Genomic DNA, 57,511 nt, shown 5'->3' with positions numbered 1-57,511 from the left:
TGCAAGCCGATCACGCCCGAGTTGAGCAGCATCATCTGATCGTCTGCCAGGCCTCTGTCCCTGAGCGTGGTCGACAGTGCACTGTAGAGCACATTCTCTTTATTGGTGCCGTATCGGGTGTAGTAGTCGTTGCACAGCAGGGTGCCAGGCTGCACGCGATCGAACAATTCGACCGGTGAGCGATGAAAGAAGGTGTCGGTGTCGATCAGCAAGGCGACCGGCGACTCCTCGAGCACCTTGCGCAAGGCGACATGCTTGGCTCGAAAATGATAACCGTGGGGTGCGTTCCAGCGTTGGCGGGTAGCCACATCGAGCATGCGCACGCGTACCGGCAGTCGCGCGTAGGGCTGAGGATTGTCGCTGAATACCTGGATGTCGAGTTCCGCGTGGGGTGTTTCACGCAGCCAGGCCAGGGCGCTGGCGATGCTGAACAGCGCTTCCTGATGGTAAGTCTCGGCACCGAATACCAGATAAACAAGCTGCGGGCGTGGTGGTGACGGCTCAGTCATGGGGAACAACATTCCATGGGCTGTTGAATGTAAAAGACCCTCAGAAGAGGGCCTTTGGGTACGACGTGGTCACTGTCAGCGCGGTAGCTTCAAGTTGTTCCACACGGCCAGGCTAGCCTCGGCCTGGTTAAGGGTATAGAAATGCAGCCCCGGTGCGCCGCCCTGCAATAAACGTTCACACATTTCAGTGATGACCTGCTCGCCGAAACGCTGAATGCTTGCGGTGTCGTCACCATAGGCTTCCAGCTGCTTGCGGATCCAGCGCGGGATTTCCGCACCGCAGGCATCGGAGAAGCGCGCAAGTTTGCTGTAGTTGGTGATCGGCATGATCCCCGGCACGATCGGGATGTTCACGCCCATCGCCCGTACACGCTCGACGAAGTAAAAGTAGCTGTCGGCGTTGAAGAAGTACTGGGTGATCGCACTGTTGGCGCCGGCATTGGCCTTGCGCACGAAGTTGTTCAGATCGTCCTCGAAGTTGCGCGCTTGCGGGTGCATTTCCGGATAGGCGGCGACTTCGATGTGGAAATGATCACCGGTCTCTTCACGAATGAATTCAACCAGGTCATTGGCGTGGCGCATTTCACCGCTGGCCATGCCCATGCCCGAAGGCAGGTCACCGCGCAGGGCAACGATACGGGTGATACCGGCGGCCTTGTATTGCTTCAGCAGGCCGCGCAGGTCGTCCTTGCTGTCGCCAACGCAGGACAGATGCGGTGCGGCAGGCACTTTGACTTCGCTTTCGAGTTGCAACACGGTGTTGAGCGTTCGATCACGGGTCGAACCGCCAGCGCCGTAGGTGCAGGAGAAGAAATCAGGGTTGTACTTGGCCAGCTGACGAGCAGTGGCGAGCAGTTTTTCATGCCCAGCATCGGTCTTCGTCGGGAAGAATTCGAAGCTGTAGCGACGGTCTTGGGACATGGTCATATCCTTGGAAACGCGTAGGGCGGAGGCTGGCCCCCTGTAGGAGCGAGCTTGCTCGCGAAAAACGTAAGGGCAACGCGTTCATCCAGGCAGCACGCGTTATCGTTGACGTCCATCGCGAGCAAGCTCGCTCCTACAGGAGAGCAGGCGACGCGGTGCGCAGGACACACCGCGATCGCCAGCAAACCTGCGACGGATCAGTAACGGTAAGCGTGCGGCTTGAACGGGCCTTCGACGGTCACACCGATGTAGTCGGCCTGGGTCTTGGTCAGTTGAGTCACGACGCCGCCGAAACCGCGGACCATTTCCAGGGCCACTTCTTCGTCGAGTTTCTTCGGCAGTACTTCAACGGTCAGGCGCTCGGCTTTCTGGGCTGGCGACAGGTTGGCGTACTTCTGGCCGAACAGGAAGATCTGTGCCAGAACCTGGTTGGCGAACGAACCGTCCATGATGCGGCTTGGGTGACCGGTGGCGTTACCCAGGTTAACCAGACGGCCTTCGGCCAGCAGGATCAGGTAGTCGTCGTTCTGGGCGTCGAACGCACCAGGGCCGGTACGGTGGATCTTGTGGACCTGAGGCTTCACTTCTTCCCATGCCCAGTTCTTGCGCATGAAAGCGGTGTCGATTTCGTTGTCGAAGTGGCCGATGTTGCAGACAACAGCCCGCTTCTTCAGGGCCTTGAGCATGTTTGCGTCGCAAACATTGACGTTACCGGTGGTGGTCACGATCAGGTCGATCTTGCCCAGCAGCGCTTTGTCGATGCTTGCTTCAGTACCGTTGTTGATACCGTCGATGAACGGCGAAACCAGCTCGTAGCCGTCCATGCAGGCTTGCATGGCGCAGATCGGGTCGACTTCGGAGACTTTAACGATCATGCCTTCCTGACGCAGGGACTGGGCCGAACCCTTGCCCACGTCACCGTAACCGATGACCAGCGCTTGCTTGCCGGACAGCAGGTGGTCGGTACCGCGCTTGATCGCGTCGTTCAGGCTGTGACGGCAGCCGTACTTGTTGTCGTTCTTGCTCTTGGTCACCGAGTCGTTGACGTTGATGGCCGGGATTTTCAGCTCGCCCTTGGCCAGCATGTCCAGCAGGCGGTGAACGCCGGTGGTGGTTTCTTCGGTGACGCCGTGGACGCGGTCCAGGATCGCCGGGTATTTCTTGTGCAGCAGCTCGGTCAGGTCGCCGCCGTCGTCGAGGATCATGTTGGCATCCCAAGGCGCGCCATCTTTGAGGATGGTTTGCTCCAGGCACCACTCGTACTCTTCTTCAGTTTCGCCTTTCCAGGCGAAAACCGGGATACCGGCAGCGGCGATGGCGGCAGCGGCCTGGTCTTGAGTCGAGAAAATGTTGCAGGACGACCAGCGTACTTCGGCACCCAGGGCAACCAGGGTTTCGATCAGCACGGCAGTCTGAATGGTCATGTGGATGCAGCCGAGGATCTTCGCGCCTTTGAGCGGCTGCTCACCGGCGTATTTGCGGCGCAGACCCATCAGGGCTGGCATTTCGGATTCGGCGATGATGGTTTCGCGACGGCCCCAGGCAGCCAGGGACATGTCGGCGACTTTGTAATCGTTAAAATCTGCAGGCGTGATAACAGCGCTCATGATGAGCCTCCATTCGTAATGTATGCGAATGGGCGCCGTTGTGCGTTTAGTGTCTGGCCGTGGCCAGGCAACGCCCCATCCGAGCCTGACAGGTCGAACCTGCTGCAGCGCCCCTCGGACAGGTGGCGGGAAAACGGTATCAAGTACAGGTTACCGTTTTGAAACGGGGGCGATTATAGCGGGCTATGCTGATCTTCCAAAGCCTTTCTGTTGGTCAATGTCTGAACGGTAATCGAGGCCATAGGCGATGCTCAATAGAGCTCTGGCCCGGGCTCTGCCATGATGGCTGGCATCAATCGGCAAGACGGTCAGGAGTGAATATGAATTTCCACACCCGCAAATGGGTAAAACCCGAAGACCTCAACCCCAACGGCACGCTGTTCGGCGGCAGCCTGTTGCGCTGGCTCGACGAAGAAGCGGCGATCTACGCCATCGTCCAGCTGGGCAATCAGCGCGTGGTCACCAAGTACATTTCCGAAATCAACTTCGTCAGCGCCTCGCGCCAGGGCGACATCATCGAGCTGGGCATCACCGCCACCGAGTTCGGTCGCACCTCGATCACCCTCACGTGCGAAGTGCGCAACAAGATCACCCGCAAAAGCATCCTGACGGTGGACAAGATCGTCTTCGTCAACCTGGGCGAAGACGGCCTGCCCGCGCCCCACGGCCAGACCGAGATCAAGTACGTTAAAGACCAGTTCAGGGACATGGACAAGGACAAGGACGAGTAATGCGAGTCCGTAGGAGCTGGCTTGCCAGCGAAGGCGCCATCAGCATCACTACAGAAACCCCAGAAACCCCAGAAACCCCAGAAACCCCAGAAACCCCAGAAACCTAAGCCCCCCCAAAAACCGAGTCACCCCCTTCGCCAGCAAGCCGGCTCCTACAGCCGGTTTGTTTATCCGAACAGTGAACAGCCCCGCCCCCCGCGTGTCCTACCTACATCCCCAGCCACCGGTTCCGGAGCTCTATGGACACGCAAAAAGACGGCAAGACCCCGAACCTCTCGGCGCAAGAGAAGAAGGAAGTCGACAAGAGCCAGCCTCCACGCGCCGCGGTGCTGCACGAAATCATCCGCGCGCAGGGCGACCTGGAGCTCGAGCGCAGTGTCGCCGCCTTGTGGTGGTCGGCCCTGGCTGCCGGCCTGACCATGGGCCTGTCACTGATGGCTATGGGCCTGCTCAACTCCCGCCTGCCGGACGGCGAAGGCTTCAAGGTGATTGCCAGTTTCGGTTACTGCGCGGGATTCCTGGCGGTGATTCTCGCTCGTCAGCAATTGTTCACCGAGAACACCCTGACGGCTGTGCTGCCGGTCATGACCAAACCCTCATTGAACAATTTCGGGCGATTGCTGCGTCTGTGGTCGGTGGTGCTGGTGGGCAACCTGTGCGGCACGATACTGGTGGCGTATGTGATGCTGCACCTGCCGATTTTCGACAGCAAGACCGACCTGGCCTTCCTCGATATCGGTCGCAAGATCATGGAGAACGACGCCAGCCAGATGTTCGCCAAGGGCATAGTGTCAGGCTGGATGATCGCGACCATGGTCTGGATGATTCCGTCCATGGAGAGCGCCAAGATGTGGATCATCATCCTCATCACCTACCTGATGGCGCTGGGCGACTTCACCCACATCGTGGTCGGTTCGGCCGAGGTCTCGTATCTGGTGTTTGCCGGCGAGTTGCCGTGGAAGGATTTCTGGCTGATATTCGCCGGGCCGACATTGGTGGGCAATATCATCGGCGGCAGCTTTATCTTCGCGCTGATCAGCCACGCGCAGATCCGCAGCGAGAGCGGGCCGCCGAAGGAATCTGCGGATCAAGACCAGGAGCCTGACCCGCAGAAGACCAGGAAGTAATCAGTGATGCCCGGCCTGTGCCACGGGTACAGGCTCATCACGGGTGACATGCTTGACCAGCTTGCCGATGCTCAAGCCCTGCAACAAGATCGACGACAGCACCACGATGTAGGTGATGCTCAGCAGCAAATCGCGCTCAGGACCCAGCGGCAGGGCCAGCGCCAGCGCCACCGAAACACCACCACGCAAACCACCCCAGGTCAGGATCCGGATCGTTCCGCGCGGCACGGTGCGCCAGCGTCGCAGCAAGACGATGGCCGGTGCCACGGTCAGCAGGCGCGACAGCAGAATCGCCAAGGCCAGCAGGCTCGCGGCCAGCACATGCAGCCAGTTGAACGGCAGCAGCAACAGCTCCATGCCGATCAGCGCGAACAACAGGGCGTTGAGCATGTCGTCGAGCAGCTCCCAGAAACCGTCCAGGTACTTGCGGGTCATGTCGTTCATCGCCAGGTTGCGGCCCAGGTTGCCGATGATCAGCCCGGCGACCACCATCGCGATCGGCGCCGAAACGTGCAGCTCCGAAGCCATGGCCGAACCACCGATCACCAGCGCCAGGGTCAGCATGACCTCGATCTGGTGCTGCTCGATGCTCTTGATCATCAGGTACACCAGATAACCGATCAGCCCGCCGAACAGCGCGCCGCCAATCGCCTCGTGGGCGAACAGCATCGCGGTGGCGCCGATGGTCGGAGTTTCGCCCAGTTGCGCGATGCCCAACAGCACGGTGAACACCACCACTGCCGTACCATCGTTGAACAGCGACTCGCCGACGATGGTGGTTTTCAGCGGCTTGGACGCATTGGCGGTCCGCAGCACGCCGAGCACTGCGATCGGGTCGGTGGGGGAGATCAGCGCTCCGAACAACAGGCAATAGAGAAAGCTGACGTGCCAGCCGAACAGGGCAAAAATGTAGTAAGCCAGGCTGCCGATCACGGCGGTGGCAATCAACACACCGAAAGTCGCCAGCAGGCCGATTGGCCAGCGATAGCTGCGCAGGTCATTCAAGTTAACGTGCAGGGCGCCGGCGAACAGCAGGAACGACAGCATCCAGTTCATCAGCAGATCGCCGAAGTCGATCTGGCCGATCAACTGTTGCACACGTTCTTCCAGGCCCGGATAGCCGATAAAGCTCAGGCCTTGCAGCAACAGGGAAAACATCAGCGCAGTGACCATGACGCCGATGGTCGGGGGCAGGCCGATGAAGCGGAAATTCACGTAGGTGAGGAGCGAGGTGAGGCAGATAAACGCAGCGACGAGTTCAAGCATCCGGGGTCCTTGAAGGGGAGATGGGTTGGTATTTTTGCAGCGTCAAGCTCAGGCATACGCATGCCGACGACCGTTCTCGATGAGAACGGGTGGTGGCAGGAATTATTGGAATTAGTCTGTGCGCAACTGAGTGCGGCGTGGTCGCTTGCAGTATAAACAGCTGCGGACATATGGCGAATCAATTCTCCGCCGGACCCTGTAGGAGCTGGCTTGCCAGCGAAGGTCGTCAACGATGACGCGTGTTTTCTGCTAAAACGCGGTGCCTTGACGTTTTTCGCTGGCAAGCCAGCTCCTACAGGGGGGCGGGGACAACAAAAGGAGTGTGCCGTGCTTGCAACGGCTTTGGTGTTAGTGGCGGCGCTGTTGCATGCGGCGTGGAATACCCTGATCAAATTCAGTGCCGAACGCCTGCTGGTGGTGGCCTGCATGGACAGTGTGGCGATGCTCTTCGTTGCGCTGATGCTGCCATTCGTGCAATGGCCTCCCTTGGAGCTCTGGCCTTGGATCATGGCATCGGCGGCGTTTGAACTGCTCTACCGCTACTTGTTGATCCAGGCTTATCGGGTGGGCGACCTCGGGCTTGTTTATCCGTTGATGCGCGGCTTGTCGCCCTTGGTGGTACTGGCGCTGACGCTGATATTTGCCGGCGAGGTGCTGACGAATCAGCAGATTTTCGGAATCCTTTTGATCCCGCTCGGGATGCTTTGCCTGCTATGGCAGGGCGGTGGCGGCGCACGGCTGCCGTGGTCGATGCTGCCGGTGGTGGCGTTGATCGGCCTGTGCATCGGCTGCTACACCTTCATCGATGGCCAGGCTTTGCGGCGCTGGTCCCATCCACTGGACTACCTGGTCTGGGTAACTCTACTCAGCGCCTGGCCATTCCCATTGCTGGCGTTGGTGCGCAAGCGGCCGGCGTTCATGGTGTTCTGGCGGGAACAGTGGCGACTGGGGTTGGCGGTCGGGTTCTGCGTGTTGTTCAGCTACGCTCTGGTGCTGTGGGCAATGCAACTGGGCTCGATTGCCGAAGCGGCGGCATTGCGCGAGATCAGTGTGATTCTGGTGGTGCTGTTCGGCATGCGTTACCTCAAAGAACCTTTCGGTCGGCCACGGCTCTTAGCCTGTGGATTGGTGTTGATCGGCATGTTGGTGATGAAGTTTTGATGGGCTCACCGCCGACGAAAACATCGACGCACGAAACTTGAAGAAGGGATGGCTTTATGACGGTTGCTCTGTGGTGCATTTTGATCGCGTTTTTGCTGCCATACCTGTGCACTTACGTGGCCAAGATCAGTGGCGGGTTCAGGTTGAAAGACAACCATGATCCCCGGGATTTTCTCGATTCGTTGAATGGATTCGGCCGGCGTGCCTATGCGGCGCAACTGAACGGTTTTGAAGTGACCCCGGCGTTTGCCGCGGCCGTGATCGTGGCGCACCTGGCGGGCAATGCCGAGCTGGTGACGATCGACGTGATGGCGGTGTTGTTCATCACCAGCCGGCTGCTGTACATGATCTGCTACCTGGCGGACTGGGCGATTTTGCGGTCGTTGGTGTGGTTGGTGGGGATGGGGTTGATTGTCGGGTTGTTTGTGGTGTCTGCCTGAAAATACGTTGGTGATTATGCTGGCCTCTTCGCCTGCAAGCCGGTCTCGCTCCCATATTTAATCTAAGTCACATACAAACTTTGTATTCACTGAAGATCAACTGTGGGAGCGAGACCGGCTTGCAGGCGAAAGCTATCTATCAGTCGCAGCAGAACTCAAGGATTGGCTTTTGCCGCATCGGCCACCTGCGGCACCTGTGGCAACGCCGCGCCTTTGGGCCACAACATCCAGATCTGCCCCTGCTGTTTCATGTCGCCGGCCAGTTGCCCGGCGGCCTCGCCGGTGCCCCAGAACAGATCCGCCCGGACTTCACCCGCGATCGCGCCGCCGGTGTCCTGTGCGGCCACTGGACGAACCAGTGCCGAACCGTCCGGTTTGGTGGTCGATAACCACAACAGACTGCCCAGCGGAATCACCTTGCGATCCACCGCCGCGCTGTAGCCTGCAGTCAGCGGTACGTTAAGCGAGCCGCGAGGTCCTTCATTGCTGTCCGGGTTTTGGGTGAAGAACACGTAGCTTGGATTACTGGCGAGCAGTTCGGGAATGCGCGTCGGGTTGGCCTTGGCCCAATCGCTGATGGCGCCCATGGTGACCTCTTCTTTTTTCAGCTCGCCTTGCTCCACCAGCCAGCGACCGATAGGCCGATAGGGATGGCCATTCTGGTCGGCATACGCAATGCGCAACTGCCGGCCACTGTCGAGCTGGATGCGTCCCGAACCCTGGATCTGCAGGAATTGCAGGTTCATCGGATCGGTCAGCCAGGCAACCACCGGTGCCTTGACCCCTTTGGTCTCGATCGTTGCCGCATCGTCGTAGGGCTTGAGCACGCGACCTTCGAGCCGGCCGCGCAGGCGTTTACCCTTCAGCTCCGGGTAGAGGCTGTCCAGGGAGACGATGATCATGTCTTCGGGTACGCCGTACACCGGGATACTCGCTGCGTCGGTCTGGGTCAGGCTGCCCGGATAGACCGGTTCGTAGTAGCCGGTGATCAAGCCATCAGGGTTGTCATTGGCGGCGCGCAGGCCATAGACGTCGAGGTTCTGCTTGAGGAACCCGCGAATCTCGCTGGCGGTTTGTGGCACGCTGGCGGCAGCGGTGCAGGTCGAACCCCAGACCGGGTCGGCCTTGAGTCGGGTGCATGCGCTGCGCCACGAACCGAAGCCGGCCACCAGATCGGCGTCGGACACCACGGGCAGTGCTTCCCAAGTGGCGCTGGAGTAGGTTGCCAAGGCGTGGGTTTTCGGTTTGTCGGGTTCACCACCGGTGCAGCCCGCAAGCACGGCTACCATTGGAAGGGTCCAGGCCAGGCGGTGACGCCATGCCTTGTTACGGCTGTTCATGGAGTAATTCCTTTGCCGGTTGTCTGAGTGCTCCCTGCGCTCATACAACCCGTATTGATAATAGGGCTATTGGTGTTTGCGGGTGACGCGAGGATACTGGCCGCCGTTTCCAGTGACCTGAAGCCACCATGACTTTTAAAAGACTTTCCATTGTATTGCTGGCCTGCCTGACCTTGTCCGCGTGCGGCGGTGTGGACCCCAACTCGCCGCTGGGCCAGCGCAAGGCGATCTTCAAGCAAATGCTCAAGACCAGTGAAGACCTTGGCGGCATGTTGCGTGGCCGTATTCCATTCGACGGCGGGCGATTCGCTGACGGTGCCGTGAAACTGGATGCGCTGTCCCGAGAGCCGTGGAAACATTTCCCGCAGGTGCGCGAAGAAGATCACACCAGCGCCAAGGATGATGTCTGGCAGCAGCAGGCACGCTTCCAGGAGTTGGCCCGCAGCCTTGAAGCCGCCACCGGTGACCTGGTGGTTGCCAGCAAGGTTCAGCCCTACAAGGCCAGTAACCTGGGGCCGGCCGTGCAGAAAGTCGAAGATGCCTGCAGTGCTTGCCATAAAGAATTTCGGGATCATTGATCTGATGGTGTTCATGACCTGCTCGATCATTTCCCACTGTAGGAGCGAGCGATGCGGCGACCCGACTTGCCCGCGAACGGAACGCCCCGGTCTGTCAGGCACACCGCGTTATCGTTCTTCGCGGGCAAGCCTCGCTCCTACAGGGGATCACTTATCCAGTTCGTCGAGCGCTTCCTGCAACTCCTTGCGGGACTCGGCGAGCTTGTCTTTGCGCTTGTTGATCTTCTCTGCATCACCCTTCTTCATTGCCTTGTCGAGGTCGGCCTGACGCTTGCTCACTTCGTGCTTGGCGTCGAGCACCTTGTTCTCCCGCTCTTTCTTCAGGGAGGCATCGGTGCAATTGGCGGTGATTTCGCTCAGAGCCGTTTCCAGGCCAGCCTGTTGATCGGCGTTGCCGCGGGACTTGGCCAGTTCGATCTGGTTGATGATGCCCTGCTTCTTGGCGGCGCATCCGGTCAGGCCCGGAGCTTCTTCGGCGGCCATCAGCGGAGCGGCCATCACACTGCATAGGGTCAACAGGGCGAGGGGTGAAAGAAATTTCATAAAAGCTCCATGTGAAGGCAATCGGGTCGATGTGGCGATGGGTCGTTTGAGCCCGCCGGCACCATTGGGTTCCCAGGTGGGCGGGCATCAACGGCCCTGGAAACCGTCAATCCCTGCCACACGTAATGTTTCACTCAAGGCCAGAACCTGCGGGTCGCGAAAAAATGCGCTCAATTGCGCCGCGCGTCCCGGACCGATACCGGTTTCGGCCTGCCATTGTTCGGTGTTGCGTTGCGCCAGTACCTGCCATGAAGCGCCGAGGCGTGCCTGGCCGGTCGGCGGCATGCCCAGGGCTTTGAGCCAGCGGACGAACGGGCGTTGCCGGGCGATGCTGAAACTGTTCAACAGGCGCGCACTGCTGCGCTCGCCGAAGCCGTCAATGTTAGCAAGCTCTTGGGCATCGAGGGTTAACCAATCCAGCAGTCCGTTCAGGTGGCCTGTTTCGAGAAGTTTCTCCCAGGTGCCAGTACCGACATGGGGCAAGGCCAGCCCCTGGTTACCACCAAGCCAGGTCAGGCGTGCAAGAAATTGACTTTCGCATCCCGGTGTCGGCTGCCAACAACTGAGCGGATGAAAGTCCGCTGCCAGCGGCACGTCCAATTCAATGCGTTCGGTACTGCGCAGGACGACACCATCGAGCCTGGGGATGGTCAGGCCGGCCAGGCTGATGGCGACCTGATCCCCCGGCCGTATGTCCATCGCCTCCCAACGTTGCAGAGAGCTCACACTGACTCGCTTGACCTGCCGGTCATCAAGCCTTAGCGGCGTCAGTTCCAGCACCGGCGTGATGCGCCCGGTCCGGCCGATCTTGAAGTCGACCCTGCGCACCTCGGCCAGTGCCTGGGCAACAGGGTATTTCCAGGCGACGATCCAATAAGGTGCCTTGGCCTGCCAGCGTTCGGCGGGTGGACGTTGCTCCTGGCGCAGGACGATGCCATCGCTGGCAAAGGGCAGGGGGGAGCGATACCAGTGATCGCGCCAGCGCTGCGCATCGGCGAATGCCTTGATCGGCTGAGTGTAGGGCGTGGTGCTCGAGAACCCCAATTCATCCAGTGCTGCCATGCGCGCGGGCAAACCAGCCGGCCCTTGGGGCCAATCCCAGACAAACAGGCCGACCCCGGCAGCGTGCCCGGCACTCAGTACCTTGCGGGCCATCAAACCGGCCACGGTGCCGCGGGCATTGAGGCTGCCGGCCCGGGCTTGTACATGGTCGGTCACACGCCAGTAGAGTTCGCCTTGCACCAGCAGGTCCAGTGGCTGTGTCAATTGCTGCGGGATGCCGGCAATCTGGCGCGCCGGGAGGGTCCAGTCCTGGCCGGTGAGCCCGTCGCCGCGACTGATCGCCTGAGCCAGCACGCCTTTACGGTAGATCAGCGTCACCGCCACACCGTCGACTTTGGGCTGAATCCAGACATCGCTTCGACCTTTCAGCCAAGTGTCGACAGCGTGACCTTCATGGAGCTTTCCCAAGCCGGTGTGGGCGATGGGGTGAGCAACCGGGCCACCTGCCGTGCGCAACGGTTCGGGGGAGGGGGCGGCGGCGAAGCATTCTCGCCATGCGCCCAGTCGCAAACGGGATTGATCATAGAGCTCGTCGGCGACCAACGAGCGTCCTGCGCGATGATAGCTGTCGTCCCACAGGTCGATTTGTTTTTGCAGTGCGCTGATTTCGGCCTGGGCGCGAGTCGGCGGCCAGTCGGGGCATTCAGTGGCTTGGGTGGACAGGCAGAGAAAACTCAGAACAAAACCGACTAATGCACGCAGGTTGGAGGGCATCGTGAGCGTCCTTGCTCGTTGGGGATGCTCGAAGGTTAGTCAGTATTGTCTGGCGAGCAGGGTGGGTGTTTTGCCTGGTGTTTCTGCGATGATTGGGCTGGCCGCTTTCGCCGGCAAGCCGGTCTCGCGAAAGCGGCGACACGGCCTTGAGCGAAAGACAATAAAAAGCCCCGCACGGCGAACCGGGCGGGGCTTTTTGTACTGCCAGGGAAGTCTTACAGACCGGCAGCCGAACGCAGGGCGTCGACGCGATCGGTTTTTTCCCAGGTGAAGGTGGTGAACGTATCGTCACCCACGGTCTTGGTATCCGGGGTGCGACCGAAGTGGCCGTACGCCGCGGTTTCCTGGTACATCGGGTGCAGCAGGTCGAGCATGGTGGTGATTGCGTAGGGACGCAGGTCGAACACTTCGCGGACCAGGTTGATGATTTTCTCATCGCTGATCTTGCCGGTACCGAAGGTGTTCAACGAGATCGACGTTGGCTGGGCCACACCGATGGCGTAGGACACCTGGATCTCGCAACGCTCGGCCAGGCCGGCGGCGACGATGTTCTTGGCCACGTAACGACCGGCGTAGGCGGCCGAGCGGTCAACCTTCGACGGGTCTTTGCCGGAGAACGCACCGCCACCGTGGCGAGCCATGCCGCCGTAGGTGTCGACGATGATCTTGCGACCGGTCAGGCCGCAGTCGCCTACCGGGCCGCCGATGATGAACTGGCCGGTCGGGTTGATATGGAACTGGGTGTCCTTGTGCAGCAGTTCGGCAGGCAGCACGTGCTTGACGATCAGCTCCATCACGCCTTCGCGCAGGTCTTTGTACGACACTTCAGGGTTGTGCTGGGTCGACAGCACGACCGCGTCGATGCCCACCACCTTGCCGTTTTCGTAACGGCAGGTGACCTGGGACTTGGCGTCCGGACGCAACCACGGCAGCAGGCCGGATTTACGGGCTTCGGCCTGGCGCTGTACCAACTGGTGAGAGAAGGTGATCGGGGCTGGCATCAGCACGTCGGTTTCATTGCTGGCGTAGCCGAACATCAGGCCCTGGTCACCGGCGCCCTGGTCTTCAGGCTTGGCACGGTCGACGCCCTGGTTGATGTCGGGAGACTGCTTGCCGATGATGTTCATCACGCCGCAGGTCGCACCGTCGAACCCGACGTCGGAGCTGGTGTAGCCGATGTCGGTGATGACGTCACGAACGATCTGCTCCAGGTCAACCCAGGCCGAGGTGGTGACTTCACCGGCAATGATTGCAACGCCGGTTTTCACCAGGGTTTCGCACGCCACGCGGGCGAACTTGTCTTCAGCAATGATGGCGTCCAGCACTGCATCGGAAATCTGGTCGGCGATTTTGTCCGGATGCCCTTCAGACACGGACTCGGAGGTGAAGAGGGAGTATTCGCTCATCTCGATTTTTTCCTGAATTTACCGATGGTGAGTGTCGCCAGTCGGTCGCTGAAAATGGCGGACCTGTATCTGGAAACCATTACGTAAGCCTACATAGAGGCTTTCCCCGGGAACGAGTCCCGCGGCGGTGGCCCAACGGGCGAGATCGTCCTGTTCAAACCCCAACCAGAGATCACCGCAGGCCTCCCTGGCCCAACTCTGGTTGTGGCTACATAACTCTGTCACTAACAGGCTGCCGCCCGGGTGCAGCAGGCCGGCCATGTGCTTGAGCGCATCGGCCGGCGCGGCAAAATGGTGCAGCACCATGTTCAGTACGACGCAATCGGCCTTGAGGCTCACACCATTCAATGCATCGGCCAGTTGCAGGCTGACGTTAAGCAGGGACTCGCGCTCACAGACCTGGCGCGCCAGTTCGAGCATGGCCGGGCTGTTGTCCAGCGCCGTGACCTGGGTGAAGCGGCGCGCCAGTTCCGGCAGAAAGGCGCCGTCGCCGGGGCCGACTTCAATGGCGGTGGCGCCGTGGTTGAAACTCAGCTTGTCGAGCAATGCCACCACGCTTTCGCGGTATTGCGACAGACCGGCGATCAAGTCTTGTTGGGCGCGAAACTTCTCCGCTACCCGTGAGAAAAAGTCCTGGCTGGCCGCGGCCCGTTGTCCATGGACCTGGGCGATGCGCGACTGCACGTCGGCGGGCAAGGTCAGGTTATCCACTTCTTCCAGCAGCGCGGCATGCAGTTTACCGCCCGGCAGATCGGTGTGGGGCAGGGCGCGGCGGTAGAAAATCGCATTGCCCTCCCGACGGGTCGCCACCAGGTCGGCCTGGGCCAATACCTTGAGGTGATGACTCATGCCCGACTGACCGATGCCGAAGATCTGCGCCAGTTCCAACACGCCGAACGAGTCGTTGGCCAGCGCGCGCAATACGGTCAGGCGCAGAGGATCGCCACCGGCCTTGCACAGGGCCGACAGCTCATCGCAAGGGTCATGTCGAATGGAGCGCGCGCGTAAATTCATAGGGCCAGCAGTCTAGAGACGCTTAGAAAGCATCGCAAGAGCAATATCAAAAAGTTTTGATATTGGTCGATAGGTGGCACTTCTCAGGAGTAGATTCAGTCAACAGACGAATTGCGGAAAGGTTTCATCAGTCGAATACAGGGTTATCCATTGGAAAAACCTCTTCAGATGATTATCTGTCATTGCCCCGAGGCAGGTGGGTGAGGGAAAATGCTCGCCTTTTTTCCGTTTCGTTTTATTCACTCTCGATTCAGAACCCGCAGGAGAACAGCGATGCCCAGCCGTCGTGAGCGTGCCAACGCCATTCGTGCCCTCAGCATGGATGCCGTGCAAAAAGCCAACAGCGGCCATCCCGGTGCCCCTATGGGTATGGCGGATATCGCCGAAGTACTTTGGCGTGACTACCTCAAGCACAACCCGAGCAATCCATCGTTCGCCGACCGTGACCGCTTCGTGATGTCCAACGGTCACGGCTCGATGTTGATCTACTCGCTGCTGCACCTGACCGGCTACGATCTGTCGATCGATGACCTGAAAAACTTCCGCCAGCTGCACAGCCGCACCCCGGGTCACCCGGAATTCGGCTACACCCCGGGCGTGGAAACCACCACCGGTCCACTGGGCCAGGGTCTGGCCAATGCCGTGGGTTTCGCCCTGGCAGAAAAAGTCCTGGCGGCGCAGTTCAACCGTCCTGGCCATAACGTTGTCGATCACCACACCTACGTGTTCCTCGGTGATGGCTGCATGATGGAAGGCATTTCCCACGAAGTCAGCTCCCTGGCCGGGACTTTGGGCCTGGGCAAGCTGATCGCCTTCTACGATGACAACGGTATCTCCATCGACGGCGAAGTCGAAGGCTGGTTCACCGACGACACGCCCAAGCGTTTCGAAGCCTACAACTGGCAGGTGATCCGCAACGTCGACGGTCACGACCCGGAAGAAATCAAGACCGCGATCGAGACTGCGCGCAAAAGCGAGCAACCGACCCTGATCTGCTGCAAGACCACCATCGGTTTCGGTTCGCCGAACAAGCAAGGCAAGGAAGATTGCCACGGCGCCCCATTGGGTGACGCGGAAATCGCCCTGACCCGCAAGGCACTGAACTGGAACCACGGTCCGTTCGAAATCCCGGCCGACATCTACGCCGAGTGGGACGCCAAGGAAACCGGTCGCGCGGCCGAAGCCGAATGGGATCAGCGTTTCGCGGACTACTCCGCCGCCTTCCCTGAGCTGGCCAACGAGCTGGTGCGTCGTCTGAGCGGCGAGCTGCCGGCTGATTTCTCCGAGAAGGCCGATGCCTATATCGCGGAAGTGGCGGCCAAGGGCGAAACCATCGCCAGCCGCAAAGCCAGCCAGAACGCATTGAATGCCTACGGCCCGCTGTTGCCGGAATTGCTGGGCGGTTCGGCTGACCTGGCCGGTTCCAACCTGACCCTGTGGAAAGGCTGCAAAGGTGTCACGGCTGAAGATGCCAGCGGCAACTACATGTACTACGGCGTTCGCGAGTTCGGCATGAGCGCGATCATGAACGGCGTGACCCTGCACGGCGGCCTGGTGCCTTACGGCGCGACCTTCCTGATGTTCATGGAATATGCGCGCAACGCGGTGCGCATGGCCTCGCTGATGAAGCAGCGCGTGGTGTTCGTCTACACCCACGACTCCATCGGCCTGGGCGAAGACGGCCCGACTCACCAGCCGATCGAGCAACTGACCAGCTTGCGCAGCACGCCGAACCTCGACACCTGGCGGCCAGCCGATGCCGTTGAATCGGCCGTGGCCTGGAAGCTCGCCCTGGAGCGTAACGACGGTCCGTCGGCATTGATCTTCTCCCGGCAGAACCTGCAGCACCAGACCCGCAATGCGATTCAGATCGAAGAGATCGCGCGTGGCGGCTATGTGTTGAAGGACTGCGCAGGCGAGCCTGAGCTGATCCTGATCTCTACCGGTTCGGAAGTCGGCCTGGCGGTTCAGGCTTACGACAAGCTGACCGAGCAAGGCCGTAAGGTGCGAGTTGTTTCGATGCCGTGCACCAGCGTGTTCGATGCCCAGGACGCCGGCTACAAGCAAGAGGTCCTGCCGCTGCAGGTCAGCGCGCGTATCGCCATCGAAGCCGCCCATGCGGACTACTGGTACAAGTACGTGGGCCTGGAAGGCCGCGTGATCGGCATGACCACCTACGGCGAGTCGGCGCCTGCGCCAGCCTTGTTCGAGGAATTCGGCTTTACCCTGGAAAACATCCTGGGTCAGGCTGAAGAGCTGCTGGAAGACTAAAACACGACGCGGTGGCCCAGGCTGCCGCGGTCCCTGTGTAGGAGCTGGCTTGCCAGCGAAGGCGTCGTCAATTCCAACATAAATGTTGATTGAACGGACGCTTTCGCTGGCAAGCCAGCTCCTACAGGGGGTGTGTTGCACATGAGAATTTCGTCTGGCTGCGCATTATCGAGAACCCCATGCCTCAACCGCGTCCCTACAAAGTTGCACTCAACGGCTACGGCCGGATTGGTCGTTGCGTCTTGCGCGCTTTGTTCGAGCGAGGGGCAAAGGCCGGGTTTGAAATTGTCGCGATCAACGACCTGGCCGACATGGCCAGCATCGAATACCTGACACGCTTCGACTCCACCCACGGGCGTTTTCCCGGCGAAGTGAGGGTTGAAGGCGATTGTCTGCATATTAATGGCGACTGCGTGAAGGTCCTGCGCAGTGCCACCCCCGAAGGCATCGATTGGGCGTCGCTGGGCGTCGATCTGGTGCTGGAGTGCTCCGGCGCTTACCACACCCGTGAAGATGGCCAGCGTTTTCTTGATGCCGGCGCGCCGCGGGTACTGTTTTCCCAGCCAATGGCCAGCGAGGCGGATGTCGACGCCACCATCGTCTATGGCGTGAACCAGGATTGCCTGACCGGCGACGAGTTGCTGGTATCCAACGCCTCCTGCACCACCAACTGCGGCGTGCCGCTGTTGCGCCTGCTGGATCAGGCCATTGGTCTGGAATACGTATCGATCACCACCATCCACTCGGCAATGAACGATCAACCGGTCATTGACGCCTATCACCACGAAGACCTGCGCCGCACCCGATCGGCGTTCCAGTCGGTGATTCCGGTGTCCACTGGTCTGGCGCGTGGCATCGAACGCCTGTTGCCGGAACTTGCCGGGCGAATTCAGGCCAAAGCCGTGCGGGTGCCGACGGTTAACGTGTCTTGCCTCGACATTACGATGCAGACCGTGAGCGATACGGACGCCACCGAGGTCAACCGGATTTTGCGCGAAGCCGCCACCCATGGCCCGCTCAAAGGGCTTCTGGCCTACACCGAGTTGCCTCACGCAAGCTGTGATTTCAATCATGACCCACATTCGGCCATCGTCGATGCCAGTCAGACCCGAGTTTCCGGCCCGCGGCTGGTGAACATCCTGGCCTGGTTCGACAACGAATGGGGTTTTGCCAATCGAATGCTGGATGTTGCAGAACACTATCTGCAAGCAGCTATTTCTAAAAAACCTGCTCTCTAAAACAGCTATTCAGGAATGCGACCCATGACCGTGTTGAAGATGACCGACCTCGATCTGCAAGGTAAGCGCGTACTGATTCGCGAAGACCTCAACGTCCCAGTCAAGGACGGTGTTGTCACCAGCGATGCGCGAATCCTGGCTTCGCTGCCGACCATCAAGCTGGCCCTGGAAAAAGGCGCGGCCGTGATGGTCTGCTCGCACCTTGGCCGTCCGACCGAAGGCGAGTTCTCGGCCGAGAACAGCCTCAAGCCAGTGGCTGACTACCTGAGCAAGGCGCTGGGCCGCGAAGTGCCGCTGGTGTCCGATTACCTGGGCGGCGTCGACGTGAAAGCCGGCGACATCGTGCTGTTTGAAAACGTGCGCTTCAACAAGGGCGAGAAAAAGAACGCCGACGAACTGGCCAAGCAATACGCGGCCCTGTGCGACGTGTTTGTGATGGACGCCTTCGGCACCGCTCACCGTGCCGAGGGTTCGACCCACGGCGTGGCCAAGTTCGCCAAAGTCGCCGCTGCCGGCCCGCTGCTAGCTGCCGAACTGGACGCACTGGGCAAGGCCCTGGGTGCCCCGGCGCAGCCAATGGCCGCTATCGTTGCCGGCTCCAAGGTTTCGACCAAACTCGACGTGCTCAACAGCCTGAGCCAGATCTGCAACCAGCTGATCGTCGGCGGCGGCATTGCCAACACCTTCCTTGCTGCGGCCGGTCACCCGGTCGGCAAGTCCCTGTACGAGCCGGACCTGCTCGACACCGCGCGCGAAATCGCCGCCAAAGTCAGCGTGCCACTGCCGGTGGACGTCGTCGTTGCCAAGGAATTCGCTGAAAGCGCCACCGCTACGGTCAAGCTGATTGCCGACGTGGCCGCAGACGACATGATCCTGGACATCGGCCCGCAGACCGCGGCGAATTTCGCCGAGCTGCTGAAGTCGTCCAAGACTATCCTGTGGAACGGCCCGGTAGGCGTATTCGAATTCGATCAGTTTGGTAACGGGACCAAGGTCCTGGCCCAGGCCATCGCAGAAAGCTCGGCATTCTCCATCGCGGGAGGCGGCGATACCCTGGCGGCCATCGATAAATATGGCGTAGCTGAGCAGATCTCCTACATTTCTACCGGCGGCGGCGCGTTCCTCGAGTTCGTCGAAGGCAAGGTACTGCCGGCCGTTGAAGTGCTTGAAAGCCGGGCCAAGGCCTGAGGCTGCCCATTTGACCAGGCAAGGGAGTGTTCACATGGTCAAGACGCTGGCGCTGTTGATCGCTGCGGGTGTGCTGGCGGCCTGCGGGAGTAACCCGAAAGCTCCGCCGGTGCCCGAGACCTCTGAACAGGACAAAGGCTGCTACCAGGCCGACTGGCAGGCCGAAACCAACCCGGTGATCAATAAGCGTTCCGGGCCTGATGGCCTGGAAAAATACGAGACCCAGACCCCGGCCAAGGAACATGGTTGCCCTTGACGGGTCTGACACTTTACTCAGGACTGGCGGCATGCGCCGTCAGTCGAGGAACATGGATGAAAGGTTTTATCGCCATTACGGCGCTGGCTCTGCTGGCAGGTTGCTCCAGTCTTAACCTGTTCAAGCCTGCCGAATCGACGGACAGCTGGACCACCTGGACTTGCGACAGCCAGGCCAAGGTGCTTTGGCGCTATACCGACGCCGCTCGCAAGGAAGTCGACGTTCGCCTGGGTGGTGCCGATCAGGTCTACCCTTTGAAGCTTGAACCGGGCGCCGAAGGTTCGCTGTACAGCAACGACATGCTGGCATTTCACATGAAAGGTGAGGAAGGCCTGGTCTACTGGGTCGCCACCAATGATTTGATCGGCCGCGGTTGCCACTTGTAGGAGCGAGCTTGCTCGCGATGGTCGTTAACGATGACTCTGGATACCAGAGTGTCCGCGTTGTCTGGACCACCATCGCGAGCAAGCTCGCTCCTACAGAAGGGCTGACGTTTTAGAGTTGATGCAACATCCGAATTCGCAGGCCGGGTTAACCCCCGATCTGCAATAACTTGAATAGCCGCCGTCGCTACGGCAGGCTGACACGATTAACGACCCTCAACCGGGAGAGACACACACAATGGCACTTATCAGCATGCGCCAGATGCTGGACCACGCAGCCGAATTCGGCTACGGCGTTCCAGCCTTTAACGTCAACAACCTTGAGCAGATGCGCGCCATCATGGAAGCCGCTGACAAGACTGACTCCCCGGTGATCGTCCAGGCTTCGGCCGGTGCTCGCAAATACGCCGGTGCACCGTTCCTGCGTCACCTGATCCTGGCGGCGATCGAAGAATTCCCGCACATCCCGGTGTGCATGCACCAGGACCACGGCACCAGCCCTGACGTCTGCCAGCGCTCTATCCAGCTGGGCTTCAGCTCGGTGATGATGGACGGTTCCCTGGGTGAAGACGGCAAGACCCCGACCGACTATGACTACAACATCCGTGTAACCCAGCAAACCGTGGCCATGGCTCACGCCTGTGGCGTCTCGGTAGAAGGCGAGCTGGGCTGCCTGGGTTCGCTGGAAACCGGCATGGCCGGTGAAGAAGACGGCATCGGCGCCGAAGGCGTTCTGGATCACAGCCAGATGCTGACCGACCCGGAAGAAGCCGCTGACTTCGTAAAACGCACGCAGGTCGACGCCCTGGCCATCGCCATCGGCACCAGCCACGGCGCTTACAAGTTCACCAAGCCACCTACCGGTGACGTGCTGGCCATCGACCGTATCAAGGAAATCCACAAGCGCATCCCGAACACTCACCTGGTGATGCACGGTTCGTCTTCGGTGCCGCAGGACTGGCTGGCGATCATCAACCAGTACGGTGGCGACATCAAGGAAACCTACGGCGTACCGGTTGAAGAAATCGTCGAAGGCATCAAGCACGGCGTGCGCAAGGTCAACATCGACACCGACCTGCGCCTGGCGTCCACCGGTGCGATGCGTCGCCTGATGGCTACCAATCCGAGCGAGTTCGACCCGCGCAAGTTCTTCGGCGCGACCGTGACTGCAATGCGCGACGTGTGCATCGCTCGTTATGAAGCCTTCGGTACGGCTGGCAACGCTTCGAAGATCAAGCCGATCTCGCTGGAAGGGATGTATCAGCGTTACCTGAAGGGTGAGTTGAACGCCAAGGTCAACTAAGCCTCCAGCGTTGGATTGACATTAAACCCGCCGAGAGGCGGGTTTTTTATGAGGGGGATGTTGCCCGGGCACTGACGCGACGCACTTGAAATGTCATCTAAAGTAGACATGATTAGTCTGTGGGTTAATAAAGTTCGTTATGAGTGACATTCATGCCGAGGGAAGTATCGCTGGTCATGCCCTATGACCCGACAGCCTCTGTCAGCGCCGTATTGCATCCAATATGTAAGCATTATTTGCGTGCTGCGATCCCGGGATATCTTATGTAAGTTTATGTTTGCAATAACTGCTAAATAAACTATCGGAATAGAGGGTGGACAGAGCGTTGACGGGTCCTCAGTATCTAACTTCAAATTGATTTTATGGATGTAATTAATTATGAAGTATTCCATCTTGCCAGCACCAGGCAATAAGAAACTGCTGCGAGTAAGCAAGGTTTTTTCAGCTGGGCTCTTAAGTCTGTTTGCCCTTGCAGGCACTGTTTATGCCGCTGACGAAATGTGCCCACAAGTCAGTAACATCATGGCTCAATCGATCAGCCCGGAACGCGGATTCACTTATACCGCCAACGCTATCCGTGGTGGATGGAAAGGCGAGAATCCCGGAGCGACCGAGTCATATCTGGACAAGGTTCAATTTACCTCGGCGGCCATCAGGCAAACCACCGATAACGGAAACCCGGTCTATTTTGTTGCCTGTGACTATGAAGGCGAGGGTAAGGCGGGTGTCAGGATGTCACAACGTTTTCCAACGCCAGCCAAGCCGGTTGGTGGAGCATGGAAGGATAATTTCTGTTCTGCCGGGCTGAGCGAGTGTGCCTTCAAGTTTGATTGAGTAACGAGTTGGAGGTTGAAGCGCAACTAAAAGCCTGGGCTACAGGTTTTTAGTTGGGTCGCTTCAGCCTGTTTCACTCGCTGTCGGCACTCGGTGGCCATTGATCATCATGGCGCTTTGGAGGCAGATAATTCAATGGATAAGGAATGCGTTAAATGGAATTTAACAAAATGCTGAAAAATGCAGGCCTGTTAGCCACTATTTGTGCTGCCTGTGTGGCTGTTTCTGCCAACGCCGATACCACTATTTTTACGGCGTCGATCAGTAGCGACGGGAAGGTACTGGCGCAAAACCCTCAGTGGATCACCGGGGTGGAACACAATGCTCAAAAGGATTACTTCGCAGATTACAAAATCAACTTTAAATCGGACGTGTATAAGAATGCGCCAGGGTTCTGTTCTGTCTCTTTGACGGACAGTCGCTCGAACGATGATATTTTTTATGGGCAGGCGAGGCTGGGCGCCATGCCGAAGCAGAGCCATGTCACTGTGATTACTCAGCTTGCCGGCAAGTCTGGGCCTGCTGGGGATGGTTCCCAGAATTTTATGTTGCTGTGTATCAAGTAAGTGCAAAGACTGTAAGCAGCACATCATGAGGCGTAAAAAACGCCCGTGTCGCGAGGCACGGGCACTTTCTTTACCGGTCAGCAGGGCCCGGATTTTCATACGGCCTGGAAAGCTGCGCTATTTTTGCGATTGATACGATCCAGTTATTTATCGTGATCAATATCCAGCTTGGTGAACGTCACTTTACCGCCTTCGCTGGTGTATCCGGTGTGGTCCTGCACATACACGCCGGCCTTGAAGTACAGCGGCTTGACGCTCCAGGTCTTGCTGATGTCGGTGTCCCACTTGTAGCCCGCCGCACTGATGCCCAGTGCGCCGCGGGGGCTCAGGTGAATCATGTAGGAAAATTGCTGATTCAGCTTCACGCCGGTGGCAATGGTGATCACCCGGCCGTCGCCGTCATCGGGGCGCATGCGCACCTTGGCGACAATGTTGCCCGTCTGCGTCTCGGTCTTGTACTGGTACTCGACCTTCACCATGGGCTTCTGGCTTTTATAGGCGTGAATCTGACCGATGACGATCTTGCCGGAGCTGGGCACCTGGTTGACGGCCAGCGTGGCACTCAAGGAGTTATCGGCGTCCGGGTAGAGCCAATTGCGCAGCTTTCCGTTGCTATAGGTTTCGCGCAATTCGGTGCGGGGATAGATTGCGTTTTCAGTGCGGGTACCCGTCACTGGCGACCAGAAAAAAAGTGTGCCGGAATCGGAATGGAAGTATTGATCCTTGAAGCCGTCCACCAGTTTGGGCGTGTCAACGGTGTACGGCGGATTGCCGACGGGAACACTCAGGTTCCAGGTTGCGAGATCGATCATAATCAGGAAGCTTCCACGATTTTTTTTGCTGCACGCACGTGCCAGGTGCTCTAGCACGCGCCTTGGAGGGCGGTCTTTATAAGCGCAGAAGGCTGATTTGTTAATGCCCGTCTGGCAGATGGTTGGCGTCAACATCCTGTCGAAATGCCATCTTCCCCGGTTTCAGGGGCTTGTAGGGGCGACCGTTAGTCGGCAAATGTACGCAATGGTTAAATGGTGGCGTACTGACACCTTCTGCTTTCACGGATCCCGGTCTAGAGTGAAGGCTTAGTATGGATCCGGCTTTCATGAGAAGCCGGCCTGCCGCCCCGAAAAAGAGAAGCAGCATGGAATGCGCGCAAGCGACGCCAGCCGAAGCCAGCTCAATTCTTTTAATCGTCGATGACTACCCGGAAAACCTGATCAGCATGCGCGCGCTGCTCCAGCGCCCAGGCTGGCAAGTCTTGACCGCCGCCTCGGGCTTTGAAGCCCTCGATCTGTTGCTCGAACACGATGTCGACCTGGTGCTGCTGGATGTGCAGATGCCGGGCATGGATGGCTTTGAAGTCGCGCACCTGATGCGCGGCAGTCAGCGCACCCGCCACACGCCCATCATTTTCCTCACCGCCAACGAACAGTCCCAGGCCGCCGTGATCAAGGGCTATGCCAGTGGTGCGGTGGATTACCTGTTCAAACCGTTCGACCCGCAAATCCTCAAGCCGAAAATCCAGGCGCTGCTTGAGCATCAACGCAATCGCCGCGCGCTGCAGCGCCTGAGTCACGATCTGGAGCTCGCTCGCGCGTTTAATGCCTCGGTCTTGGACAATGCCGCCGAAGGCATACTGGTGGTCGATGAGGAGGGGCTGATCCGCTTTGCCAATCCAGCGATGTCGCGGCTGCTCAATGCCACGGTGCAAGACCTGCAGGGCAAGGAGTTTCTGGATTATCTGCAAAAGCCACACATCCCTGTCTGGGCCGATTCCGAATTGCTCCGCGGTTACAGGTGCGGTGAAACCCTGCGCTTGCATGATGCGCTGCTGCGTACAGCTCCGGGTCAACAAGTGCCGGTTGCGTTGTCCTGCGCACCTTTGCCCGCCGAACAGCAGGCGATGGTGGTGACGGTGTTGGACATGTCGGTCGTGTGTCATTTGCACCAACAGCTGGAGTATCAGGCGGTCACCGACCCGCTGACCGGGCTACTCAATCGTCGGGGGTTTTATCAAACGGTGGAAAACCTTCTGCTGCGGGGCGAACGTACCGACAGTGTCTGGGTATTGCTGTATCTGGACCTCGACGGCTTCAAGCGGGTCAATGACTCCCTCGGTCACGACGCCGGTGACCGGGTACTGCGCTGGGTCTCCGAACAGTTGAAGGCCTGTTTGCGATCTTTCGACATTCTGGCGCGCATGGGCGGCGACGAGTTCACGGCGTTACTGGACCTGGAGTTCCCCGAGCAAGCGGCAAAGATTGCCGAGAAGCTGATTGAGCGAGTGTCGATGTGTCAGCAGATCGACGGTCTGGATATCGCCTTGGGCGCCAGTATCGGTATCGCCACTTTCCCGGATTGCGGGACCAATCTTGACGGTTTGCTGCGAGCGTCGGACATCGCCATGTATGAAGCCAAGCGTGCCGGGCGCCAGCAGTATCGCTTCTATGATCACGAAATGAATGGCCGGGCACGCTCGCGGTTGATGCTCGAAGAAAGTGTGCGCACGGCCATCGACAATCGTGATTTCAATCTGGTGTATCAACCTCAGGTATCCATTGCCAGCGGCCAGATTCGCGGCTTCGAAGCGCTGCTGCGCTGGCAGCACCCCAGTGTCGGCGATGTGCCGCCGGGGTTGTTTTTGCCGTTGCTGGAAGAGGCGCGGTTGATCAGTCGGCTGGGTAGCTGGATCTACCAGCGCGGGGCAGGCCAGCGCAAGGCCTGGGAAACCTTGTTTGCCGAGGACCTGGTGCTGGGTGTCAGTTTGAGCGGCACACAGTTCGGCATGCCCAATCTGGGCGCCGAGTTGCGCCAGGTGCTGGAGCGCAACGGTTTGCAGGCACGCCATCTGGAAGTCGAGGTCACCGAAGAGGCCTTGATGCACAATCCCGACGAAACCCGCAAACAGTTGCGCCTGCTGCGCAATCTGGGGGTGCGGGTGGCCCTGGATGACTTTGGTTCCGGGCCGTGTTCGCTATCTCATCTGCGCGACCTGGAGCTGGACACACTCAAGCTCGACCGGCACTTGATCTCTCGGCTGCCGGCGTCTTCACGGGATGCGGCGCTGGTGCGCAATGTGATCGACCTGTGCAGGCAATACGGAATACTGGTGGTTGCCGAAGGCGTGGAAACCGTTGCGCAATATGAGTGGCTGCACGCCAATGGCTGCGAGTACGTACAAGGGTTTCTGGTGGCGCGGCCGATGATGGCCGAGGACGTCGGCGACTTTGTGCAGCCGTTCGACTGGAGCACGCTGGTGCGCTGAATTCGCTACACTGGCGACCTGTTCGTTCTGATGTTGCCCGTCCCGATGACCGTGTTGAAATACCTCCAGGCCTACCCCGCTGCATTGCAGGACCAGGTGCGCCAGCTGATCGCCGAAGGTCGGCTGGATGACTACCTGAGCCAACGTTACCCGCAAAAGCACGACGTGCAGAGCGACAAGGCACTGTATACGTACGCGCTGGACTTGAAGCAGGCGTTCTTGCGTAACGCCCCGGCCATCGACAAGGTCTTGTTCGACAACCGTCTGGATCTGACCCATCGTGCCCTCGGCCTGCACACTACGATCTCCCGGGTGCAGGGCGGCAAGCTCAAGGCCAAGAAAGAAATTCGCGTCGCCTCGTTGTTCAAGGACGCACCTTCCGAGTTTCTGAAAATGATCGTGGTGCATGAGCTGGCGCATTTCAAGGAGTCGGATCACAACAAGGCGTTCTACAAGTTGTGCGAACACATGTTGCCGGGGTATCACCAGGTGGAGTTTGATTTGCGGGTGTATCTGACTTGGCGGGACATGCAGTAAAGATCTTCTCAATAATGCGGAGCACAGGGATGGACGTCAGCAAGACCAAGAGCAGCTTCTACCGCCGGTTGTACGTGGCGTACCTGATCGACAGCGGGCTGGCGAGCAGCGTCCCGGCGTTGACCGAAGTGACCGGCATGCCACGGCGCACCGCGCAGGACACCATCGCGGCGCTGGCGGATCTGGATATTGTTTGCGAGTTCGAACAGGAAGAAGGCGGGCGCAATCATGCCGGGCGTTATCGGATTCGGGCGTGGGGGGCGATTGACCGAGGGTGGATCGAGCGTCATTTGCGGCAGATCAAGGCGGTGTTGGATTACCCCTGATAGTCGGCGCCTGTGCTAACGCCATCGCTGGCAAGCCAGCTCCCACAGTGATCGCGGATGGAATACAAATTTGTAATCCAACCCGGACCCTGTGGGAGCTGGCTTGCCAGCGAAGAGGCCCTCAGGGACGACGCATCCCGATATGCGGAATGTCATCCTCAAGAAACTCCTCACCCGCCACCAAAAACCCGTACCGCCCGTAATACCCCTGCAAGTGCGACTGGGCCGACAGATAGATCGGTACTTCTGGCCAGCGCTTTTCAGCCTGCTTCAATGCCTGGTTGATCAACTCATGACCCAGTCCCTTGCCGCGCGCCTCCGGTGCGGTGATCACCCGCCCGATCACCACATCGCCACCCTGTAGCTCCGGATCGAGCAACCGCAGGTACGCTACCAGCCGATCCCCGTCCCACGCCATCAAATGGCAGGTATCGCCTTCCAGATCCTGGCCATCCACGTCCTGATAGGCGCATTTCTGCTCGACAACGAACACCTGCGCTCGCAACTGCAGAATGGCATACAGCTGCTCTTTGCCCAGATCAGTGTGGTGTTTGCAGACCCAATCGATTGTCATCTTCACATTCCTTGATCAACTCGCTCCGATACTAAGCGCCCAGGCCAAGGATGTCTGTATGACGAACAACTCTGTGACAAAGGCCAAAATGTCACGGGTCATTGTTCACCTCCTACGCCTCGCTCGTATCCTTGATCAAATGCGCCGCCAACGTCCGCAACGGCCCCAACTGCCGGCAAATCAATCCCAACTGCGTCTGCACCAACCGTTGCCCTTCATCGATCTCGTCCGGCATGAGTTCCAGCTCATTGGCCAGCGCCTCTTCCTCATCGCTCTGAATCGCAATCGGCCGTTTACTCGCCAGGCCCTGGGCGATTTCATCGATGCTGGCGGCCAGTCTCACCCCTGCACCCTCGATCAACTGTTCGCGCACGTCCGGGGGGAGCTGGGTCTCGCGATGCGCGCCCAGACCTGACAAATAGCTGAGCAAGGTGTGCGACAGCACCAGAAACCGAAAGCCGACATCCGCTTCCTTACGGAAATGGCCCGGCTCCATCAGCATATTCGCCAGCGTGGTCGACAGCGCGGCATCGGCGTTGTGGGCATTGCGTCGGGCCAGGCGATACGCCAGGTCGTCGCTTTTGCCGACGGCGTATTGCTGCATGATCTGGCGCAGATAAACGCTGTTGCAGGTCAGGGTATTGGCCAGCACTTTGTTCAGGCGTCGACCCTGCCAGTCCGGCAGGAACAGGAACACCGCCAGTCCGGCGATCAGGCTGCCGAGTAAAGTATCGAACAGTCGCGGCAGGAACAGCCCGTACCCGTCCCCGACCTGGTTGAAGCAGAACAACACCATCAGGGTGATTGCAGCTGTCGCCAGGGTGTAGCGGGTGGTGCGGCTGATAAAGAACACCACCCCGGCCGCGATCGCGAAGCACGACTGGACCAGGGGGTTGGGGAACAGGTCGAATAGCGCCCAGGCCACGGTCAGGCCGATGCCGGTGCCGATGATCCGCTGGCCAAGCTTGAGTCTTGTCGCGCCGTAGTTCGGTTGGCAGACAAAGAGCGTCGTAAGGATGATCCAGTAACCCTGGGACGGGTGGATCAAATGCACCATGCCGTAGCCGACGCTCAACGCCAGGGGCAATCGCAGGGCGTGGCGGAACAGCAGCGATGTCGGCGTCAGCTGCGTGCGCAAGCGCATCCACACATCCTTGAGGCTGCGTGGCGAACGGTCGAGCAGGCTGCTGTCGGTGGCATCGGCCAGCGCGTCGGGGTTGCTGGCATCGCTGAGCAAACGGTCAAGGGTGCCGAGGTTGGCCGCCAGTGCGCGTAATGACCGCAACAGGCCGCGCCAGGCCGGGTTGCTCTGGTTGCGCAGGTGTTCGAGGGAGGCGTGCAGGTCACTCAGGGCTTGGGCAAAACCCGCGTCATAAATGAATGGCTGGCGCATCTGGATCGACTCGGCCAGCGCGCGGCAGGCTTTGCCTTGCTGGCGCAGCAGGCGCTGACAGCGGAACAGCACGTCGCTGTGGAAGAAGGCATCGGCCAGGGCATTGTAAGGGTAGTGCGAGGAACTGGCGCGTTCGTGGATGTCTTGGGCGAGGAAGTACAATTTCAGGTAACGGCTGACTTTTGACCCTGGTCGGCCATTGCCGACCCGATGCAGGATGATTTCCTTGGCGGCGTTCAATGCGGCCACCACTCGGCCGTTCTGCTGGGCCAGTTCCAGGCGGCGTGCTTCCACGTCCATCTGCCGGATCGGCTCGAACAGCGACGATTTCAGCTTCAGGTAATAACCCAGTTCACGGAACAGTCGCGCCAGGCTCTGCTGCACCGGCTGGTTGGAGAACAGCGCCTGCCACAGCACCGAGAGCAAACCATACCAGGCCGCACCGGCCACCAGCAGCACCGGTTCGTGCCAGAAATCAGTGACTGCACCGCCCCGCTGTTCGACACCAATCATGGTGTAGACCGACAGGATCAGCGTTGCCGACGCGATTGCACCATAGCGTTCGCCCAAGGCGCCCAGCATGGTCAGGCCGAAACTGGCCAGCGCGAGGGCGATGACAAAGACGATGGGGTAGGGGAAGAGCAGTTCGACGGAGAGGGCGGCAACGCTGAAACACACCAGCGTCACGGCCAGGGCGTTGAGACGTCCCTGCCAACTGTCGTCGGTCTCGGCCAGGGCGCTGGCGATGATGCCCAGGAACAACGGGATCAGCAGCGCCATTTCATCCTGATACCAGCACAGGGCCATGCTGCCGGTCAGGGCGATGAATACCCGCACGCTGTAGCTGAATTTATCCAGCGCCCAGAGGCGACGCAGAGACTGACTGAACGGGGTAGATGACATGAAGTGCGAAGGCCTTCCGAGGCAATGAAGCTAAATTGAGCCAGTAATGACGCCGACGCAATGGCGCCGATTACATCTGACAGCAAAATCTGTTCCTTGCGTGTTCTATGTTGTCTGTTCGGACGCTTTCGCGGGCAAGCCTCGCTCCTACGGGGTTCTGTCGTACGCAATATCGCAAACGAAACAAAAACCGTAGGAGCGAGGCTTGCCCGCGAAGAACGATAACGCGGTCTATCAGACGTACTGCGCGGCAGCGTACCCGGAGGCCCAGGCCCACTGGAAATTGAAACCGCCCAGATGCCCGGTCACGTCGAGCACTTCGCCGATGAAGTAAAGGCCTGGGCTTTTCAGCGATTCCATGGTCTTGGACGAAACCTCACGGGTGTCGACGCCGCCCAGGGTCACTTCGGCCGTGCGATACCCTTCGGTACCGGCAGGTATCACTTTCCAGCTCGCCAGTTTCTCGGCGATGTCAGCAATTTCCGCGTGGGTGTACTGTTTCATCGGCTTGGAGACGAACCAGTTGTCCGCCAGCAGATTGGCCATCTTCTTGGTGAAAATTTCACCCAGCAGGGTTTTCAGTTCACTGTTCGGGCGTTCGGTTTGTTGCTGTTGCAGCCAGCCCGGCACATCGTGATCCGGCAGCAGGTTGATCTCCACCGTGTCGCCGGACTCCCAGAACGAGGAGATCTGCAAAATCGCCGGGCCGCTGAGGCCGCGGTGGGTGAACAGGATGTTCTCGCGAAAGCTCTGGTCGTTGCAGCTCACCAGGCAATCCACCGACGTACCGGACAGCTCGGTGCAAAGCTCCTTGAGCTGATCGGTGATGGTGAACGGCACCAAGCCTGCGCGGGTCGGCAGCAAGTCGTGGCCGAATTGCCTGGCCACTTGATAGCCGAAACCGGTTGCGCCCAGGGTTGGAATCGACAGGCCGCCCGTGGCGATCACCAACGATTCGCAGGTGATCTGGCCCAGCGTGGTGTCCAGCAGGTAGCCCCGTTCGAGTTTCTCGATGGTCTGGATCGACGTGTCCAGATGCAGGCTCACGCCGACCTGATCACACTCGCTGAGCAGCATCTCGAGGATGTCACTGGATTTGTTATCGCAGAACAATTGGCCGAGTTTTTTCTCGTGGTAGGGCACGCCGTGTTTGGCGACCATGCCGATGAAATCCCACTGGGTATAGCGTGCAAGGGCGGATTTGCAGAAGTGTTCGTTCTGCGAGAGGAAATTGCTCGGTTCGGTGTACATGTTGGTGAAATTGCAGCGGCCACCGCCCGACATCAGGATTTTCTTGCCGGCCTTATTCGCATGGTCGAGCAACATCACCTTGCGCCCGCGCCCGGCGGCGGTCAGCGCACACATCAAACCTGCGGCGCCAGCGCCAATGATCACGACTTCGGTAGAGCGCAAAACGGTGTCCTCACACAAATTCTCAGGGCTAACCCAGATCCTGTAGGAGCGAGGCTTGCCCGCGAAGAACGATTACACGGTGCATCAGGTAGACCGAGTTATCGTTCTTCGCGGGCAAGCCTCGCTCCTACAGGGGGGCGGTGCGGTTTTACAAGATACGCACGCGCAGCGAACGGCCTTTGATCTTGCCGTCATTCAGACGCTGCAAGGCTTGCTTGGCGATCCCGCGTTCCACAGCCACATAAGCCTGGAAGTCGAAAATTGCGATCTTGCCAACCTGAGCACCCGGAATGCCCGCATCGCCCGTCAGTGCGCCCAGAATGTCGCCCGGACGAACTTTGTCTTTACGGCCAGCGCCAATGACCAGCGTGCTCATCACCGGCAGCAGCGGTGCGCCGCCCTGGGATTTGAGGTTGTCCAGCTGATCCCAGCTCAACGGCGACTTCTGCAGTAGCTCGATGGCTTGGGCGCGGTGCGCTTCGGACGGTGCGACCAGGCTGATCGCAATACCTTTCTCGCCAGCACGACCGGTACGGCCAACACGGTGGATGTGGATTTCCGAATCACGGGCCAGTTCGACGTTGATCACCATGTCCAGCGCATCGATGTCCAGGCCGCGAGCGGCGACGTCGGTAGCAACCAGCACCGAGGTGCTGCGGTTGGCGAACATGGCCAGTACCTGGTCACGGTCACGTTGTTCCAGATCGCCATGCAGGCCGACGGCAGAGATGCCTTTGGAGGTCAGGTGATCAACGGTTTCCTGAACCTGCTGCTTGGTGAAGCAGAAGGCGACACAGGAGGCCGGACGATGATGCCCGAGGACTTTGACCACGGCGTCCATGCGCTCTTCCGGGGAAATCTCGTAGAAACGCTGCTCGATCTGCGTGTCGTCGTGGAACGCCTCGGCCTTCACGATCTGAGGGGTGCGCATGAATTTCGCCGCCAACTGCTTGATACCCGTCGGGTACGTGGCGGAGAACAGCAGGGTCTGGCGACGCTCTGGGGTCTGGGCAATGATTTCTTCGATGGAGTCGTAGAAGCCCATGTCGAGCATGCGGTCGGCTTCGTCGAGGATCAGCGTGTTCAGGCCATGGAGCACCAGCGAACCTTTGCGCAAATGCTGCTGGAGGCGGCCCGGGGTGCCGACGATGATGTGCGCGCCATGCTCCAGAGAGCCGATCTGCGGGCCGAAGGACACGCCGCCACACAGGGTCAGGACCTTGATGTTGTCTTCGGCACGGGCCAGGCGACGGATTTCCTTGGCGACCTGATCAGCCAGTTCGCGAGTCGGGCAGATGACCAGCGCCTGGCAACCGAAGAAGCGCGGATTGATCGGGTTCAACAGGCCGATACCGAAGGCGGCGGTCTTGCCGCTGCCGGTCTTGGCCTGGGCGATCAGGTCCATCCCCTTGAGGATCACCGGCAAGCTTTGCGCCTGGATCGGCGTCATCTGGGCATAACCGAGGGAGTCGAGGTTAGCCAGCATGGCGGCGGACAGCGGCAAAGTATTAAAAGCGGTGGCGATGGTGGTCACGGGACTGGCCTGCAAAACAAAATGTCGCGCAGTGTATCAGTCCCATGGCCATTCGCCCTAAGGCTCTATGTGTTCTTCCGGACGCTTGACGCGCCGTCCGTCTTCCTTTGAGAGCTGCGAGAAGATCGTAGCGGCCAGCATCGCCATGATTCCAACCGTCACAAAGGTCAGCTGGAATGCACCCAGAACAGTGTCTACGCCGTCATTGCCGGCTTCTGCGGTAAAGCCGCCGAGCAGGGCGCCAGCGCAGGCAACGCCCAGGCTGAGGGACAATTGCGCGACCACCGACAGCAAGCTGTTGCCGCTGCTGGCGCTGGCGTCATCGAGGTCGATCAGGGTCACGGTATTCATCGCGGTGAACTGCAGCGAGTTGATGGCACCGAGGATCGCCAGCATTCCCAGCAGCAACCAGTACGGCGTCTGCTCGCTGACCAGGCCCATGCTCGCCAGCATCAGTCCCAGCGCCAGGGTGTTACCGGTCAGCACGATGCGATAGCCCAGGCGCTCGATCAGCGGCCGCGCCACCGACTTGGCGACCATCGCTGCGGCAGCCAGCGGCAACATGCTCATCCCGGCCTGTGAGGGCGAGTAACCCAGAGCCACTTGCAGCAGCAACGGCACGAGGAACGGCAGCGCGCCGCTGCCCAGGCGGGCGAAGAGGTTGCCGAGGATGCCCACGGCAAACGTCCGGGTCTTGAACAGCGAGGGCGCGAACAGCGGATTATCGATGTGCCCGGCCCGCAGCCAGTACGCGGCCAGGCACGCCATGCCGCCGAACAGCAGCAACATCACACGCAAGTGCGGCAGGTGCAGTTCGCCGAGTCCTTCCATGGCAATGGTGATCAGCACCATCGCCGCGCCAAACAGCAAAAAGCCCAGGCTGTCGAAACGGGTGCGCTCGGTGCCGCGCAGATCAGGGATGAATTTCCACACCGCGTAGCAACCGACGGCGCCCACCGGCAGGTTGATCAGGAAGATCCAGTGCCAGGTCAGGTACTCCACCATCCAGCCGCCCATGGTCGGGCCGAGCAGGGGGCCGAGCAGTCCGGGAATGGTGATAAAGCCCATGATCCGCACCAGCTCCGAGCGCGGGTAGGCGCGCAGCACCACCAGGCGCCCGACCGGCAGCATCAGCGCCCCGCCCAGGCCCTGAATCACCCGGGCACCGATCAGCATGCTCAAGGTGTTCGACAGGGCGCAGAGCAACGAGCCGATGCTGAACAGCAGGATCGCGCCAAAGAAGATTTTCTTGGTGCCGAAGCGGTCGGCGATCCATCCGGAGGCGGGGATCAGCAAGGCGACGGTGAGCATGTAGGCGATGATCACGCCTTGCATGCGCAGCGGATCTTCCGCCAGGTCCCGGGCCATGGCCGGCAGGGCGGTGTTGAGGATGGTCCCGTCGAGGGACTGCATGAAGAACGCGATGGCGACGACCCAGGGCACCCAGCGGGCAGTGACAGCGTCGAGAGGTTGGCGGTTGGGCATGGGGCCTCTTGTCAGGGAGTATCTGCGTTACACCGACCCCCTGTAGGAGCTGGCTTGCCAGCGAAGGCGGACTGTCAGGCAACAATGATGTTGAATGTGCCGGCCTCTTCGCTGGCAAGCCAGCTCCTACAAGGGTTTTGCGGGGTTACAGGGTTAGCGTCAGGCGGCTAACCAGCGCCCCCGGCAACAACGCCGAAGCAGTGGCCCGCTGGCTGTAGGTGCTGGCCGACAGCAGCAACTCGCGCTCTTCAGTCAATGCTTCCAGTTGCGATCCCAGCAAACTGTAAGCACTGTCATCAAAGCGCATGGTGCTCACCGGCGCCTGGATCTCGCCGTTTTCGACCCAGAAGGTCGCGAACCGCGTCATGCCGGTCAGGCGTGCCGCCGGCTGGTCCGAGTAGTTCAGGTACCAGAGGTTGCTGATGTACAACCCGGTGCCCAGCTGCTTGAGAATCTGTGCATCAGGCAATTCTCCCGCCGCCATGTTCAACGCGCTGGGCATTTCACCGCCGCTGGCGCCATTGGCCGTCAGGCCATATTCGGCAGCGCTGCGGGAACTGACCATCTGCGCGCCGGCCTTGCCATTGACGATCAACTCAAGATCGCTGCGCGGATAGCCTTCGCCGGAAAACGCCGGGCTCAACGAACCGCTGACCTTCTCATCGACCGACACCAGCGCACTGAACGAGCTGTCGCCCGCGTACAGCTTCTGCAGCGGACTGTTCTTGCTGGCAATCGACTGCGCCGAGAAACCGCCCCAGCCCAGCATATCCATGATTTCACCCAGGGCTGCCGGCGCCAGGTAGGCGCGGTACTGACCCGGCGCCAGGGTGCGTTGCGGTCTGCCCAGAAACGCCAGCTGCTCGCGCGCTTGCGCAAAACGTCTGGCGAACCCGTCGCTGTTCCAGTCGTGCCCGGCGTAGCTGGCTTTGACGGCTTGGCCATTGTCATGGAACAGGCTGAAATCGAAGTTGAAGCTGTTGGCCTGATGCCAGCCAAACGCGCCTGAAGAACTGGCGAAACCCCGACTGATCGGGCCGGCAGCGTAGAAGCCCACCAGGTCCAGCCCTTCGGCCGCCTGGGTGATTTGCGCGACCACTTGCGCGGTGTCCGGCAGCGGATGCTCCTGCACATTCTTGCTCTGCCAGCCGGTGTGGTTGAGCAGCAGGTACGGGTCCTGCGGCAGCAGCGGCAAGGTGTCGCGCAACTGTTGCAGCCCTTCGGCCAGGCGCTGAACATCGACATGCACATCACCGCAGAGGGTAATGTTCAGGTCGGCGTGGCGCCCATCGTCGATCAGCTTGAAGCCGACGCTCGCTTGCTGCACCTGGCCGGCCTGGCGCACCTTGGCGTGGTTGAAACGCACGAAGTCCGACGACTCGGCGGCATAGCTGAGGGTGAATTGTTCCGGTTCGCGCACAGCATCGCGCAACCAGTTGACCAAGGCCTTGAACGCTTCGGCCTGATTGCTGGACGTACTCATCAGGCGTCTCCTCCAAATACATCCACATGGCTGAACACACAGGCCGGCGACGCATGGCCGACGCGGATCACCTGATTCGGCTCGCCCTTGCCGCAGTTCGGGGTGCCGAGGACCTTGACGGTGCTGGCGTCGCCGACGGCGCTGAGGCTCTTCCAGAATTGCGCGGAAATCGCCCGGTAGTTGGGGTTTTTCACCACGCCCTTGAGTTCGCCGTTTTCGATCAGCCGAGCCCATTCGCAGCCGAACTGGAACTTGTTGCGCGCATCGTCGATAGACCAGGAGCGGTTGGTGCTCATCAGGATGCCGTGCTCGATGTTGCCGATCAGCTGCTCCAGCGGTTGATCGCCGGGCTCGATGTTCAGGTTGGCCATGCGGTCGATCGGCGGACGGTTCCAGCCGCAGGCGCGGCTGTTGGCGACGCCGTTCATTCCGGCCCGGAATTGAGAAAGGGCGCCGCCCAGTGGCCGCAGCAGCAAACCTTCCTTGATCAGGAACTGCTTGCTGGCGGCGGTGCCGTCGTCGTCATGACCGTAACTGGCGAGCTGTTCAGGGATGTCCGGATCGAAGGTCACGTTCAGCAGTTCGGAGCCATATTGCAGGCTGCCGAAGTCTTCTGCCTTGACGAAACTGGTGCCGGCGTAATTGCGCTCGTCGCCGAGGATGCGGTCCAGTTCCAGCGGATGACCGATGGATTCGTGGATCTGCAACATCATCTGGTCGGGCATCAGCAGCAGGTCGCGTGGGCCTTGCGGGGTGTTCGGCGCCAGTAGCAATTGCAGCGCCTGATCAGCGATTTTCGGACCGGCACCCACCAGGCCGCAGCGGCTGATCACATCAAAACCACCCTGCTGGCCGAAGTTCTCGCGGCCGAGGGTACGGGTCTGGCTGTCGCTGCCGTCGTAGGCGGTAACCTCCAGGCTCGGATACACGAAACGCTGGGCCTGGCGCAGCTCGGCGCCGGCGCTGCTGAGGTAGATCTGTTCGACGTGGGTGATGCCGATGCTCACTTCCCAGTTCACCAGTCGCTCGTCCTTGGGCACGGCGGCGGATTCGGCGCCGAGCAATTGGTAGCAATCGCTCAGGGACGGGAAGGGCTGGTCGAGGTTCGGCGAGAAGTAATCGGCGCGGTCACTGGAAACGGTTTGTTCGCGCAGGTCGAGCAGGGCATGGGGCTTGAGTCGGCGGGCTTGTTGCTCGGCTTTGTCCAGTGCGGCTTGCAGGCCGGATTGGGACAGGTCGTTGGTCGCGGCATAGGTCTCCACGCCGTTGACCCGAACCGTCAGCATCGCACCTTCGTCTCGGCTCAGGCTCGGCGGTTCGGCGACGTTCTTGCGCACTGACAGGTACTGGCCGGACTCGCGCACATAACGCAGCGAAAAGAATTCAGCGCCCGTGCGCAAGGCAGCGAAGCGCTGCTTGAGCTGGGGGTGGAAATCGAACATTCGTGGACCTCCTTGGTATGGAGCATCGGTGTTGCGAGGGGGTGAAACGATTGCGTGGCGCTAGATTAGGCCTGGGCGGGGAGCGATATCAAGGGCGGGGCGGTGTAGGAAAGGATTACTTCGGGAGGTATGGTGCTTGGTCTGGCGTCTTCGCGGGCAAGCCTCGCTCCTACAAGGAATCGCGTTCTCCTGTAGGAGCGAGGCTTGCCCGCGAAGGGCGCGCCTCGGTGTTATGACTTACTGAGCAGTCAGGCTCACATCCCGCAACGGCTTGCCACGCACCGGCGCTTCACCGGCAACGTAATAATCAGCAGTGCTGCGCGGCAACGGCTTGCGACCACGGATCTTGTCGGCGATTTTCTCGGCGATCATGATCGTCGGTGCGTTCAGGTTGCCGGTGGTGATGATCGGCATGATCGAGGCATCGACTACACGCAGGCCCTGCATGCCATGCACACGACCTTCGCCGTCGACCACGGCCATCTCATCGGTGCCCATCTTGCACGAGCAGGACGGGTGGAACGCGGTTTCGGCGTGTTCGCGGATGAACGTGTCCAGCTGCTCATCGGTTTGCACCTCGATGCCCGGGCTGATTTCGCGGCCACGGAAAGCATCCAGCGCAGGCTGTTGCATGATTTCACGGGTCAGGCGGATACCGTCGCGGAATTCCTGCCAGTCCTGCTCGGTGGCCATGTAGTTGAACAGGATGCTCGGGTACTCGCGCGGATCCTTGGACTTGGCCTGGATGCGACCCCGGCTCGGCGAACGCATGGAACCCATGTGCGCCTGGAAGCCATGCTCTTTCACACCGTTGCTGCCGTTGTAGTTAATCGCGACCGGCAGGAAGTGGTACTGGATGTTCGGCCAATCGAATTCCGGACGGGTACGGATGAAACCGCCGGCTTCGAACTGGTTGCTGGCGCCGATACCGGTGCCGTTGAACAGCCACTCGGCACCGATGGCCGGCTGGTTGTACCAGAGCAGCGACGGGTACAGCGAGACCGGTTGGGTGCACGCGTACTGCAGGTACAACTCGAGGTGATCCTGCAGGTTTTCACCCACGCCCGGCAGGTCGTGGACCACCGGAATGTCGAGTTTTTTCAGCAGCTCGGCCGGGCCGACGCCGGAGCGTTGCAGGATCTGCGGCGAAGCGATGGCGCCGGAGCACAGCAGCACTTCCTTGCGGGCGCGGGCTTCAATGCGTTCTTCAGCGGCGCCGATCAGGTAACGCACGCCGACCGCACGCTTGCCTTCGAACAGGATCTTGTCGGTCAGGGCGTGGGTGACGATGGTCAGGGTCGAGCGCTTCTTGGCGATGTCCAGGTAACCGCGGGCGGTGCTGGCGCGACGGCCGTTCGGCGTCACGGTCCGGTCCATCGGGCCGAAACCTTCCTGCTGGTAACCGTTAAGGTCCTCAGTGCTCGGGTAACCGGCCTGCACGCCGGCTTCGACCATCGCATGGAACAGCGGGTTGTTGCCGGCTTTGGGCGTGGTCACGCTGACCGGACCGTCGCCACCGTGGTAGTCGTTCGGGCCGATGTCGCGGGTTTCCGCTTTTCTGAAGTACGGCAGGCAGTTGAGGTAGTCCCAGTCTTCAAGACCTGGAAGCTTGGCCCAGTTGTCGTAGTCCATCGCGTTGCCGCGGATGTAGCACATGCCGTTGATCAGCGAAGAACCACCCAGGCCCTTGCCACGACCGCATTCCATCCGGCGACCGTCCATGTGTGGCTCTGGATCGGTTTCGTACGCCCAGTTGTAGCGACGGCCTTGCAGCGGGAACGCCAGGGCGGCTGGCATTTGCGTGCGGAAGTCGAGACGGTAATCCGGGCCGCCGGCTTCGAGCAGCAGGACGGTGACGCCTTCGTCTTCAGTCAGACGGGTCGCCAGGGTGTTACCGGCCGAGCCGGCACCGATGATGATGTAGTCGAATTCTTGGGACATTGAATGCACCCTCTTTGAAGTTGGTCAGGTCAGGCGAGTGCTTCGCACTCATTCGCGGGCAAGCCTCGCTCCTACAGGTTTTGCTTCGTGCACAAAACCTGCGGCAAACCTCGATCCTGTAGGAGCGAGGCTTGCCCGCGAAGGCGGCCTTTCAGGCGAATCAAATGCCGCCTTAGAAAACCGAGGCGTAATCGCCCAGTTCGACCTGTACCGATTTGATGCGTGTGAAGTTGTTCAGCGAGCTGATGCCGTTCTCACGACCAACACCCGACTGCTTGTAGCCACCGACCGGCATCTTGGCGTCGGACTCGCCCCAGGCGTTGATCCAGCAGATACCGGCTTCCAATTGATGAATCACCCGGTGAGCGCGGTTCAGGTCCTTGGTGACGACGCCAGCCGCCAGGCCGAAGTCGGTGTCGTTGGCACGACGGATCACTTCTTCTTCGGTTTCGTACGTCAGGATGCTCATCACCGGGCCGAAGATCTCTTCGCGAACGATGGTCATCTCGTCGGTGCAATCGGTGAATACGGTCGGCGCGACGAACGCGCCCTTGGCGAATTCGCCTTCGGTCAGGCGAGTACCGCCGCACAGCAGGCGAGCGCCTTCTTCCTTGCCCTTGGCGATGTAGCCCAGCACGCTTTCCATGTGGGCAAAGCTGACCAGCGGACCGAAGTTGGTGTTCTCGTCTTCCGGGTTGCCGACGCGGATGCGGGCAACGCGCTCAGCGATCTTGGCTTCGAAAGCCGCTTTCAGCTGGCTCGGCACAAACACGCGAGTGCCGTTGGTGCAGACCTGGCCGGAGCTGTAGAAGTTGGCCATCATCGCAGTGTCGGCGGCGCGATCGAGGTCGGCGTCGTCGAAGATGATCAGCGGGGATTTGCCGCCCAGTTCCATGGTCACGTCTTTCAACGACGAGCCCGAAGCGCTGGCCATGACTTTCTTGCCGGTGTCGGTGCCGCCGGTGAAGGAGATTTTCTCGATGCGCGGGTGCTCGGTCAACCAGGTGCCGACTTCGCGGCCGCTGCCGGTCAGAACGTTGAACACGCCCGCCGGAACGCCGGCTTCGGTGTAGATCTCGGCCAGTTTCAGCGTGGTCAGGGAGGTGACTTCGCTTGGCTTGAAGATCATCGCGTTACCGGCCGCCAGGGCTGGCGCGGACTTCCACAGGGCGATCTGGATCGGGTAGTTCCACGCGCCGATACCGGCCACGACGCCCAGCGGCTCGCGACGGGTGTAGACGAAAGACGTGGTGCGCAGCGGGATCTGCTCGCCTTCGATGGCCGGTACCAGGCCAGCGTAGTATTCCAGCACGTCAGCACCGGTGACGATGTCGACATACTTGGTTTCGGAGAACGACTTGCCGGTGTCCAGGGTTTCCAGGGCGGCGAGTTCATCGTTGCGCTCGCGCAGGATGTCCACGGCGCGACGCAGGATGCGCGAACGCTCCATGGCGGTCATCGCGGCCCAGATTTTCTGGCCCTTTTCGGCGCTGACCACAGCGCGCTCGACGTCTTCCTTGGTCGCACGTTGTACGGTTGCGAGGACTTCACCGTTAGCCGGGTTGATGGCTTCGAAAGTGGCGTCGCTGCTGGCGTCACTGTAGCCGCCATCGATGTAGAGTTTTTGCAGTTCGAAACGGGCCATAAAGTCCTCGCAAGTGCATAAGTAGGTTGGCGTTGACCACTGGTGCGTGCCGTGTAGCGTTGGCGGCGCTGTTCAGTGGCGGTTCAGGGGCTGAGCGTTTATGTGTGCTCTAGCTCACCTTCTTTGCCAGTTGGAAATCCATGTATTCGTAAGCGATCTGGTGCGCCTGCTCGGTGTCGAAAGCATCTCCCGACAGCGCGCCGCGCAACCACAAACCGTCAATGAGGGCTGCCAGGCCTCGAGCTGCACTGCGCGCGTCATCGAGCGGCAATACACGGCGGAACTGGCAGCACAGGTTGGAATACAGGCGGTGATCGTTGATCCGCTGCAACCTGTGCAATGACGGGTGGTGCATGCTGGTGGCCCAGAAGGCCAACCAGGTTTTCATTGCCGGGCCATTGACCTGGCTGGCGTCGAAGTTGCCTTCGACAATCACCTGGAGGTGAGCCCGCGGGCTGTTGTCCTCCAGCGCCTGACGGCGCGCGGTGACGTTCTCGCTGAGGACACTCATCAGATACTGCGCCGTGGCGGCGATCAGGCCGTTCTTGTCCTGAAAGTAGTGACTGATGATGCCATTCGAGACACCGGCCAAACGGGCGATCAGCGCAATGCTGGCGTCCCCCATTCCGACCTGATCTACCGCCTGCAGCGTGGCTTCGATCAACTGCTGGCGACGGATGGGTTGCATACCGACCTTGGGCATCTTGCACATCTCCTTAGGCCTTCCGCTGGACGTAAAACGTCTGTCGGGTTGAAGGCCAGTCTATTTTGTTTTGATTGAACGTTCAATCAACAAAGAATAAGATCTGCGACAATTCGTCGCTGTGTACAGATTTTTCCTACATGTAAATGGCGAAAAACCGACATCCAAAACTGCTCGAAACCTATACGCGCTGGCGTTCCTGGGGATCGGGCTTTTTTCGGGGTGTCTTTATATCACCCGTCGGTCGGCTGCCCCTCTAACCGATTGGTCGGGTATCGCGTTGCCTTGTGTCTTTCTCTCGCACTGCCGGAGCCCCTGTGCCATGAGTTCTGCCTCTCTAATAAAGACCCCGCCCGAGAAGGTGACGGTCAACGGTTGGGTGTTCTACACCTCTACCGCGCTGATCCTGCTGTTGACCGCCATTCTGATTATCGCCCCGCAAGAGGCCGGCAGACTGCTCGGTATGGCCCAGGCCTGGTTGTCCCGCAGCTTCGGCTGGTACTACATGGTGGTGATCGCCGCCTACCTGGTATTCGTGGTCGGCCTGGCGTTTTCCTCCTATGGCAAGCTCAAACTGGGCAGCAAGGACGACACCCCGGATTTCAGCTACGGTGCCTGGGCGGGGATGCTGTTCTCGTCGGGTATCGGCATCTCGCTGCTGTACTTCGGTGCATCCGAGCCGCTGGACCACTACTTCAATCCGCCGGAAGGCGTGGCCGGCAGCAACCTTGCCGCCCGTCAGGCGGTGCAGCTGACATTCCTGCATTGGGGCCTGCATGGCTGGGCGATCTATGCCTTGGTCGGCTTGGCCGTTGCCTACTTTGCTTACCGGCACAACCAGCCGCTGGCCTTGCGTTCGGCGTTGTATCCGCTGGTGGGCGAGCGCTGGGTCAAAGGCGCGGCCGGGCATGCGGTCGACGGCTTCGGCATGTTCGTGACCCTGCTGGGTCTGGTGACGAACCTGGGGATTGGTTCGCTGCAAGTGTCGTCGGGCCTTGAAAACCTGTTCGGCATGGAGCACAGCAACACCAACCTGCTGATCGTGATCATCGTGATGAGCACCGTGGCGACGATAGCTGCCGTGTCCGGAGTGGAAAACGGCATTCGCCGTCTGTCCAACCTGAACATCGTGTTGTTCAGCGGTCTGCTGATTTTCGTGCTTCTGTTTGGCCCGACCCTGCACCTGCTCAACGGCTTCGTGCAAAACGTCGGTGACTACCTCAACAGCGTGGTGCTGAAGACCTTCGACCTCTATGTGTACGAAGGCGACAGTGAGAAGTCCGACCGCTGGCTGGGCCTGTGGACCCTGTTCTACTGGGCGTGGTGGATTTCCTGGGCGCCATTCGTCGGCATGTTCATCGCACGTATTTCCCGTGGTCGCACGGTGCGTGAACTGGTGGCCGGCGTGTTGCTGATCCCGCTGGGTTTCACCCTGGCGTGGCTGTCGATCTTCGGTAATTCGGCCCTGGACCTGGTGATGAACCATGGGGCGGTGGAGCTCGGGAAGACGGCGCTGGAACAGCCGTCCATGGCGATCTACCAGTTGCTGGAGCATTACCCGGCGTCGAAGGTGGTGATCGGCGTATCGATCTTCGTCGGCTTCGTGCTGTTCCTGACCCCGGCGGATTCCGGCGCGGTGATGATGGCCAACCTTTCGTGCAAGGGCGGCAATGTCGACGAAGATGCGCCGCACTGGCTGCGGATCTTCTGGTCCGTGATCATTACGCTGGTGACCATCGGCCTGTTGTTTGCCGGTAACTTCGCAGCCATGCAAACCATGGTGGTGTTGGCCGGCCTGCCGTTCTCGGTGGTGCTGGTGTGCTTTATGTTCGGCTTGCACAAGGCCATGCGCCAGGATGTGCAGATCGAACAGGAGCAAGCGGAACTCGCCGCCCGTGGTCGTCGTGGTTTCAGCGAGCGTTTGACTCAGCTGGACCTGCAACCGAACCAGTCGATCGTGCAACGCTTCATGGACAAACACGTCAGCCCGGCGCTGGAAGAGGCTGCGGTGCAATTGCGCGGGCAGGGGCTGGACGTGCAGACGCTGCTGGGCAAGGCCAAGCGCTGCATGGGCGTGCGCATCGAGATGGAGGAGGGCAACCCCTTTGTCTACGAAGTGAGCCTGGATGGTTATCTGGCGGCGGCGAGCGACACGGTGTCGGCTGAAAGTGCCGAGGAACCCCGCGCACGTTACTACCGCGCGGAGGTGTACCTGCACAACGGCAGCCAGGACTATGACTTGATGGGCTTCACCCAGGATCAGATCACCCGTGACGTGCTCGATCAGTTTGAAAGCCATCGGCAGCTCCTTGGCCGCGTCTATAGCTGAGTAGCGAGTTGATCGTTCCTGCGCGTTGCGTGGGAACGCAAAGGGGCTCAAGTTGAGCCCCTTTTTTGTGCCTCGTTGATCGTTCCCACGCTCTGCGTGGGAATGCATCCTGTGACGCTCCGCGTCACGTCTGCAAAGGGACGCGGAGCGTCCCGAGCGGCATTCCCACGCGGAGCGTGGGAACGATCACAAAAACGCCGCGATCATCTCGCGGCGTTTTTGTGTGTGTTGCCTTACCCCAGGTTCTTGCCGAGCAGCGCGTGATACAGCTCGCTGTCACCCAGAATCCCGACCACCTTGTTGTTATCGTGCAGCACCAGCTTGTTGCCGGTCTGGTAACGAATCTGCAGCGCATCGCGCATGCCGATGTTGGAATCCACCAATGTCGGCCGACGTCCCAACCCTTCCACCGCTTGCCCTGGAATCCAGTTCTGCAGGACCAGGCTGGCACCGTTCTGGCGTGCGCCCTTGATGGTGTTGCCTTCGGCCAGGTCCAGCCAGGAATCGCCGCCCGGATCGAGGCAAACCGAGCCGTTGATGCGTTTGCAGTTGTCCAGGGTGCGCATCAGGCTGCGACCGCACAGTACGTTCAGTGGGTTAGTGTGGGCGACGAAGGTCCGCACATAGTCGTCCGCAGGGTTGAGGACGATCTCTTCCGGCTTGCTGTACTGGACGATTCGACCGTCTTTCATGATCGCGATACGGCTGCCCAGCTTCAGTGCTTCATCGAGGTCGTGGCTCACGAACACGATGGTTTTGTTCAGCTTGCTTTGCAGCTCCAGCAGTTCGTCTTGCAGGCCCTGGCGGATCAGTGGGTCGAGGGCCGAGAACGGTTCGTCCATCAGCAGAATGTCGGCGTCCATTGCCAGCGCGCGGGCCAGGCCCACACGTTGTTGCATACCGCCGGAAAGCTCGTTGGGCTTCTTGTTGCGCCACTGGGTCAGGCCCACCAGTTCGAGTTTTTCATCGACCAGCTTTTTCCGTTCCTTCTCCGGACGACCCTGCATCTCCAGGCCGAAGCTGATGTTCTCGCGAACGGTCAGCCAAGGCATCAGGGCGAACTTCTGGAACACCATCGCAATGCGCTTGGTGCGCATCATTTTCAGTTCTGCCGGGGTGCAAGAGGCGATGTCGATCTGCTTGCCTTCGTGCTCGACGAACAACTTGCCACGGCTGACGGTGTTGAGGCCGTTGATGCAGCGCAGCAGACTGGACTTGCCGGAGCCGGACAGGCCCATCAGTACGCAGATTTCACCCTTTTCGACGTCCAGGCTGGCCTTTTCGACCCCAACGATCTGCCCGGTCTTTTTCAGGATCTCGTTACGGGTCATGCCCTGATCCAGCAGCTTGAGTGCCTCGCGTGGATCCTTGGAGAAAATTACGTCGACGTTATCGAAGCGAATAATGCTCATGCGTCACCCCCTACTTTGGCGTCGGGTTGTTTGCAGATACGGTCGAGCATGATCGCCAGCAGTACGATCGCCAGGCCTGCTTCGAAGCCCAGGGCGATATCAGCAGTGTTCAGTGCGTTGACCACGGGTTTGCCCAGGCCGTCGGCGCCCACCAGTGCCGCGATCACCACCATCGACAACGACAGCATGATGCACTGGGTGATACCGGCCGCGATGCTTGGCATGGCGTGGGGCAGTTCGATTCGCGAGAGCAGCTGACGTCGCGAGCAGCCAAAGGCCTTGCCAGCGTCCATCAATTCTTCCGGGACATCGCGAATACCCAGGTAAGTCAGGCGGATGGGCGCGGCAATCGCGAACACCACCGTGGAGATCAGGCCCGGGACCACACCCAGGCCGAAGAGGGTCAGGGTAGGAATGAGGTAGACGAAGGTCGGCACGGTCTGCATCAGATCGAGTACCGGACGCATCACTGTGTAGAACATCGGTTTGTGCGCGGCGACGATGCCCAATGGCACGCCGATCAGCACGCAGACCAGGGTGGCGAACAACACCTGGGCGAGGGTTTCCATGGTTTCCTGCCAGTACCCCAGGTTGAGGATCAGCAGGAAGGAGGCGATGACAAAAACGGTCAGCCCCCACTTTCGTTGAATGAAGTGTGCCAGTAGTGCGATGAGGCCGATCAATGCCAGCGGGTTGAACCAGGTCAGCGCGAAAGTCACGCCGTGGATCATCGTTTCCAGTGACACGGCGATGGCGTCGAAAGTGCTGGCGCCATTTTGCGTCAACCATTCAACGAAGCCTGCGATGTACTGGCCTAAAGGTATTTTCTGATCAATCAGCATGGTAGTGAACGTCCGCATGCAAGGAAATAAACAGCCCGGGGAAGTTACCTCCCCCGGCGTAAGCGATTACTGAGCGAGCTTGGCTTTAACGGCCTCCAGGCCTGGTTTACCGTCAATGGTGGTCACGCCAGCGAGCCAGGTATCGAGGACCTGTGGATTCTTTTTCAGCCAGGCCTTGGCGGCCGCGTCAGGCTTCATTTTGTCGTCCAGGACGTTGCCCATCAGGGTGCTTTCCATGTCGAGGGTAAACACCAGGTTTTTCAGCAACTGACCCACGTTGCTGCATTCCTGAACGTAGCCCTTGCGGGTGTTGGTGTAGATGGTCGCCTGGCCGAAATTGGGGCCGAAGAAGTCGTCGCCGCCGGTCAGGTATTTCATCTTGAAACGTGTGTTCATCGGGTGCGGTTCCCAGCCCAGGAACACCACGGCGGTGTTGCGGCGCTGGGCGCGATCGACTTGCGAGAGCATGCCTGCCTCGCTGGATTCGACCACCTTGAAGCCGGCGTCTTTCAAGCCGAAGGCGTTCTTGTCGATCATGCTCTGAATCAGGCGGTTGCCGTCGTTGCCCGGTTCGATGCCGTAGATCTTGCCGTCGAGTTCTTTCTTGAACTTGGCGATGTCGGCAAAATCCTTCAGACCCTTGTTATACAACTCTTCGGGGACGGCGAGGGTGTATTTTGCGTTTTCCAGGTTGGCGCGCAGGGTGTCCACGGTGCCGGCATCGCGGTAGGCCTTGATGTCGTTTTCCATGGTCGGCATCCAGTTACCCAGGAATATGTCCATGTTCTTGCCATCGGCCAGGGATTTGTAAGTCACTGGCACGGAAATCATCGTGGTCTTGGTCTTGTAGCCCAGGGCATCGAGCACGACGCTGGTGGTGGCGGTTGTCACGGTGATGTCAGTCCAGCCGACATCGGAGAAGTTCACGGTTTTGCACTGAGCCGGTTCGGCGGCTTGGGCCAGAAACGGCAGACTCAGCATGGCGGCCAACAACAACGGCGGGGAACCTTTCATGAATGGACTCCTTGGTGTTTTTTTTGGCAGTGTTCCGACTGGACCACCGCACTTATAGGTTGCGGTTGGATGGCGTTTTGGAGACATCTCTACCACGGCGCCTTGCAATCGAGTCGATACGATCATGTACCAGTGAAAATCTGACGCCTACAGGGTGCGTCGTAACCAGTACAGGGAGGGTCGCATCCAGTGTCGGTGACGTCGCTTACAGCTTTTTTCAGCCCTGTTCGTTGCTCTGAACCGCAAAAAAACGCCGAAAACACAGCGTAAAACGCACGCGGCGTTTGTGGACAAGAGTACGTCGGTGTCAGACGTCGAATGACAGAGTAAAAGCCTGATGATGCAGCCATACCGGCGGATTGCAGCTTGAGCGTAGCAGCTCCGTCACCAGGCGCTTTTGCGTCTGGAGTTGGCACATCCAGGAGTTCGGCAGTAATGGCTATCAGCGTTTTCGACCTGTTCAAAATCGGTATTGGCCCTTCCAGTTCGCACACCGTGGGGCCCATGCGGGCCGCGGCGTTGTTCGTGCAAGGCTTGCGTGAGCAGGGGCTTGTGGAGCGAGTGCGGCGCGTCGAGGTGCAGCTATATGGATCGCTGTCGGCCACCGGCATCGGACACGGCAGCGATAACGCGGTGATCATGGGCCTGATGGGCGAGTGGCCGGACGCGATCGATCCGTCGCAGATCGGCCTCCACATCGCCACCCTGCGCGAAACCGACACGCTGTTGCTCGATGGGCGTCTGCCGGTGCCGTTCATCTGGGCCCGGGATATGCGTCTGATCGACGAAAACCTGCCATTCCATCCCAACGCCATGACCCTGGTTGCCGAGGGTGATGACGGTGAGCTGCATCGCGATACCTACTATTCCATCGGCGGCGGGTTTGTCGTCGATGAAGCACAAGCCAGCAGCGGAGTGGTGGACCTGGATCGCACGGTGTTGCCGTACGACTTCTCCAGCGCCGCCGAGCTGCTCAGTCTGTGCAAGCAACACAACCTGCGTGTTGCCGAATTGATGATGGCCAACGAGAAGGTCTGGCGCAGCGAAGAAGAAATCCGCGCCGGCCTGATGAAGCTCTGGCGCGCGATGCAGGATTGCGTCGAACAGGGCCTCAAGCACGAAGGCATCCTGCCCGGCGGCCTGAATGTGCGCCGACGCGCGGCCAAGCTGCATCGTAGCCTGCAGGAGTTGAACAAGCCCAACGTGATTGGTTCGACCCTGAGTGCCATGGAGTGGGTCAACCTGTTCGCTCTGGCGGTCAATGAAGAAAACGCCGCTGGCGGGCGCATGGTCACGGCACCGACCAACGGCGCGGCGGGCATCATTCCGGCGGTCCTGCACTACTTTATGAAATTCAGCGAAGCGGTGACGGACGCCAACGTGGTCGACTATTTCCTCAGTGCGGCGGCGGTGGGGATCCTGTGCAAAAAGAACGCTTCGATTTCCGGTGCGGAAGTCGGTTGCCAAGGCGAGGTCGGTTCGGCTTGCGCCATGGCGGCGGCCGGGTTGGCCGAGATTCTCGGGGCCACGCCGGAACAGCTGTGCAACGCGGCGGAGATCGGCCTGGAACACAACCTCGGTCTGACTTGCGATCCGGTGGGCGGGTTGGTTCAGGTGCCGTGCATCGAGCGTAATGCGATTGCGGCGGTGAAGGCGATCAACGCGGCGCAGATGGCGCTGCGGGGGGACGGTCAGCACTTTATCTCGCTGGATCGGGTGATCCGGACCATGCGTGATACCGGGGCCGATATGCATGACAAATATAAAGAGACATCGCGGGGTGGATTGGCGGTCAGCGCCGTTGAATGTTGACACGCCGCAACCCCCTGTAGGAGCTGGCTTGCCAGCGAAGACGGCGGCACATTCAATATCACTGGCAACTGACACGCCGCCTTCGCTGGCAAGCCAGCTCCTACAGGTGAACGCGGTGTATCGGATACACCGCGCCGCCCGGTTCGCCAGCAAGCCGGCTCCTACAGACAGCGTCAGACCAGTCAAAACTGCGCTCAAAATGAACACACAATCTAAAACGCGCCACGTTTTGGCGCGTCGCTTACAGATAAGCCACCGACCCGAGGGTCTGGTTCAAAACCAGCCTTGACCGCCCGTCACCTGTGCTTGCGGTGACACTCTTCCCAGCCCCGTCGCAGCCCTGTTCCCACAAGTGCTACCGATTTGCTCACAGGTAACGGGACAGCGCGCTTTCAGCCCTTGATGGCACATAAATCCCACAGTCTATTTGCGTCATATCCAGACACATCGCGACGTCGTTTTCAGGAGTTATTGAACGCGCATTCAAATTTAGGCATGGCAATTGCTCTGTCATTACAAAGCCCGTCTCCCACGCGAGAACGATGGCAATAACAAGAGCCTCCGCCTGAGGCCATCACCCGCTTTGTGTGAGGAGATACCGCGATGACGACGTTCAACTCCGGGGCCCAACCCCAGAACCGTGCGCCTCAATCCATCGGCTTTCTGCTGCTGGACAATTTCACGCTTATTTCTTTGGCCTCCGCAGTAGAACCCCTGCGCATGGCCAACCAATTGTCCGGTCGCGAACTGTATCGCTGGACCACGATCACCGTCGATGGCGGTCAGGTCTGGGCCAGTGACGGTCTGCAGATCACCCCCGACTGCTCCATGCACAAAGCGCCCGCCCTGGACACCATCATTGTCTGCGGCGGCATCGGCATCCAGCGTACCGTTACTCGCGAACACGTGTCGTGGCTGCAAAGCCAGGCCCGTCAGTCCCGCCGTCTCGGCGCGGTGTGCACCGGCAGTTGGGCCCTGGCGTGCGCCGGCCTGCTGGACGGTTTCGACTGCAGCGTGCACTGGGAATGCCTGGCCTCGATGCAGGAAGCCTTCCCGCGCGTCGCCATGAGTACGCGCCTGTTCACCCTGGACCGTAACCGTTTCACCAGTTCCGGCGGCACCGCACCGCTGGACATGATGCTGCACCTGATCAGCCGCGATCACGGACGTGAACTGTCGGCCGCGATCTCGGAAATGTTCGTCTACGAGCGCATCCGCAACGAGCAGGATCACCAGCGTGTACCGCTCAAGCACATGCTCGGCACCAACCAGCCGAAGCTGCAGGAAATCGTCGCGCTGATGGAAGCCAACCTGGAAGAGCCGATCGATCTCGACGAACTGGCGGTGTACGTCGCCGTGTCCCGTCGTCAGCTGGAGCGGCTGTTTCAGAAATACCTGCACTGCTCGCCGTCGCGTTACTACCTGAAACTGCGCCTGATCCGCGCTCGGCAGTTGCTCAAGCAAACGCCGATGTCGATCATCGAAGTGGCGTCGGTGTGTGGGTTTGTGTCTACGCCGCACTTCTCCAAGTGCTACCGCGAATACTTCGGCATTCCGCCGCGTGACGAACGCGTCGGTTCCAATACCACGCAGCAAGTGGCGATGATGCCGCTGCCACAGGCACTGGTACTGTCGCCGTTGTCGGGGCCGTTGTCGGCGTTGAGTCAGGCGCGTAATGAGTCGACGTTCGCCAGCGTAAGGCTGTAGATCGAGGCGCCTGCATTCGCGAGCAAGCCCGCGAAGGCGTCCTGTCAGACGGTACGGCTTGATCGTTCCCACGCTCTGCGTGGGAATGCAGCCCGGGACGCTCCGCGTCCCAAAAAGGCCGAACGCGGAGCGTCCGTTGAGGTGTTCCCACGCAGCGCGTGGGAACGATCAAGGCTGCGATCTTTGGATCTTTTGTCAGGTGCTACGGCTTTGCTGGTACTCCGCCAATGCCGGCAGCAATTGCCTGTCGATGGCCTGGCGCACGGCGGGCAGGATGGTCGCGCTGCTGGTGTACATCTGCTTGACCATGGTCCGCAGCACTATCGCCCGTTCATCGTTCAAGCCTCGCACCGCGCACTCGCAAGCCTGCTCGGCGGTGGAACCGTTCGGTACTTGAAAACCCAACGACTTCAGTTGGCCCAACAGGTCTTCCTGGTCAATCAAATCAGCGTGCATCATGACGCAATCCTTCTTCAGGGAACGTTGTCTTGGCTCGATTCTGGTTGGGGCCCGGGGTGGCGGCAAGGGCAATTTGTCGCAATGACCGCAATGGCTATGAACATGTCGTTTTCGGCTAACTTTCCAAAGAGAGGACGGGGCACACTGGATTCAGCTGGCTTCACGAAGGTTTGGTCACCCTCGCGCAACGGCTCCTCAACAGTTACCCACCTCTGCCCCGATCCTGTCACGGCTTGATCGGGGTTTTTTTTGCCTGTGAATCCAGGAGATTTGTGTTGCCTGTGCGGACGCCATCGCGGGCAAGCCTCGCTCCTACAGAGGTATGCGATCTCCTGTAGGAGCGAGCGGTGCGGCGATCCGACTTGCCCGCGAAGAATATGACGCGGTCTAACGTTGTAAAACGAGGATCCGCGACAGCAATTCATCCCGGTCAACATAGCAACCCTGGAAATGCCGCGCGCCAGTGGCCGGGTCGAAAGCATTGCGCGCATGGAGCGTACGGCGATTGTCGAAACACCACAGCTCCCCGGGATTGAGCCTCTGCATCAGCCGGAATCGAGGCTCGCGAGTCATGGCGATGAACCGGCGATAAGCGCGATACAGCTTGGGCATCTGTTCCACCGCCGCATCGAACGGGCCGCGCAGGAAGTTCGCCATGCGGATTTCCGACACCTGTCCAAAAGCGTCCAAAGCGATGATCGGCGCGAGGCGGCGGTAGTCGCTATGACGGTCCTTGTTGCGAAACTCCACGGGGATTTCACACAAGGCCTGGAGCGCTTCGGGATCTTCCTGGCGCAAGGCTTCGGCGATGGCAAAACCGTCGACGAAAATACTCTCGCCACCCTCGGCGTCATTGACCAGGCAATGCAGGAATTGCAGCCCTGGTTGCAGCTCCCGGGTCGGCAGGTCGCTGTGCAGCGGCAGGTTGAAGGCGGTGTAGGCATTGCTGTCGGCATCGGCCTTGGATTGCACGTTGAACAGCACACCGAAATTGCTCTCGCGGATGAAGGAAATCCGCTGGGCGATCAGCTTCAGCGAGCCGGGCTCGGTGGGCACGCCACGGACCTGGGTCAGGCCGATGTCGCGCACCGCCAACAGCCACTGCAACAAGGCGTCGTTGTCGTTCATCAGTGCCTGGTAGTCGAATACCGGCAACTGCAAATCACTGTGCCAGAGCCTGGCTTGCGGTTTGCCGGCGCGGCGTTCGGCACGGGACTCATCGTCATAAGCGTGGGCCCGTAGCCAGCCCGGATCGAAGCGGCTGCGGTGGCCGTCCTGCCATGCGACGCAGAGGCAGCCTTGCGCGTCGACGCTCGTCTCTGCGGGAACGAGATCTTCTTCCACATCGACGATTTCCAGCACTTGCTCGCGGGTCACCGTGTAGACACACAGCGGGCACGGGCAGTTGTCCCGCAGCCATTGGTGATGAAAGGGGCTGACACGGTCGTCGGCCCACTTCACCTGGACGCGATCCGTCAGGGCCTGCACGCCAGCCAGCGCGCTGATCAACGGGTAAGTACGGAAGTCGGCAAAAGCGGCGGCGGTGTTCAATGGCGATCTCCTTGTTCGGGGGTGGTTATTTTACCGGGGGTAGTGCGATCACGCGGCCAATGCAGGCGGGGGTGGGCAAGTCGGCTTGCTCGGCGACGATGGCTTGCAGCTTGCTCAAGGTCTCTTCACTGAAGGGCGCGGATCGCGGCCCGGCGAGGTCGACGTGCAGCAGCATTTGTTCATTGCCGGCCAGTTCCTTGTCATCGCCCGCCAGGTGCAGGCTGTGGTAGAGGTGCAGGCGCTTGCTGTCGTGGCCGATGATCTGCGTGTGCACTTCGACTTCGGCATCGAGCTTCACTTCGTGCAGGTAGTTGAGGTGCAGTTCGAGGGTGAACAGCGAGTTGCCGCTGGCTTCGCGGTTGTGGCTGTCCATACCCAGCCGATCCATCAGTGCGTCGGTGGCGTAGCTGAAGATCAGCAGGTAGAAGGCATCGCGCAGGTGGCCGTTGTAGTCGACCCAGTCGGGGATGATTGTGGTTTGGTAGGTGGTGAGGGTGGGCATGGTGAGTGATCCAAGAAGTGTGGTGACTGGACTGCCGCTTTCGCGGGCAAGCCTCGCTCCTACAGGAATGCGCGTTATCCTTGTAGGAGCGAGCGGTGCGGCGATCCGACTTGCCCGCGAAAGGGCCGGTCCTGCTGGATAATTATTCGGCGAACGCCATCCCATGCTTCTCTTTGGTGGTTTTCACCGCCTCAAGCACCGCCAGCAGGCAATCATCACGATAGCGCTCCAGCGCTGAAATGCTGTGCGTGCCCAACTGATCACTGGTGCCATCCACCACATCGTCGATCAATTTGTCGGTCAATTCCGGCGCCGGCAGGTACGTCCACGGCAACTGCAATGCCGGGCCGAACTGCGCCATGAAGTGGCGCATGCCCGCATCGCCACCGGCCAGGGTGTAGGTCAGGAAAGTCCCCATGAACGACCAGCGCAGGCCGGCGCCAAAACGAATGGCATCGTCGATTTCCCCGGTGGTCGCCACGCCATCGTTGACCAGGTGCAGCGCTTCACGCCACAGCGCTTCGAGCAGGCGGTCGGCGATAAAGCCCGGCACTTCCTTGCGCACATGCAGCGGACGCATGCCTAAGGACTCGTAGACTTTCATCGCGGCCTGCACGGCTTCAGGTGCAGTGTTTTTGCCACCCACCACTTCGACCAACGGCAGCAGATAAACCGGGTTGAACGGGTGCCCGACGACGCAGCGTTCCGGGTGGGTCGAGCTTTCGTAAAACTCACTCGGCAACAGCCCTGAGGTACTGGAGCCGATCAGGGCATTCGGTTTGGCCGCCGCACTGATTTTGCTGTGCAGTTCCAGTTTCAGGTCCAGCCGCTCAGGCGCGCTTTCCTGAATGAAATCCGCGTCGCGAACGCACTCTTCGATGGTGGCGACAAAGCGCAAGCGATCCTGTGATGCGCCGGGTGCCAGGCCTTGTTTTTCCAGCGCGCCCCAGGCATTGGCGACGCGCTTGCGCAGGGCGGCTTCGGCGCCGGGTGCCGGGTCCCAGGCCACGACGTCGAGGCCGTGGGCGAGGGCGCGGGAGACCCAGCCGCTGCCGATCACACCGCTGCCCAGGGCGGCGAAGGTTTTGATTTCGGTGATAAAGGTCATGGCAACGTCCTAAAGAATTTGGTGATGCCCTGTAGGAGCGAAGCTTGCTCGCGAAGACGGTGGTCCAGCCGCGGAGTATGTGGCGGATGTACCGGCCTCTTCGCGGGCAAGCCTCGCTCCTACAGAGGTTTTGTGTTGGGATTAGCCGCGCTTGGTCAGGCCCATTTTTGTCCGGCCTTCAGCCGGCGTCAGGACCCGGGCGCCGAGGCGGCTGAGGATTTCCGAGGCACGTTCGACCAGTTGGCCGTTGGTCGCCAGCACGCCCTTGTCCAGCCACAGGTTGTCTTCCAGGCCGACCCGTACGTTGCCGCCCAGCAGCACCGCTTGTGCCGCCATCGGCATCTGCATGCGACCGATGCCGAACCCTGCCCAGACCGCGTCGGCTGGCAGGTTGTCGACCATGGCTTTCATGGTGGTGGTGTCCGCCGGCGCACCCCACGGAATGCCCAGGCACAGCTGGAACAGCGGGTTGTCCAGCAGGCCTTCCTTGATCATCTGCTTGGCGAACCACAGGTGGCCGGTGTCGAAGATCTCCAGCTCAGGCTTGACGCCCAGCTCTTGAATGCGTTTGGCGCCGGCACGCAGTTGCGCCGGGGTGGACACGTAGATTGTGTCGCCGTCGCCGAAGTTCAGGGTGCCGCAATCGAGGGTGCAGATTTCCGGCAGCAGTTCTTCGACGTGGGCCAGGCGGGTCAGCGGGCCGACCAGGTCGGTATTGGGGCCGAACTCCATCGGGTTCTCGCCCGCGCCGATTTCCAGGTCGCCACCCATGCCGGCGGTGAGGTTGACGATGATGTCGACGTCCGCCTCGCGGATGCGCTCCATCACTTCGCGGTACAGCGCCACATCACGGCTGAATTTACCGGTTTGCGGATCGCGAACGTGGCAATGAACCACGGTGGCACCGGCCTTGGCGGCTTCCACGGCGGCTGCGGCTATTTGTTTCGGGGTGACCGGCACGTGTGGGCTTCTGGCGGTCGTGTCGCCAGCACCGGTGAGTGCGCAGGTGATGATGACGTCGTGGTTCATGAGTCGGGTTCCTTGCAGGCGTGATGATTCCGTCCGCAGCCCGGTCGGGCTGCGAATCGGTGGTTCAATCGGGTTTATTGGGTGGTCAGTTTCAGGTTGTCAGCCGCCGGTTTGCCATCGAAGGTCGTCACGCCTTCAAGCCAGCGTTGCTTGTCTTGCGGGTGATCCTTCAGCCATTGTTTGGCCGATTCGAAAGCGTCCTTGTGCTCCAGCAACGGCTGCATCATCCGGCTCTCGTCTTCGGCGGTGTAGGTCAGGTTGCTCAGCAGTCGACCAATGTTCGGGCACTGTTCGGCGTATGTCGGCGATGTGACGGTCCAGACCGTGGCCATGCCTTCGTTCGGGCCCAGGGCGTCTTCGCTGCCAGTGAGGTAAGTCATCTGCACGTTAACGTTCATCGGGTGCGGCGCCCAACCGAAGAACACCACCGCTTCCTTGCGCCGCACGGCGCGATCCACCGCGGCGAGCATGCCGGCCTCACTGGACTCGACCAGCTGGAACTTGCCCAAGCCAAACTGATTCTTGGCGATCATCGCCTTGATCTGGGTGTTGGCGCCCGAGCCAGGCTCGATGCCGTAGATCTTGCCGCCCAGTTCTTTCTGGAATTTGGCGATGTCGGCAAAGGTTTTCAGGCCCTTGTCGGCGAGGTAAGTCGGAACGGCGAGGGTGGCGCGGGCATCTTTCAAGCTGGGCGCTTCCAGCACCTTGACTTGATTGGCCTGGACGAAAGGCGTGATGGTCTGGGTCATCAACGGGTTCCAGTAGCCCAGGAACAGGTCCAGGCGCTGGTCGCGGATCCCGGCGAAGATGATTTGCTGGGATGCGCTGGTTTGCTTGGTGTTGTAGCCGAGGCCGTCGAGCAGAACCTGGGTCATGGCACTGGTGGCGATCACGTCGGTCCAGTTCACGACGCCCATGCGTACGTTCTGGCACGAGGCGGGTTCGGCCGCCATGACACTGGCGCTCAAGAAAGCGGTACCGCTGAGTGCAAGAACACAGCTGCTGATCAGTCGTTTCATCTCGGGTTCCTCGGCAGACGTTATTGTGGATTCCGGCATCTGCATCCGGTCTTGCGGATAGCGCTCATATTTTGGCGAGTGGCTGTTGTCCTCAGGCAAGGCGCCGCGACGAGTCATAGCCCGCTATGACGAGGAGCGGCAACGCAGCTTGAGGGCAACAGACGCCGCCAAAATTGAGCAGCTATTCGTAAGACCGGATGCGCCGTGCGCCGGTGATGACAAGTTACGCAGCATAGACCCCGTGAAAGCGCACTACGGCGACCAGCTCTTGCACTGCGGCGACCTGCGCTCTTGAATGCCGTCGACAACTGGCGTATCAACGTCAAAACGCTACCCGCCAACCGAGTGCGCTTCATGTCCCAGGATTTCTACTTTTTGTTGATGCCGGGTTTCTCGGCCATCGGGTTCATCTCGGCCATCGAGCCGCTGCGGGTCGCCAATCGCTTCCGCGGCGAGCTGTATCGCTGGCACGTGCTGAGCGCCGACGGTGGCGCGGTATTGGCCAGCAACGGCATGTCGGTCAACGCCGACGCGGCGCTGGAACCGCTGAAAAAAGGTGCAACCCTATTGGTGGTCGCCGGTTTCGAACCGTTGAAATTCGCCACCCCGGCACTGGAGCACTGGTTGCGCCGCCTGGATAACGAAGGCGTGACCCTCGGGGCCATCGACACCGGCAGCTTCGTCCTCGCCGAGGCCGGCCTGCTCGACGGCCATCGCCTGACCTTGCACTGGGAAGCCATCGACGCCTTCAAGGAGTCTTACCCACAGCTCAGCGTCACCCAGGAACTGTTCGAGATCGATCGCCGGCGTATCACTTCGGCGGGCGGCACCGCTTCCATCGACCTGATGCTCGACCTCATCGCCCAGGCCCACGGCCCGGCACTGGCGATCCAGGTCAGCGAACAATTCGTACTCGGGCGCATTCGCCCACGCAAAGACCACCAGCGCATGGAGGTCGCCACGCGGTATGGCATCAGCAATAAGAAACTCGTTCACGTTATTGGCGAAATGGAACAGCACAGCGAACCGCCGTTGAGCACGCTGGAACTGGCGGAATCGATCAAGGTGACGCGCCGGCAGTTGGAGCGTTTGTTCCGCCTGCACCTGAACGACACACCGAGCAATTTCTATCTGCGATTGCGGCTGGAAAAGGCCCGGCAATTGTTGCGTCAGACCGACATGAGCGTACTGGAGGTGAGTATCGCCTGCGGGTTTGAGTCGCCGTCGTATTTCACCCGCAGTTATCGGGCGCGGTTTGAGCGGTGCCCGCGGGAAGACCGACGACAAAGCCAAAAAGCATAACGCCGCCCCTGTAGGAGCTGGCTTGCCAGCGAAGAGGCCGTCACATTCAACATCATTGCTGGCTATGACACAGCTTCGCCCTTGTAGATACCGTCTTGAACCTCACCGGGCAAGCGCAAGTTTCGGGTCGTAGGGTTGGCCCGACTTGAGCACACCGTAAACGAAGTGCAGCAGCTTGCGCATCGCCGCACAGATAATCTGCTTGGGGGCCTTGCCGTTGGCCTTCAGGCGGTCTTTCATGGCCTTGATCGCCTCGTTATGCTGCAACGCTACCAGGCCTGGCATGTAGAGGCCTGCACGCACACTCACTGAGCCGATTTTTG

General features: G+C 60.1%; 49 protein-coding genes, 1 pseudogene and 1 riboswitch (1 of these 51 cut by a window edge). Of the genes and pseudogenes, 20 read left to right on the top strand and 30 right to left on the bottom strand.

Annotation, left to right across the window (positions count from 1 at the left end):
• The 3 genes from F8N96_RS15470 to ahcY all read right to left on the bottom strand — a co-directional run.
• A protein-coding gene (locus F8N96_RS15470; protein ID WP_150798532.1) for a hypothetical protein crosses the window boundary here: on the bottom strand, positions 1–509 show its 5' end (the start). Its footprint begins 571 nt before the window's first position; only the first 509 of its 1,080 coding nucleotides appear in the window; the start codon lies at positions 507–509; its stop codon lies off the left edge, out of view.
• Between the two features lie 75 nt (positions 510–584).
• Entirely contained in the window at positions 585–1,430 is an 846-nt protein-coding gene (gene metF / locus F8N96_RS15465) for a methylenetetrahydrofolate reductase [NAD(P)H] (protein WP_150798531.1), read from the bottom strand.
• Between the two features lie 200 nt (positions 1,431–1,630).
• A complete protein-coding gene (ahcY, locus tag F8N96_RS15460; RefSeq protein ID WP_150798530.1) occupies positions 1,631–3,040 on the bottom strand; it encodes an adenosylhomocysteinase in 1,410 nt (469 codons plus the stop codon).
• A gap of 23 nt (positions 3,041–3,063) precedes the next feature.
• Positions 3,064–3,162: riboswitch (S-adenosyl-L-homocysteine riboswitch) on the bottom strand.
• Positions 3,163–3,360: 198 nt separating this feature from the next.
• Between ahcY and F8N96_RS15455 the strand changes: the two genes are divergently transcribed.
• Entirely contained in the window at positions 3,361–3,771 is a 411-nt protein-coding gene (locus F8N96_RS15455; protein WP_150798529.1) for an acyl-CoA thioesterase, read from the top strand.
• A gap of 239 nt (positions 3,772–4,010) precedes the next feature.
• Positions 4,011–4,898: a formate/nitrite transporter family protein gene (locus F8N96_RS15450; RefSeq protein WP_150798528.1), complete on the top strand. Its 888-nt coding sequence runs from the start codon at positions 4,011–4,013 to the stop codon at positions 4,896–4,898.
• On the opposite strand, the gene F8N96_RS15445 is transcribed toward F8N96_RS15450, so the two are convergent.
• Positions 4,899–6,164, bottom strand: coding sequence for a cation:proton antiporter (locus tag F8N96_RS15445; protein ID WP_150798527.1), 1,266 nt, complete (start codon positions 6,162–6,164; stop codon positions 4,899–4,901). It lies immediately after the preceding gene.
• Between the two features lie 327 nt (positions 6,165–6,491).
• Here F8N96_RS15445 and F8N96_RS15440 point away from each other — a divergent pair, with 327 nt between their 5' ends.
• Together F8N96_RS15440 and F8N96_RS15435 are read left to right on the top strand one after the other, a co-directional pair.
• A complete protein-coding gene (locus F8N96_RS15440; RefSeq protein WP_150798526.1) occupies positions 6,492–7,325 on the top strand; it encodes an EamA family transporter in 834 nt (277 codons plus the stop codon).
• 56 nt (positions 7,326–7,381) lie between these two features.
• Positions 7,382–7,765, top strand: coding sequence for an MAPEG family protein (locus F8N96_RS15435; RefSeq protein WP_150798525.1), 384 nt, complete (start codon positions 7,382–7,384; stop codon positions 7,763–7,765).
• Positions 7,766–7,920: 155 nt separating this feature from the next.
• Here the strand turns inward: F8N96_RS15435 and F8N96_RS15430 are convergent, their stop codons facing one another.
• Entirely contained in the window at positions 7,921–9,105 is a 1,185-nt protein-coding gene (locus F8N96_RS15430) for a murein transglycosylase A (protein WP_150798524.1), read from the bottom strand.
• A gap of 128 nt (positions 9,106–9,233) precedes the next feature.
• Between F8N96_RS15430 and F8N96_RS15425 the strand changes: the two genes are divergently transcribed.
• Positions 9,234–9,683: a c-type cytochrome gene (locus F8N96_RS15425; RefSeq protein ID WP_150798523.1), complete on the top strand. Its 450-nt coding sequence runs from the start codon at positions 9,234–9,236 to the stop codon at positions 9,681–9,683.
• 147 nt (positions 9,684–9,830) lie between these two features.
• Here the strand turns inward: F8N96_RS15425 and F8N96_RS15420 are convergent, their stop codons facing one another.
• From F8N96_RS15420 to F8N96_RS15405, 4 genes are all read right to left on the bottom strand, one after another.
• A complete protein-coding gene (locus F8N96_RS15420; RefSeq protein ID WP_150798522.1) occupies positions 9,831–10,226 on the bottom strand; it encodes a DUF1090 domain-containing protein in 396 nt (131 codons plus the stop codon).
• An 87-nt stretch (positions 10,227–10,313) separates the two neighbouring features.
• Positions 10,314–12,002 (bottom strand): NAD-dependent DNA ligase LigB, encoded by a 1,689-nt coding sequence (ligB, locus tag F8N96_RS15415; RefSeq protein WP_150798521.1) that lies wholly within the window; start codon positions 12,000–12,002, stop codon positions 10,314–10,316.
• Between the two features lie 215 nt (positions 12,003–12,217).
• Positions 12,218–13,408, bottom strand: coding sequence for a methionine adenosyltransferase (gene metK, locus F8N96_RS15410; protein ID WP_064680209.1), 1,191 nt, complete (start codon positions 13,406–13,408; stop codon positions 12,218–12,220).
• Positions 13,409–13,426: 18 nt separating this feature from the next.
• Positions 13,427–14,422, bottom strand: a complete 996-nt coding sequence (locus F8N96_RS15405; protein ID WP_150798520.1) for an ArsR/SmtB family transcription factor — start codon at positions 14,420–14,422, stop codon at positions 13,427–13,429.
• 273 nt (positions 14,423–14,695) lie between these two features.
• On the opposite strand from F8N96_RS15405, the gene tkt reads away from it, so the two are divergent.
• The 8 genes from tkt to F8N96_RS15365 all read left to right on the top strand — a co-directional run bounded on the left by tkt (position 14,696) and on the right by F8N96_RS15365 (position 22,461).
• Positions 14,696–16,693 (top strand): transketolase, encoded by a 1,998-nt coding sequence (gene tkt / locus F8N96_RS15400; protein WP_150798519.1) that lies wholly within the window; start codon positions 14,696–14,698, stop codon positions 16,691–16,693.
• Positions 16,694–16,872: 179 nt separating this feature from the next.
• The gene (gene epd, locus F8N96_RS15395) at positions 16,873–17,931 is read left to right on the top strand and encodes an erythrose-4-phosphate dehydrogenase (RefSeq protein WP_150798518.1); all 1,059 of its coding nucleotides are present in this window, start codon (positions 16,873–16,875) and stop codon (positions 17,929–17,931) included.
• Between the two features lie 24 nt (positions 17,932–17,955).
• Positions 17,956–19,119: a phosphoglycerate kinase gene (locus F8N96_RS15390; protein WP_007894933.1), complete on the top strand. Its 1,164-nt coding sequence runs from the start codon at positions 17,956–17,958 to the stop codon at positions 19,117–19,119.
• Between the two features lie 34 nt (positions 19,120–19,153).
• A complete protein-coding gene (locus tag F8N96_RS15385) occupies positions 19,154–19,375 on the top strand; it encodes a hypothetical protein (RefSeq protein ID WP_150798517.1) in 222 nt (73 codons plus the stop codon).
• Positions 19,376–19,431: 56 nt separating this feature from the next.
• A complete protein-coding gene (locus tag F8N96_RS15380; RefSeq protein WP_150798516.1) occupies positions 19,432–19,761 on the top strand; it encodes an MliC family protein in 330 nt (109 codons plus the stop codon).
• 235 nt (positions 19,762–19,996) lie between these two features.
• On the top strand, positions 19,997–21,061 hold the full coding sequence (fba, locus tag F8N96_RS15375) for a class II fructose-bisphosphate aldolase (protein ID WP_008151974.1): 1,065 nt from the start codon (positions 19,997–19,999) through the stop codon (positions 21,059–21,061).
• 378 nt (positions 21,062–21,439) lie between these two features.
• Positions 21,440–21,895 (top strand): DUF3757 domain-containing protein, encoded by a 456-nt coding sequence (locus F8N96_RS15370; protein WP_150798515.1) that lies wholly within the window; start codon positions 21,440–21,442, stop codon positions 21,893–21,895.
• 155 nt (positions 21,896–22,050) lie between these two features.
• Positions 22,051–22,461 carry a hypothetical protein gene (locus F8N96_RS15365; RefSeq protein WP_224789438.1) on the top strand — a complete coding sequence of 137 codons (411 nt, stop codon included), beginning with the start codon at positions 22,051–22,053 and terminating at the stop codon, positions 22,459–22,461.
• Between the two features lie 143 nt (positions 22,462–22,604).
• Here the strand turns inward: F8N96_RS15365 and F8N96_RS15360 are convergent, their stop codons facing one another.
• On the bottom strand, positions 22,605–23,273 hold the full coding sequence (locus F8N96_RS15360; RefSeq protein WP_150798514.1) for a polysaccharide lyase family 7 protein: 669 nt from the start codon (positions 23,271–23,273) through the stop codon (positions 22,605–22,607).
• Positions 23,274–23,599: 326 nt separating this feature from the next.
• Between F8N96_RS15360 and F8N96_RS15355 the strand changes: the two genes are divergently transcribed.
• From F8N96_RS15355 to F8N96_RS15345, 3 genes are read left to right on the top strand one after another with little or no spacing between them, the layout of a single operon-like run.
• Entirely contained in the window at positions 23,600–25,723 is a 2,124-nt protein-coding gene (locus tag F8N96_RS15355; RefSeq protein WP_150798513.1) for a putative bifunctional diguanylate cyclase/phosphodiesterase, read from the top strand.
• Between the two features lie 45 nt (positions 25,724–25,768).
• Complete coding sequence (locus tag F8N96_RS15350) at positions 25,769–26,260, top strand: M48 family metallopeptidase (RefSeq protein WP_150798512.1); 492 nt, start codon at positions 25,769–25,771, stop codon at positions 26,258–26,260.
• A 29-nt stretch (positions 26,261–26,289) separates the two neighbouring features.
• On the top strand, positions 26,290–26,586 hold the full coding sequence (locus F8N96_RS15345) for a winged helix-turn-helix domain-containing protein (RefSeq protein ID WP_150798511.1): 297 nt from the start codon (positions 26,290–26,292) through the stop codon (positions 26,584–26,586).
• 121 nt (positions 26,587–26,707) lie between these two features.
• Here the strand turns inward: F8N96_RS15345 and F8N96_RS15340 are convergent, their stop codons facing one another.
• From F8N96_RS15340 to betI, 10 genes are all read right to left on the bottom strand, one after another.
• On the bottom strand, positions 26,708–27,160 hold the full coding sequence (locus F8N96_RS15340) for a GNAT family N-acetyltransferase (protein WP_150798510.1): 453 nt from the start codon (positions 27,158–27,160) through the stop codon (positions 26,708–26,710).
• A 112-nt stretch (positions 27,161–27,272) separates the two neighbouring features.
• The gene (yccS, locus tag F8N96_RS15335; RefSeq protein ID WP_150798509.1) at positions 27,273–29,456 is read right to left on the bottom strand and encodes a YccS family putative transporter; all 2,184 of its coding nucleotides are present in this window, start codon (positions 29,454–29,456) and stop codon (positions 27,273–27,275) included.
• A gap of 234 nt (positions 29,457–29,690) precedes the next feature.
• On the bottom strand, positions 29,691–30,869 hold the full coding sequence (locus tag F8N96_RS15330; RefSeq protein ID WP_150798508.1) for an NAD(P)/FAD-dependent oxidoreductase: 1,179 nt from the start codon (positions 30,867–30,869) through the stop codon (positions 29,691–29,693).
• Between the two features lie 148 nt (positions 30,870–31,017).
• Complete coding sequence (dbpA, locus tag F8N96_RS15325; RefSeq protein WP_237140749.1) at positions 31,018–32,355, bottom strand: ATP-dependent RNA helicase DbpA; 1,338 nt, start codon at positions 32,353–32,355, stop codon at positions 31,018–31,020.
• Positions 32,356–32,460: 105 nt separating this feature from the next.
• Positions 32,461–33,888, bottom strand: a complete 1,428-nt coding sequence (mdtD, locus tag F8N96_RS15320; protein WP_150767508.1) for a multidrug transporter subunit MdtD — start codon at positions 33,886–33,888, stop codon at positions 32,461–32,463.
• A 145-nt stretch (positions 33,889–34,033) separates the two neighbouring features.
• On the bottom strand, positions 34,034–35,371 hold the full coding sequence (locus F8N96_RS15310) for a TldD/PmbA family protein (RefSeq protein ID WP_150798507.1): 1,338 nt from the start codon (positions 35,369–35,371) through the stop codon (positions 34,034–34,036).
• Positions 35,371–36,813: a TldD/PmbA family protein gene (locus F8N96_RS15305; RefSeq protein WP_150798506.1), complete on the bottom strand. Its 1,443-nt coding sequence runs from the start codon at positions 36,811–36,813 to the stop codon at positions 35,371–35,373. The genes F8N96_RS15310 and F8N96_RS15305 overlap by 1 nt, the downstream gene beginning before the upstream one ends.
• A gap of 237 nt (positions 36,814–37,050) precedes the next feature.
• The gene (gene betA, locus F8N96_RS15300) at positions 37,051–38,754 is read right to left on the bottom strand and encodes a choline dehydrogenase (RefSeq protein ID WP_150798505.1); all 1,704 of its coding nucleotides are present in this window, start codon (positions 38,752–38,754) and stop codon (positions 37,051–37,053) included.
• 172 nt (positions 38,755–38,926) lie between these two features.
• Positions 38,927–40,399: a betaine-aldehyde dehydrogenase gene (gene betB, locus F8N96_RS15295; RefSeq protein WP_150798504.1), complete on the bottom strand. Its 1,473-nt coding sequence runs from the start codon at positions 40,397–40,399 to the stop codon at positions 38,927–38,929.
• Positions 40,400–40,508: 109 nt separating this feature from the next.
• The gene (gene betI, locus F8N96_RS15290; RefSeq protein ID WP_150798503.1) at positions 40,509–41,102 is read right to left on the bottom strand and encodes a transcriptional regulator BetI; all 594 of its coding nucleotides are present in this window, start codon (positions 41,100–41,102) and stop codon (positions 40,509–40,511) included.
• A gap of 379 nt (positions 41,103–41,481) precedes the next feature.
• Here betI and F8N96_RS15285 point away from each other — a divergent pair, with 379 nt between their 5' ends.
• Positions 41,482–43,431 (top strand): BCCT family transporter, encoded by a 1,950-nt coding sequence (locus F8N96_RS15285; RefSeq protein WP_224789619.1) that lies wholly within the window; start codon positions 41,482–41,484, stop codon positions 43,429–43,431.
• Positions 43,432–43,664: 233 nt separating this feature from the next.
• Here the strand turns inward: F8N96_RS15285 and choV are convergent, their stop codons facing one another.
• The 3 genes from choV to F8N96_RS15270 form a co-directional block, all read right to left on the bottom strand.
• Complete coding sequence (choV, locus tag F8N96_RS15280; protein WP_150798501.1) at positions 43,665–44,843, bottom strand: choline ABC transporter ATP-binding protein; 1,179 nt, start codon at positions 44,841–44,843, stop codon at positions 43,665–43,667.
• Positions 44,840–45,685, bottom strand: a complete 846-nt coding sequence (choW, locus tag F8N96_RS15275; RefSeq protein ID WP_038983589.1) for a choline ABC transporter permease subunit — start codon at positions 45,683–45,685, stop codon at positions 44,840–44,842. Before choW ends, choV begins: the two co-directional genes overlap by 4 nt.
• 66 nt (positions 45,686–45,751) lie before the next feature.
• Complete coding sequence (locus tag F8N96_RS15270) at positions 45,752–46,699, bottom strand: choline ABC transporter substrate-binding protein (RefSeq protein WP_150765248.1); 948 nt, start codon at positions 46,697–46,699, stop codon at positions 45,752–45,754.
• A 435-nt stretch (positions 46,700–47,134) separates the two neighbouring features.
• Between F8N96_RS15270 and F8N96_RS15265 the strand changes: the two genes are divergently transcribed.
• Both F8N96_RS15265 and F8N96_RS15255 read left to right on the top strand, forming a co-directional pair.
• A complete protein-coding gene (locus F8N96_RS15265; RefSeq protein WP_150798500.1) occupies positions 47,135–48,511 on the top strand; it encodes an L-serine ammonia-lyase in 1,377 nt (458 codons plus the stop codon).
• Between the two features lie 603 nt (positions 48,512–49,114).
• Positions 49,115–50,218, top strand: coding sequence for a GlxA family transcriptional regulator (locus tag F8N96_RS15255; protein ID WP_046029844.1), 1,104 nt, complete (start codon positions 49,115–49,117; stop codon positions 50,216–50,218).
• A 195-nt stretch (positions 50,219–50,413) separates the two neighbouring features.
• On the opposite strand, the gene F8N96_RS15250 is transcribed toward F8N96_RS15255, so the two are convergent.
• From F8N96_RS15250 to choX, 6 genes are all read right to left on the bottom strand, one after another.
• Complete coding sequence (locus F8N96_RS15250) at positions 50,414–50,677, bottom strand: hypothetical protein (protein WP_150798499.1); 264 nt, start codon at positions 50,675–50,677, stop codon at positions 50,414–50,416.
• Between the two features lie 387 nt (positions 50,678–51,064).
• Complete coding sequence (locus F8N96_RS15240; RefSeq protein WP_150798498.1) at positions 51,065–52,228, bottom strand: gamma-butyrobetaine dioxygenase; 1,164 nt, start codon at positions 52,226–52,228, stop codon at positions 51,065–51,067.
• A 25-nt stretch (positions 52,229–52,253) separates the two neighbouring features.
• Positions 52,254–52,730: a thioesterase family protein gene (locus F8N96_RS15235; protein ID WP_150798497.1), complete on the bottom strand. Its 477-nt coding sequence runs from the start codon at positions 52,728–52,730 to the stop codon at positions 52,254–52,256.
• A gap of 142 nt (positions 52,731–52,872) precedes the next feature.
• Positions 52,873–53,838, bottom strand: a complete 966-nt coding sequence (locus F8N96_RS15230; RefSeq protein ID WP_150765253.1) for an L-carnitine dehydrogenase — start codon at positions 53,836–53,838, stop codon at positions 52,873–52,875.
• A 141-nt stretch (positions 53,839–53,979) separates the two neighbouring features.
• Positions 53,980–54,867, bottom strand: a complete 888-nt coding sequence (locus F8N96_RS15225; RefSeq protein WP_123359160.1) for a 3-keto-5-aminohexanoate cleavage protein — start codon at positions 54,865–54,867, stop codon at positions 53,980–53,982.
• Between the two features lie 74 nt (positions 54,868–54,941).
• Complete coding sequence (gene choX, locus F8N96_RS15220; protein WP_150798496.1) at positions 54,942–55,886, bottom strand: choline ABC transporter substrate-binding protein; 945 nt, start codon at positions 55,884–55,886, stop codon at positions 54,942–54,944.
• A gap of 354 nt (positions 55,887–56,240) precedes the next feature.
• Here choX and F8N96_RS15215 point away from each other — a divergent pair, with 354 nt between their 5' ends.
• Positions 56,241–57,188: a GlxA family transcriptional regulator gene (locus F8N96_RS15215; protein ID WP_150798495.1), complete on the top strand. Its 948-nt coding sequence runs from the start codon at positions 56,241–56,243 to the stop codon at positions 57,186–57,188.
• 102 nt (positions 57,189–57,290) lie between these two features.
• Here the strand turns inward: F8N96_RS15215 and F8N96_RS15210 are convergent.
• Positions 57,291–57,511, bottom strand: a pseudogene (locus F8N96_RS15210) (IS110 family transposase); the annotation flags it as partial.

The organism is Pseudomonas fluorescens (assembly GCF_902497855.1).
Classification (GTDB): domain Bacteria; phylum Pseudomonadota; class Gammaproteobacteria; order Pseudomonadales; family Pseudomonadaceae; genus Aquipseudomonas; species Aquipseudomonas fluorescens_BI.
The sequence above is the reverse complement of the archived record's forward strand: the minus strand, read 5'-3'. Positions and strand labels throughout refer to the sequence as shown.

What these genes read in the sequence shown, in the direction of transcription:
- metF (WP_150798531.1), bottom strand. Translation starts at nt 1,430, where the DNA reads ATGTCCCAAGACCGTCGCTACAGCTTCGAATTCTTCCCGACGAAGACC.
- ahcY (WP_150798530.1), bottom strand. Translation starts at nt 3,040, where the DNA reads ATGAGCGCTGTTATCACGCCTGCAGATTTTAACGATTACAAAGTCGCC.
- F8N96_RS15455 (WP_150798529.1), top strand. Translation starts at nt 3,361, where the DNA reads ATGAATTTCCACACCCGCAAATGGGTAAAACCCGAAGACCTCAACCCC.
- F8N96_RS15450 (WP_150798528.1), top strand. Translation starts at nt 4,011, where the DNA reads ATGGACACGCAAAAAGACGGCAAGACCCCGAACCTCTCGGCGCAAGAG.
- F8N96_RS15445 (WP_150798527.1), bottom strand. Translation starts at nt 6,164, where the DNA reads ATGCTTGAACTCGTCGCTGCGTTTATCTGCCTCACCTCGCTCCTCACC.
- F8N96_RS15435 (WP_150798525.1), top strand. Translation starts at nt 7,382, where the DNA reads ATGACGGTTGCTCTGTGGTGCATTTTGATCGCGTTTTTGCTGCCATAC.
- F8N96_RS15430 (WP_150798524.1), bottom strand. Translation starts at nt 9,105, where the DNA reads ATGAACAGCCGTAACAAGGCATGGCGTCACCGCCTGGCCTGGACCCTT.
- F8N96_RS15425 (WP_150798523.1), top strand. Translation starts at nt 9,234, where the DNA reads ATGACTTTTAAAAGACTTTCCATTGTATTGCTGGCCTGCCTGACCTTG.
- F8N96_RS15420 (WP_150798522.1), bottom strand. Translation starts at nt 10,226, where the DNA reads ATGAAATTTCTTTCACCCCTCGCCCTGTTGACCCTATGCAGTGTGATG.
- ligB (WP_150798521.1), bottom strand. Translation starts at nt 12,002, where the DNA reads ATGCCCTCCAACCTGCGTGCATTAGTCGGTTTTGTTCTGAGTTTTCTC.
- metK (WP_064680209.1), bottom strand. Translation starts at nt 13,408, where the DNA reads ATGAGCGAATACTCCCTCTTCACCTCCGAGTCCGTGTCTGAAGGGCAT.
- F8N96_RS15405 (WP_150798520.1), bottom strand. Translation starts at nt 14,422, where the DNA reads ATGAATTTACGCGCGCGCTCCATTCGACATGACCCTTGCGATGAGCTG.
- tkt (WP_150798519.1), top strand. Translation starts at nt 14,696, where the DNA reads ATGCCCAGCCGTCGTGAGCGTGCCAACGCCATTCGTGCCCTCAGCATG.
- epd (WP_150798518.1), top strand. Translation starts at nt 16,873, where the DNA reads ATGCCTCAACCGCGTCCCTACAAAGTTGCACTCAACGGCTACGGCCGG.
- F8N96_RS15390 (WP_007894933.1), top strand. Translation starts at nt 17,956, where the DNA reads ATGACCGTGTTGAAGATGACCGACCTCGATCTGCAAGGTAAGCGCGTA.
- F8N96_RS15385 (WP_150798517.1), top strand. Translation starts at nt 19,154, where the DNA reads ATGGTCAAGACGCTGGCGCTGTTGATCGCTGCGGGTGTGCTGGCGGCC.
- F8N96_RS15380 (WP_150798516.1), top strand. Translation starts at nt 19,432, where the DNA reads ATGAAAGGTTTTATCGCCATTACGGCGCTGGCTCTGCTGGCAGGTTGC.
- fba (WP_008151974.1), top strand. Translation starts at nt 19,997, where the DNA reads ATGGCACTTATCAGCATGCGCCAGATGCTGGACCACGCAGCCGAATTC.
- F8N96_RS15370 (WP_150798515.1), top strand. Translation starts at nt 21,440, where the DNA reads ATGAAGTATTCCATCTTGCCAGCACCAGGCAATAAGAAACTGCTGCGA.
- F8N96_RS15365 (WP_224789438.1), top strand. Translation starts at nt 22,051, where the DNA reads ATGGAATTTAACAAAATGCTGAAAAATGCAGGCCTGTTAGCCACTATT.
- F8N96_RS15360 (WP_150798514.1), bottom strand. Translation starts at nt 23,273, where the DNA reads ATGATCGATCTCGCAACCTGGAACCTGAGTGTTCCCGTCGGCAATCCG.
- F8N96_RS15355 (WP_150798513.1), top strand. Translation starts at nt 23,600, where the DNA reads ATGGAATGCGCGCAAGCGACGCCAGCCGAAGCCAGCTCAATTCTTTTA.
- F8N96_RS15350 (WP_150798512.1), top strand. Translation starts at nt 25,769, where the DNA reads ATGACCGTGTTGAAATACCTCCAGGCCTACCCCGCTGCATTGCAGGAC.
- F8N96_RS15345 (WP_150798511.1), top strand. Translation starts at nt 26,290, where the DNA reads ATGGACGTCAGCAAGACCAAGAGCAGCTTCTACCGCCGGTTGTACGTG.
- F8N96_RS15340 (WP_150798510.1), bottom strand. Translation starts at nt 27,160, where the DNA reads ATGACAATCGATTGGGTCTGCAAACACCACACTGATCTGGGCAAAGAG.
- yccS (WP_150798509.1), bottom strand. Translation starts at nt 29,456, where the DNA reads ATGTCATCTACCCCGTTCAGTCAGTCTCTGCGTCGCCTCTGGGCGCTG.
- dbpA (WP_237140749.1), bottom strand. Translation starts at nt 32,355, where the DNA reads ATGCTGGCTAACCTCGACTCCCTCGGTTATGCCCAGATGACGCCGATC.
- mdtD (WP_150767508.1), bottom strand. Translation starts at nt 33,888, where the DNA reads ATGCCCAACCGCCAACCTCTCGACGCTGTCACTGCCCGCTGGGTGCCC.
- F8N96_RS15310 (WP_150798507.1), bottom strand. Translation starts at nt 35,371, where the DNA reads ATGAGTACGTCCAGCAATCAGGCCGAAGCGTTCAAGGCCTTGGTCAAC.
- F8N96_RS15305 (WP_150798506.1), bottom strand. Translation starts at nt 36,813, where the DNA reads ATGTTCGATTTCCACCCCCAGCTCAAGCAGCGCTTCGCTGCCTTGCGC.
- betA (WP_150798505.1), bottom strand. Translation starts at nt 38,754, where the DNA reads ATGTCCCAAGAATTCGACTACATCATCATCGGTGCCGGCTCGGCCGGT.
- betB (WP_150798504.1), bottom strand. Translation starts at nt 40,399, where the DNA reads ATGGCCCGTTTCGAACTGCAAAAACTCTACATCGATGGCGGCTACAGT.
- betI (WP_150798503.1), bottom strand. Translation starts at nt 41,102, where the DNA reads ATGCCCAAGGTCGGTATGCAACCCATCCGTCGCCAGCAGTTGATCGAA.
- choV (WP_150798501.1), bottom strand. Translation starts at nt 44,843, where the DNA reads ATGAGCATTATTCGCTTCGATAACGTCGACGTAATTTTCTCCAAGGAT.
- choW (WP_038983589.1), bottom strand. Translation starts at nt 45,685, where the DNA reads ATGCTGATTGATCAGAAAATACCTTTAGGCCAGTACATCGCAGGCTTC.
- F8N96_RS15270 (WP_150765248.1), bottom strand. Translation starts at nt 46,699, where the DNA reads ATGAAAGGTTCCCCGCCGTTGTTGTTGGCCGCCATGCTGAGTCTGCCG.
- F8N96_RS15265 (WP_150798500.1), top strand. Translation starts at nt 47,135, where the DNA reads ATGGCTATCAGCGTTTTCGACCTGTTCAAAATCGGTATTGGCCCTTCC.
- F8N96_RS15255 (WP_046029844.1), top strand. Translation starts at nt 49,115, where the DNA reads ATGACGACGTTCAACTCCGGGGCCCAACCCCAGAACCGTGCGCCTCAA.
- F8N96_RS15250 (WP_150798499.1), bottom strand. Translation starts at nt 50,677, where the DNA reads ATGATGCACGCTGATTTGATTGACCAGGAAGACCTGTTGGGCCAACTG.
- F8N96_RS15235 (WP_150798497.1), bottom strand. Translation starts at nt 52,730, where the DNA reads ATGCCCACCCTCACCACCTACCAAACCACAATCATCCCCGACTGGGTC.
- F8N96_RS15230 (WP_150765253.1), bottom strand. Translation starts at nt 53,838, where the DNA reads ATGACCTTTATCACCGAAATCAAAACCTTCGCCGCCCTGGGCAGCGGT.
- F8N96_RS15225 (WP_123359160.1), bottom strand. Translation starts at nt 54,867, where the DNA reads ATGAACCACGACGTCATCATCACCTGCGCACTCACCGGTGCTGGCGAC.
- choX (WP_150798496.1), bottom strand. Translation starts at nt 55,886, where the DNA reads ATGAAACGACTGATCAGCAGCTGTGTTCTTGCACTCAGCGGTACCGCT.
- F8N96_RS15215 (WP_150798495.1), top strand. Translation starts at nt 56,241, where the DNA reads ATGTCCCAGGATTTCTACTTTTTGTTGATGCCGGGTTTCTCGGCCATC.